Here is a 54,893-nt window from a genome sequence, read left to right on the forward strand (position 1 = left end):
CGGAGGTCATTGCGTGCCATTAGATCTTCTCACCTCGTGCGCGGATAGCTGCGACGACGGACTCGATCCCGTCACGGTCAATAACTTTCAGACCCTTCGTAGAAACGGTAAGGGTGATGGTGCGGCCCTCGGACGGAAGGTAGAACTTCCGCTTCTGCACGTTGGGGTTCCAACGGCGCGAGTGGCGGCGGTGCGAGTGCGAGACGGTCTTGCCGAACGACGGCTGACGTCCCGTGACCTGGCAATGTGCCGACATGGGTAACTTCCTTTACTTCTGCCGCCCACGCAAATGATTGCCAGTGAGGAAAGCACCTTATCAATCGGAGTGAGGGTCCGCGACAGGTGCAAATGCAATCGGTTGACGCAGGCGTAAACGTGTACTTCGACAACAGCGAAAAACAACCATACAGGTTTACGCCGCGATCGCCTAATCGCTTTTAGCGGTTAGCGCCCGGGGTGCCCTGCTGGGTGGCCAGAAGATCGCGGATCTCGCTGAGCAGTTCGGTCTCGGTCGGGGCCGGCTCCTCCGGGTCAACACCCTTGCGACACTTCTGAACCTCATCCAGCTTGTTCATCGGTGCAACGATGAGGAAGTAGACAACTGCAGCGATGAGCAGGAAGTTGATGGCGGCGGTGATGAAGGCGCCGAAGTCAACGAAGGTAGCGTCGTTGCCGCTGATGATGTGGAAGCCGAAGCCGGAGAAGTCCGCGCCGCCCAGGGAGGCGATCAGCGGGTTGATGATGTTGTCAGAAAACGCAGTCACAATTGCGGTGAACGCAGCGCCAATGACCACACCGACGGCCAACTCAATAACGTTGCCGCGCATGATGAACTCTTTGAAACCCTTAAGCATGGGTAATCCTTTCAAGAAAGGGGATGGATTAAATGTGCCTCTTTTGAGCACAAAGCAATGGGAATGTATACCACCTATTTCTAGGGGGCGAAAGTGGTGGTTGCGTGTGGCGTCGATAAGCAAAAGCTCCTGATTAGGAAACGGGGCGCCCGGGCTGTAAGATACTGCAGGTTGCTCGGCTATCGCCGGGCGAAGTTGACCAATTTCGCACCCAACTCAGGCACGATCGCCGAAAAAAATGGCGAACCGACCTGAAGTTCAATCCTGAGGGAGACGAATCCACATGAGGAAAGATATTCACCCGGATTACCACCCGGTGATCTTCCAGGACGCAAGCACGGGGCACAAGTTCCTGACGCGTTCGACTGTTACCTCCGACCGCACTGAGGCCTGGGAAGACGGCAACGAGTACCCGCTCGTGGTTGTTGACGTGACCTCTGAGTCCCACCCGTTCTGGACCGGCGCTCAGCGTCTCATGGACACCGCTGGCCGCGTTGAGAAGTTCAACCAGCGCTTCGGTGGCATGGCTCGCCGTAAGAAGAAGTCCGCAGAGTAAGGCGAAGGAGGAGAAACAATGGCAACCCCGAAGTTCCGCATGTCGCGTGCGAACACCCGCATGCGCCGCTCGCAGTGGAAGGCTGACAACGCCGACCTGCAGACCGTGAAGGTTAACGGCCAGGAGGTGCGTATCCCGCGCCGTCTGGTGAAGGCTGCTCAGGCAGGCCTGATCGACGTCGAGCAGTTCTAATACTGCCCAGGCTACAAAGCCGGATCCCCGCAACTTGGGGCTCCGGCTTTTGGTTTTATTACCCCCATCTGTGTTCTAAGTTAACTAATCAACGAAAGGTTGTCCATATTGGGCTAATATTCTGCTCATGAAAATTTTGGTTGTGGACGACGAGCAGGCCGTCCGCGAATCCCTGAAGCGTTCTCTGCGGTTTAACGGTTATGACGTGGAGCAGGCTGAAGACGGTGAGAAGGCCCTTGAGGCCATTGCAATGCATCGCCCAGACTTGGTCATCTTGGATGTGATGATGCCTAAGCTTGACGGTCTTGGCGTTTGCCGCATCCTGCGTGAGCAGGGTGATCACACGCCGGTGCTGATGCTTACCGCGCGAGATGACGTTGCGGATCGCGTCGGCGGTCTTGACGCGGGTGCAGACGATTACCTGCCGAAGCCGTTTGCACTTGAAGAGTTGATGGCACGTATTCGTTCGCTGCTCCGCCGTACCCGGGAGAAACCAACCTCTGAGGACAGCATTGAGCAGGCGACGATGCAGTTCGATGACCTGACGTTGAACACAGAAACGCGTGAAGTGTTCCGTGGCCAGCGTCCGATCACGCTGACGCGCACTGAGTTTGCGTTGTTGCTGCTGCTGATGAAGAACGCGCGCCGTGTGCTCAGCCGTCAGCAGATCCTGGAAGAGGTGTGGGGCTATGACTTCCCAACCTCTGGCAACGCACTCGAGGTCTACATCGGCTACCTGCGTAAGAAGACTGAGGCTGATGGTGAGTCCCGCCTGATCCACACCGTGCGTGGCGTGGGCTATGTGATGCGGGAGAATCCCGCGTGATTCTTCGGCAGTCAGCCGAGCACTACTCCAGACACCTCGCGGCTGATGTTGAAGCCGACGCAACGATTCACACGCACACCCTGTCCGGACGTGGTCTAGCGCTGCGTCAACAGCTGGCGCTTCTTACCAGTTCTTTGGTGGTGCTTGCTGTTTTAGTTGCGGGCGGTGTGGCGTTTTGGGCTGCCCGCTCAGCGCAGCTGGACATTTTGGATAGTGAACTGAGCGCTCGTGCGTACCTGCTGCTCGAGGACACGAAGCGTTTGGATACGGACGATCCCAATGAGCTGCGAGACTTGGTTTGGGATTTTAAGCAGCACAACCCCTTTATTCGTGCTGCGGTGTCGCCTACAGGCTCAGAGGCGTTTTTTGGTGATCCGGTGCCCGTCGGTGGCGAGTATGTCACGCTTTCGAGCGGTGACTATTTATCGACCCGGTTGTTGGGTGATGAGCGCGTAATTATTCGCCAGAGCCCAGATGGGCCGGGGGTTGCGCTGGCCCAGGTGGCGGATCCGTATGGCCGCAGCGCGGGAAGCTTCGGTGCCGCGTTGCTGATGATCACGGGATTAGGTGGGCTGTTGACGTGGGCTGTTGGAAGCCTTGTAGTTGCGGCTGGCTTGCGTCCCCTGCAGCGCCTGAAGAAGGCGGTGGATGAAGTTACCCGCACCGAAGAGCTGCGCCTTTTGCCGGTGGATGGCAACGATGAGATGGCGCAGGTCAGTGATTCTTTCAACAAGATGATGGAAACGCTGCAGGATTCGCGCACCCGTCAAGCACAGCTGGTCGCTGATGCAGGTCATGAGCTGAAAACACCGCTGACGTCCATGCGCACCAACATTGAGTTGTTGATGATGCTGTACTCCATGGGGCAGGAGAATCAGATTTCTCCGGAGGATCGCGCTGATCTTGAACGAGACGTGCTGGCACAGATGGAAGAGATGTCTGCCCTGATTACGGACTTGGTGGATCTTGCTCGTGAGGACGCTCCGGGGGCTGTGACGGAAGAGTTCCGTTTGGATGAGGTGCTGTATGAAGCGCTTGAGCGTGCCCGGCGCCGTCGGACGGATGTGAGCTTCAAATTCCGTGCGGAGCCGTGGCTGATGAATGGTGACCGCGCCGCCATGAGTCGTGCGATTATCAACATCTTTGATAACGCGGTGAAGTGGTCGCCGGAAAACGGTGTTGTGCGCATCTCCCTGCGTACCGCTACAACCAAGGCGGTCATGATCGTGGACGATTCCGGCCCCGGCATCCCAGAGTCCGAGCGCGAGAAAGTCTTTGAGCGTTTCTACCGGGCAACCGAAACACGCTCCACACCTGGTTCCGGCCTGGGGTTGGCCATTACTAAACAAGCACTCCAGCGCCATCAGTGCGAAGTGTTTGTGGAAAGCTCGGATGATCAAGGCGCTCGTTTCCGCGTTGTGTTCCCGGGTTCAGTACCGCAGCGTGACGACGCTGAGTGATCACCCCACGTGACGACGCTGCGTGGTACCCAGCAAACCTCCAGAAAACTCTATGCTGGATTTTTCTGGTGAATGAGCGACATCACAGAGGAAGCGGGCATCATCATGGGAATGACAAATCAATACTCACCGGACTTTCCTCCGCAGCCGCAGGGTATTCCCTCACAGCAATATTGGCAGCAGCCACAGCAGCCACAGCAGCCCCCGCAGCCACAGCACTCGCAGCAGAGTGTTCAGCGCCGTGCTGGTGTGTGGCCCGCGGTAGCGGCGGCGGTTGTGACGTCTTTGGTGGTAGGCGGTACGACGGGATACGTAGCGGGGAGTGTGAACTCCTCGAACCAGTCGGAGTTGCGCCAGGCGTTGGAGCAGCCGGCGCAGCAAGAGGTCAAGGACGCCCCCGATGGTTCGGTGGAGAAGGTCGCTGCGGCGGTCCTGCCTGCGGTGGTGTCCATTGAGGTGGAGAGTATGCGTGGCATGGCCGAGGGCTCAGGATCCATCATCAGTTCCGACGGGTACGTGCTGACCAACCATCACGTGATTGAGGCTGCTGCTAACTCCGGTGGTCGTCTGACGGTGACGTTAAATGACGGCTCGCGCCACAACGCCACCTTCGTTGCATCCGATGTCAACACCGATGTCGGCGTGATCAAGATCGAAGGCGTGACGGACCTGCCCACCTTGGAGTTTGGTAACTCCGATAGCCTCCGGGTGGGGCAGCAGGTTGTGGCGATTGGTTCCCCGCTGGGCCTATCCGCAACGGTGACTACAGGTATTGTCTCCGCACTGAATCGTCCGGTTCGTGCTGGTCAGGGTGGGGGACAGAGTTCCCTTATGGACGGCATCCAGACGGACGCCGCAATCAACCCCGGCAACTCAGGTGGCCCGCTTGTAGATATGGAAGGCCGCCTGGTGGGCATGAATTCCGTCATCGCTTCGCTTTCGGCCGGCGGTACAGGATCAGAAAGCGGCGGCTCGATCGGTCTTGGCTTTGCCATCCCCTCAAACTTTGCGCAGCGTGTGGCACGCCAGCTGATTGACACCGGTGAGGCGAAACAGCCGATGCTTGGGGTGCAGGTCAGCGTGTATGAAAGCGGCACGCATGGCGCGCGCATTGCCAGGGTGGAGCCGGACAGCCCCGCTGAGCAGGCAGGATTGAAAGAGGGCGAAGTGATCACCCGACTCAACGATCGGTTGATTGATTCGGCTGATGCGCTGATCGCTGCGACCCGTTCCCACGATTTTGGTGAAACCGTCACACTTGAAGTGCGTGGGGAAAATGATGACGTGAGAACGGTAGAAGCAACGCTGAGTTCCGAGTAATGTTTGACGGGTATCTAACCCGCTTAACATAGCCGCACATTGGAGGAAAACCCATGTCAGCTGCCCCAGACGCGCTCGATTTTATGGAGCCGGACGAGGATTTCCTCCGTGCCGCAGAGTTAGCAACTACGGCACCGACAACCCCGTGCGCTCTTGTAGTGCTTGTGGGGGACCGCCGCTTTGAAGGCCCGAACGATGATACGCATGCGCTGGTGACAGAGCTGCTGACTGAGATCGGCTTTCAGGTAGATGCGGTGGTGCACGCCAAGTCCAAGAAGTCTGAAATTCGCAAGGCTATTGAAACCGGCGTTGTCGGCGGCGTAGATCTGGTGCTGACCATCGGTGGTACGGGTGTTGGCGCGCGTGACAAGACACCGGAGGCCACCCGTGCCGTGATTGACAAGATGGTGCCGGGCGTGGCCCAAGCACTGCGTTCCTCGGGCCAGGCCTGTGGCGCGGTTGATGCCTGCACCTCGCGCGGCATCTGCGGCGTGTCTGGCTCCACCGTGGTTGTGAACTTGGCGCCGAGCCGCCAGGCAATCCGCGACGGGCTGGCCACCATTGGCCCGTTGGTTAACCACTTGATTGCAGAGCTTGATGAGCACAGCGTCGATGCATAACCAGGACGAAAAGCAGACCCCGAACCCGCGCCAGCGTCGCCGTGTGAAGCGTCTGGCGGACGTGGACTATGACCGTACGGCTGACTCACCATCCAGCGGGGGCACGTCTGATGAGGAGCGTGTGGTTGATCTGGAGGGCGACGGTGTTGAGCAGCTCACCGGCCGTGAGTTTTACGAAAATGAGCGCCCACCGCACCACGGCGAGTAGCAGCTAGCGTTAAGCCCCTAGCGTTTCAGCACCACCGTCAGCGGTTGCGCCAGCGACGCCGCAGCTACGGCCGCCGCTTGAGACTGGCGCAGCAACACGAGCACCGTGCCGTTGTCGCCCACGGTGACTATCTTGCCGCCGCTTGCAATGACCGCGGGGCCTTCCGCCACCACGTCCACGCGCGCGCCGTGGGTGAGCATCGGCATGATGTCGGGCTCTGCCAGCGCCAACGGCACCATGGTGAAGGGCTCTCCGGGCGGTTCGCCTTCCACCAGCTGCGTAACCAAGTCAGGCCCGACCAAGCGCATGGCGGTGATCACCTCGCCTGCGGCGGCACCGGCGGCCACGATCTGGCCCACGGCCAGCGCAGGGTCGGTGAGCGCGCCCTCCGGCACCACCTCCGGCGGAAGTCTTTTCAACACCACGTCTTCTTCTGTCAGCACCGCCCCGGCGGCCACGGGCTGGCGGAAGGTGGTGGTGAGAGGGTCGTTGGCGTGGGCGTCGATAAGCAAACTGGCCCCCGCAACCACCAAAAGCCCCACGGCTAGCAGCCGGCGCAGCATCATGGCGCGGCGATAGCCCGGGTGGGCAACCGCGCGAAATCGTGTCATAGCGTCCATACATATTGGACGCGCAAACAGTGCCCCTGGTTCCCTAACGCACGAAAAAACCGCTCGGAGTAATCACGGCGTCCACGGCAACATCGTGGCTGTCATGTGGCACATGCTGCACAAACTCATCATCAAACACCACTGCCGCCACGGGTACATCAAGGCCAGTAAGTGCGCGGTCGTAGTAGCCCGCACCTTTGCCAAGGCGCATGTACTGCTGATCCACCGCCAACGCTGGCGCGATGATGAGCCCGCAGGAGCGCAGCACATTCGAGTTGAAACGCGCACCAGTTGGTTCCGTGATGCCAAGCGCGCCCGCACCAATCGAACCGTCGTACTTTGCCCAAGCAAGCACACCATTAGCAAGCGAAATGGGCAGCCAGACGGTTGCAGCGTCGGCGGCGAGCTGGGCTGCGAAATCGCCCGGGCCCGGCTCGGAGGGCAACGGGTTGTACGCGGCGATCGAGCGGCCGAGCGCCCCGAAGTGGGCCATGCACGCTCGCGTGTGCGCAACAATCGTCTGGTCCAGCTCGGCCTTTGCGGGGGCATTTGTTTGCATGCGCTTGCGCGCCCCCACATGTTCCTGCCTCATCTGTTGCTTTGCGCTGCTCGGGTCGCTCACGGGGACTGTCCTTTATTCGCTGTAAGGTTGTGACTTATGCAGAAGTCTAATGAGCAAGGCTCCGAACGCGCGCTTCACGGCGTGCGCACCGTAGTTGTTCCGGCGGCGGGTATGGGTACTCGGTTTTTGCCTGCGACGAAGACGGTGCCGAAGGAGCTGTTGCCGGTGGTGGATACGCCAGGCATTGAGCTGATCGCTGAGGAAGCCGCTGCGTGTGGGGCGAAGCGTTTGGCGATTGTGGTTGCTCCGCAAAAACAAGAGATCATGGCGCACTTCGGGGAGTTCGCTACGCTGCGCGACCGTCTGGTAAGCCGTGGCAAGCATGAACAGGCGGAGAAGGTTGGCCGCGCGTTCGGGTTGATTGATGCGGTTGCTGTGACTCAGGATGAGCCGCTTGGGTTGGGTCATGCGGTGGGGTGTGCTGAGGCTGCGTTGGATGAAGAAGAAGACGTAGTTGCTGTGATGTTGCCGGATGATTTGGTGTTGCCCTCTGGGGTTATGGACAAGATGGTTGCGGTGCGTGAGCGCTTCGGGGGAAGTGTGTTGTGTGCCTTTAACGTCACGCCTGATGAGGTGTTTAATTACGGCGTGTTTGATGTGGAAGACGCTGATGGGGAAGTAGACGGGGTGGTGGTGAAGAAGGTGCGCGGCATGGTGGAAAAGCCGTCGAAGGAGGAAGCACCTTCAACGCTTGTGGCTACGGGGCGGTATTTGTTGGATCGTGCTGTGTTTGATGCCTTGCGTCGGATTACTCCGGGCAAAGGTGGGGAGTTGCAGTTGACGGATGCGATTGAGTTGATGATTACGGAGGGGCATCCGGTGCATGTTGTGGTGCATGAGGGCAAGCGCCATGATTTGGGGAATCCGGGTGGCTACATTCCGGCGAATGTTGATTTTGGGCTGAGGGATCCGAAGTATGGGCCGGCGTTGTATACGGCGATTAAGCAGATCATCGCTGAATACGAAGCAGAGCACCCTGAGGTCTAAGCCATGCAGTCCATGCGCAGCGTTGAAGAACAGCTGGAGATAGTGCTTGATGCGGCGGTAGCTCCAGAGCCGATTCGCCTGGGGTTAAGCGAAGCGCTGGGCATGATGTGCGCGGAGGAAATCACTGCAACGCACCCGCTGCCGGGCTTTAACCAGGCGGCGGTGGATGGGTATGCGGTGCGAAGCGTTGACGTTGGCGGCGCGGGCGCGATCTCGGCGTCACGGGTTGTTGCAAAGGACGACGAAGAAGTAGAAGTAGCCCCGCGCGAGCCGGTGCGTGCACTGCCCGTGGTGGGTGAGGTGCATGCAGGTTCCCAGAAGCCGTTGCGTCTGCAGCCGAAGCAGGCGGTGCGTGTGGCTACGGGTGCGCCGCTTCCCACGCTTGCAGACGCGGTGCTGCCGCTTGCCTGGTCTGATCGCGGTACAAAGCGCGTGACTGCGAATAGGCCTGTGGCCAGTGGTGATTTCGTGCGTCGTACGGGTTCTGACATCCAGCCGGGCGATATCGCTGTGCGCCAGGGCGCAGTCTTAGGCCCTGCGCAGCTGGGGCTGTTGGCTGCGGCGGGTCGGCAGAAAGTGCTGGTCTACCCGCGTCCGCGCGTGACTGTGATGAGCTACGGTCTGGAGCTTGTGGATGTGGACCGTGAGCCGGGCTTGGGCCAGGTCTATGACGTTGCCTCCTACGTTGTTGCCGCCGCTGCCGAGGAGGCCGGCGCTGACGTGACTCGCGTGGGCATCATTAACGCTGAGCCGCGCCGTCTGCGCGAGACGATCGCGGGCCATGTGGCGCGCAGCGAGCTTGTGGTGATCACCGGCGCCATCGGTGGTTCGGGCGCGGATGCGGTGCTGGGCATTCTGCGCGATCTTGGTGAGATCGATACCACCCGCGTTGCCATGCACCCGGGTTCGGTCCAGGGCTTCGGGCTGTTGGGGGAGGAGCGCATCCCCGCGTTCCTGCTGCCTTCCAACCCGGTCTCAGCGCTGATTGTTGCAGAGGTCATGCTGCGTCCAGCGATTCGTCGCTCCTTGGGCAAGAAGGCGACGCAGCGTCGCGCGGTGCGTGCGCGTACCTTGCGCCCGATTGAGTCCTTTGGCGGTCGCCGTGGCTATATCCGCGCACGGTTGATGCGCGATCCCGAAACCGGGGATTATTTGGTTGAGCCGCTCGCCGGCGCTGGCGGGGGTGCAGCCCATCTGCTTGCCGGGTTTGCGGAGGCCAACGCCATGATTCTCATCCCGGAGGGCATCACACGCGTGCGCCCAGGTGAGATCGTTGACGTGGAGTTTTTGCAGCAGCGCTCCTAATGTTTGATTTTCTCCGTGCCCCCACCCCGGGTTGGCCCGAGCGTACCCCGGGGCTTTTGCTTGCCGACGCCACGCCAATCCACCTCCGCCCCCTCACCCGCCACGACGGGGACGATTGGATGCAAACCCGCCTCCTTGATCAAGCGTGGCTGCAGCCAGTGGAACCGACCACGCACGGCTCGTGGGAAGAAGCCCACTCCTATGTTGCGTGGCGAAATTCCTGGCTAAACCTGAAACGCCTTGCCGGCGAGGGATCGGTTGTGCCCTTTGTGATTGACATTGACGGCCAGTTTGCTGGCCAAGTCACCCTTGGCAATATCCAGCACGGGGCGGTGTCGGAATGCTGGATTGGCTACTGGGTGCATTCGCCGTACATGGGCAGAGGCGTTGCCACTGCCGCCTGCGCTCTTGGGGTAGACCACGCGTTTGGCCGTATTGGGTTGAATCGTGTGACGGCCACATTTTTGCCGTCGAACCCCGTGTCCGGGCGTGTGCTGCACGCCTGCGGGTTCCGCGAGGAAGGCTACCTGCACCGCAACCTGCATATCGATGGCAAGTGGCGCGACCACCATTTCGTCGCCCTGAATGTTGACGACTATCCCACCACGGCAACAGGCCGTCTTGTAGAGCGAGGCAAGGTTTCCCGTCCGTAGTTGGGGTCGGCCGTGTTCGCGCTTGCCCCGGTTCAACACTCCGGTTTCGACAGATATGCAGGGGAAGATATGCAGGTTCCCTGGTCAGAGCGTTTTTTCAATAAGGTAGCCGTTAATGAAAATGAACCGTGACCTGCAGACCTGCATATCTTCCCCTGCATATCTGTGTTTGGAGGCCGTTTGATGGGCTGCGGAGGCAACGTCTTCTGGCCGTAGTTGGGGGTGGAATAAAAAATCGTGGCAAGACCAACCGGCGTGCCGGACGGGGGCCGGACTTAAGCGTCGATAGCGTTAGAGCAGATTTCAAACTGTGACGAAAGGTGACACGTCCTGATGGGCAGCCTGAGCCTGATCATTCTGTTGATCATTGTTGTGTGGGTGATTGTGCTCGCGCCGATGCTGTTTGGCAATAACAAGCCGATCCGCCGCTCTGGCGAAGGCTTCGATGAGACGCGCGTACTCCACGAAGGCGGCACCGTGGCACCGAGTGTGCGCCGCCGTCCGAAGCTCACTGCTGCAGACGTACACCGCCACGCCGACGATGAGGCTGAAGACTATGAGGTCGTCGAGGCTGTCGATTCCGACGACACTGTAGAACCGGTAGAGACTGTAGAACCGGTGGAGACTGTAGAACCGGTGGAGACTGTTGAGACTGCGGAGGTTGTTGAAGCTGCCGAGGCAGAACCGGTAGTCATCGATCACGTCGAAGACGCTGAAGACGCTGAAATAGCCGAAGAGACTCAAGACGCAGAGGCTGACGAACAGGCAGTGGACGCTGGCACGTACCTGGCGCCGGAGGACTTCGGCTACGGATCAGAGGCTGAAGCAGAGGATGAATCAGAAGTTGAGGCGGAAGCAGCAGAAGCAGCAGAAGCAGAAGATCCGACCGAAGAAGAAGTAACTGAAGAAGCAACTGAGGATGACCTTGCGTTTGCTGAGGCGCGTCGTGGTCGTGGTGGTTACGACCCGCGCCGGGACGCACGCACCCGCGCGGACCGTTACCAGCGCCGTCAGCGCACGTTCCTCGGCCTGATTGTTGCCTCGGTGATTTCCCTGACTGCAGCCGTGGTGGCAGGTGGCTGGGCGTGGTTACTGCCGGCAATCACCATCGGCCTGACCCTTTGGTTCATGGTGGCGCTTCGCCGCGTGGTGAAGCAGGAGCGCGCGTTGCGTGCTCGCCGCATGCGTCAGCTGCGCCGCGCCCGCCTCGGCGTGGACGTGGCACAACGCCCTGGATCGCGTGAGGGGGAGCGCATGCGCGCCGGTGCCGTCATCCTCAACATTGATGATGAAAGCCCAGATTTCGAGCACCTGCCGCGCTACCGCCGCACAGCACCGGACTACGACTTTGAGTATGACGACTACGGGCGTGCAAGCTAACAACCGACGCGCAAGCTAAAGAATTTCGACAAAACTCCCCGTCACCACGCGATTTAGCATCACAGGTGACGGGGAGTAACGTCTGTAAGCAGTCAAGGGGCATTAGCTCAGTTGGTAGAGCGTTGCGTTCGCAATGCAAAGGTCAGGGGTTCGATTCCCCTATGCTCCACAAAAATCTAAAGGTGACGCTACACCCACACGCCGGACGCCCCGCGGCGCCATGTGCCCACCAGGTTGGTGTCCACGATGCCTACGGACTCCATCAAGGCGTACATAGTCACCGGCCCCACGAACGTGAATCCCCGCGCTTTGAGATCCTTCGCCAGCTGGACAGACTCTGGCGAGGTCGTAGGCACCTCATCCATAGACTTCGGTTCTGGGGTAGTGGCGGGTTGGTAGGACCAGATGAACTCCGCCAGGTCCGTGCCTTCCGCGCGTAGTGCCAGGGTTGCGTGGGCATTGGTGACGCAGGCTTGGAGTTTGCGGCGGTTGCGGATCAACGTGGCGTCGGCAAGCAAAGGCTCTATGTCGAGTGAGGCGACGGTCTCCGGGACGAAGCCGCAAAATGCCTTGCGCAGCGCCTCACGCTTGGAAAGAATCAGCCGCCAGGATAGGCCAACCTGGAAGGCTTCCAAGCAGAGGCGTTCAAACATGCCCTGCTCATCGCGCACGGGCATGCCCCATTCGGTGTCGTAATACTCGCGCAGCAACGGATCGCTTGCCGCCCACGGTGGGCGGGTTAAACCGTCGGTACCAATAACTGGGTGCAATTTTTGTTGGGTCATAACTATTAGACTGCGTTCGTGGCTTGACGGTTCCATGAGTAGTGTTATTGCCATGAACCGGCCAGCCGTGCGCGACTTCGCACTCCTTCTCCTGCGCGTTGCGCTTGGCGTTGTGTTTATCGCCCGAGGCTACCAACGCTGGTTTGGTACAGGCATGGACGCGGCTGCGAAAGAACTCGCGCGTGCCGGTGTGCCGCAGCCGAAACTTTCCGCCTATATTGCGGGCACGGTCGAACTGATCGGCGGCACCTTCCTCATTATTGGGCTGTTGACCACCATCGTGGCTGGGGGCATGGCCATTATGGTTCTGATTGCCGCCTACTTCGTGCACCTGCCACAAGGGTTTTTCGCACAAGATGGGGGAGTGGAATACCCGATGGTGCTGGCCGCGGCACTGTTTATGATCGTGGTGTTTGGAACCGGACGAGCGAGCTTGGATGGGGTGCTTACCCGCGATGATTAGCCACCAGGAAATCCAGTCTGCACTCTCTGCACGCCTGGACGGGGAAGACGCTGCGCTGGAAAGCGAAGTGATTGACGCCCACCTTGCGCAGTGCCCGCAGTGTCAGCAGTTTTGGGACGAGGCGCTGCGCCTTCGCAGCCAGATGAAGCTGACGGACGTTGACCGCACAGCAGCCCCGCCGAACTTGAATGACGTTATTTTGGCAGGCGTCAATGACCCGTGGCGCAAGCTGGAGCAGCGCCGTATGGTCACACTCGCTATTGGCCGCATCGCGCTTGTGGTGATGGCCTTGGTGTGGCTTGCCTGGGCTGTGCAGGCGGTTGTGGCTGCGACGACGGACCCGATGGTGACATCCTTTGCCGCCGTGCGCCTCGGCGTGGCAACAGCACTCGGCCTGTGTGCCTGGCGCCCCTCCCAAGTCCCAGGCGTGCTGTTGGTGGTGGGCACCATGTTCACCTTCACCGTGGGCTTTGCCGTGCGTGATGCCATTTTGGGCACCGGCGAATTTGGCTTTGGCGGCATTCTGATCCCGTTTGTCAGTGCCATTGCGCTGGTGTGGACGTGGGTGGCGGACCGCGGCATCGAAGTGCGCCGCGCCTGGTCCTACCTCAGCGCTAATCCGTACTAGACAGAACTAGCCGAAAACCTACTTCCAGCTGGGCAGCCACATGATGGACTGGTAGTAGCCCTCCGGCACCATGAAGCCGTAGAACAGCGGGGACCAGTACACAAACGCTGCCGCCACAAGAGCCATGTAACCCACTACGGCTAGCTGGCCGGTACGCATCGGCTGGCCCGCAAGCTTGAGCACCCACGGCTTAGACACCATCTCCCCGCGCTGGGAAATATTGCCCAACACCAAGGCGATGAGTACCGCGGTAAACGGCACTAGTGCGGTGGCGTAGAAGAAGTACATCTGGCGATCAAACGCAGCCAGCCACGGCAGAAAGCCGGCCATCCAGGCGATCACCGGAACCATCACGCGCAGATCTCGGCGCGTGACCCACACCCACATCGCCCACAGCAGCACGGGCACGGTTAGCCACCAGATCACCGGTGTGCCGAAGAGGTAGATCATCTCGCGGCAGGTGCCGCCATTACCGCACTCAATGTCGGTGGTGGAGTAGTAGAGGATGGGGCGTGCGCCAACCAGCCACGCCCACGGCTTGGAGTCCCAGGGGTGCGAATGGCCCGAGGAGGAGGTGAGTGAGCCGTGGAAGTTGAGCACGGAGAAGTGGTAGTAGAGCCAACCCGCCACGGAATCGGGCAGATTTTCCAGCCAGGCCCATTCGCTGTTTGCAATGGTGCCGTCCGCCAAGGAGTGGCGGTAGACGGAGGTTTCAGAGGCGAACCATGCGCGCCACGCCCAGATGTAGAGCAGCGCGGGCAGCAGCACGATGGACGCTAACGCAGGAAGCACGTCCTTGAGCAGCGCACCCGCCAGCGGTTTTTCCACGCCGTAGCGCTTGCGCAGCCACAGATCCCAGAAGGAGCCCAAAAGGCCGAAAAACGCGATGTAGTACAGCCCGGACCATTTCACAGACAACGCCAAACCCAGCAGTACGCCGGTGGCAAAGCGCCACCAGCGGTACCCAACCCGGGGCCCAAGGGGACCTGCGGCGGCAACCTCACCGGAAACCCACGCGTCGTGCCAACGCTGATGAATCTGGCGCATGTCTCCCGCCAGCGTCCAGGATGCGGCCACGATGAACAGGACTTGGAAAATGTCCAACATGCCGAATTTGGCGGAGACGAGCAACACACCGTCGAAAAGCGCAATAGCTCCAGCGAGCGTGCCAATGGCGGTGGATTGGCTCACCCGGCGCGCAAGCAAAAAGGTCAGCACAACCACGCCCGCGCCGAACAGTGCGGTGAGCAAACGCCAACCCAGCGGCGTGTAGCCAAACAGGGTTTCGCCCATGGCCAGCAGCTGCTTGCCCAGCGGCGGGTGCACGACAAGGCCGTAGCCGGGGTTGGATTCGATGCCGCCGAGTACGGGGTTGAAGGAGCTGCGGACCATATCCCAGCCCTGTGGAACATAGTGCTTCTCATCAAACACAGGCGTGCCGGAGCCGGTAGGCACGGTCAGGCCCAAAAAGCGCGTAAACAGCGCAAGCACGCCGATCACGCTGACAGCGATAGTGTCGCGGCGCGTCCACGGCACGGTCACCGGCGCGCCGGGCGCGGGACGGTTGCGGCGATACGGGCGTACGGGCGAAGCGATAGTCACGGGAAGGATATTAGCTGCTGAGCACACACCCACCGAAGTAGAGTGAGGGGCTATGGCTGCCCACACCCACTCAGAAGACGCCTCCACTCACGCTTTGCCACCGCACGGTGTTGTGCTTGCCGCAACCCCGCTGGGCAATATTGGGGATGCCTCCGATCGCCTGCGCGAGGCGCTCGCCCAGGCCGATGTGATTGCGGCTGAGGACACGCGCCGGGCGAGGAACCTAGCTGCTGCGCTTGAGGTGGTGCCGCGCGGGCGTTTTGTGTCCAACTTTGACCACAATGAGGACGCCCGCCGGCAGGAGCTGCTTACCGCGGCGCGTACCGGCACCGTGCTGGTGGTGACAGATGCTGGCATGCCTATTGTGTCTGACCCCGGCCTCGCACTGGTTGCTGCTGCGCACGATGCGGGCGTGCCGGTGACCTGCATCCCCGGGCCCTCGGCGGTTACCACCGCACTTGCGCTGTCAGGCCTGAATGTTGGGCATTTTATTTTCGACGGCTTCGCGCCCCGCAAATCCGGTGCCCGCGAAACCTGGCTGCAGTCGTTGGTTGGGGAGCGGCGTGCGGTGTGCTTCTTCGAGTCCCCACATCGCATCGCGGCAACGCTTGAAGACTGCGCGCGTGTTTTGGGCACGGAGCGTCGCGCCGCGGTGTGCCGTGAGCTGACGAAGACCTATGAAGAAGTCAAGCGCGCGTCGCTGGGGGAGCTTGCGCAGTGGGCCTCACAGGGCGTTCGCGGGGAAATCACAGTGGTGATTGAGGGAGGCGCCGCCGCCGCGCCTGAGCCGGAGGATCTGGTCGGTGAGGTCCTTCGCCGCGTCGATGCCGGCGAGCGCATGAAAGATGCAGCTAGAGACGTTGCCAAGGCACATGGGATCAAGGGCAGTTTGCTTTACGACGCCACGCTCAACTCCCGAACCTGAGAAATCTCATGTACTGTCGTGGGGTTCAATGATTATCCCAATTGTGTAGAAGGAGCACGCATGTCGCAGCCTGACGCCAATCCGACAGAGACGTCAGCTACAGGTGAACTAGCAAGCATGATCATCGCGGATCAGCGCGGTGAACTTCCTGAAGCGAAAACCCCCGAGGACCATGTGGAGATGAAGTCGGAGAAAACCGGCGCGCCTGTTTCCTGGTCCATTGTGATTCCCGTGGCGGTGATTGTTGCCGCGGTAGTCGGCTGGGCGCTGACGGCAAGTGATGCGTTCACGGAATTTGCGAACAATGCGTTTGCGTGGGTGTTGGACAACTTCGGTTGGGCCTTCATCTTCTTCGGCACCGCGTTTGTGGTGTTTGTGTTTGTGATCGCGTTTTCCAAATTTGGTTCGATTCGTTTGGGTGCCAGTGATGAGCAGCCGGAGTTCCGTACCTCTTCTTGGATTGCGATGATGTTTGCCGCCGGTATGGGTATCGGTCTGATGTTCTTCGGCGCATCCGAGCCGTTGTCCATGTATATCAACGGTGTGCCGGGGCATGAGCCCAAGGAAGTTGGCACGGCTATGTCGCAGACGATGTTCCACTGGACGTTGCACCCGTGGGCGCTGTACGCCGTGGTCGGTTTGGCTATTGCGTACTCCACGTTCCGCTTGGGTCGCAAGCAACTGTTGTCTTCAGCCTTTGTGCCGTTGATTGGTCAGGACCGTGCAAACGGCTGGCTGGGCAAACTCATTGACGGCTTTGCCATCTTTGCCACCATCTTTGGTACCGCCTGCTCTTTGGGCCTCGGTGCGGTGCAGATCTCTTCCGGTTTGGAAGCATCCGGCTTCGTGGACAGCCCGTCGAGCAAGCTGATCGTGGGCATTGTTGCCGTACTCACGCTGGCGTTTCTGCTTTCCGCCATGTCTGGCGTGGGCAAGGGCATTCAGTGGCTGTCTAACTTCAACATGGTTGTTGCAGCACTCCTGGCTATTTTCGTGTTCGTCTTCGGCCCGACCGTGACAATTTTGAACCTGGTTCCTACCTCTATCGGTATGTACCTGCAGCAGTTCTTCGAGATGGCCGCACGTACCGCCGAGAGTGCTGATGGCAACGCCGGCGAGTTCCTCTCTGGCTGGACGATTTTCTACTGGGCATGGTGGGCATCCTGGGCGCCGTTCGTCGGTACTTTCTTGGCACGCATTTCCCGTGGCCGCACCATCCGTGAGTTCTGCCTTGGGGTGCTTTTAGTCCCGTCCGGCCTTTCCACCCTGTGGTTCTGCATCTTCGGCGGCACCGCCATCAAGTTTGAGCAGCTGGGTAACTCCATTGCTGGCGATAGCAATGAGGAGCAGCTGTTCAACCTGCTGCACACCCTGCCGGGCGGCTTCTTCATGGGTATTTTCGCCGTGGTTCTTCTGGGCACGTTCTTCATCACCTCCGCTGACTCGGCGTCGACCGTGATGGCGTCCCTGTCCCAGGATGGCCAGACCACGCCGAAGCCACTGCTGTCTGCACTATGGGGCATTGCAACCGCAGCTGTTGGTTTGACCATGCTGACCCGTGGTGGTGCGGATACGCTCAACGCGCTGCAGAGCGTGACCATTGTTGCAGCCTCTCCATTCTTGATCATCCTGGTTGCTCTGATGTTTGCCATTGTTAAGGACGTGTCCAATGACACGATTTACCTGGCGAAGAAGGAGCAGGAGCGCTTTAACCGCAAGCTGGCTATTGAGCGCCGCGCGCTGTTGGACCAGCAGGAGTTTGAGGCAAAGCGTAAGCAAGTCAAACAAATGCTTACCCCGCGCAACCGCAAGTAGCGCGTTCATTATGCTGTGAAGTCATGAGTGCTGAGCAGACCAATCAGAATGTTCTTGTGTGCGTGGCATGGCCGTACGCAAACGGCCCACGCCACATCGGCCACGTAGCAGGCTTCGGCGTCCCATCGGACGTCTTTGCCCGCTACCAGCGAATGACCGGCAAGAACGTGCTGATGGTTTCCGGCACGGATGAGCACGGCACGCCGCTTCTGGTGCAGGCGGATAAAGAAGGTGTCACCGTCAAGGAGCTCGCCGACCGCTACAACCGCCAGATTGTTGAAGACCTGGCAGGTTTGGGCCTGAGCTATGACCTGTTCACCCGCACCACCACCCGCAACCACTACGCCGTGGTCCAGGAACTGTTCAAGGGCCTATACGAAAACGGCTACATGGTGAAAGAGACCACCCAGGGTGCTATTTCGCCGTCGACGGGCCGTACGCTTCCGGACCGCTACATTGAGGGCACCTGCCCGATCTGCGGCGCGACCGACGCCCGCGGGGATCAGTGCGATACCTGCGGTAACCAGCTCGACCCGGCTGACCTGATCAACCCGGTTTCCAAGATCAATGGTGAAACGCCGGAGTTTGTAGAAACCGAGCACTTCCTGCTGGACCTGCCTGCGCTGCACGATGAGCTGGAGGCGTGGCTGTCCAAGCGCGAGGACTGGCGTCCGAACGTGCTGAAATTCTCCCTGAACCTGCTGGAGGACATGCGCCCGCGCGCCATGACGCGCGACATTGACTGGGGCATCCCAGTGCCGGTTGAAGGCTGGGAGGATAACCCCTCGAAGAAGCTCTACGTCTGGTTCGACGCGGTCGTTGGCTACCTGTCTGCCTCCATCGAGTGGGCGCAGCGCTCCGGCAACCCGGAAGCCTGGAAAACCTTCTGGCAGGATCCCTCCACTGAGGGCTACTACTTCATGGGCAAGGACAACATCACCTTCCACTCCCAGATCTGGCCAGCAGAGCTACTTGGTTACGCCGGTAAGGGCGCAAAGGGCGGCAAGGTGCACGAACTGGGTGAGCTGAACTTGCCAACGGAGGTTGTCTCCTCTGAGTTTTTGACCATGTCGGGCTCCAAGTTCTCCTCCTCCAAGGGTGTGGTGATCTACGTCAAGGACTTCCTGAAGGAGTTTGGTCCGGATCCGCTGCGCTACTTCATCGCCGTGGCCGGCCCGGAGAACAATGACACGGACTTCACCTGGGACGAGTTTGTTCGCCGCGTGAACAATGAGCTTGCCAACGGCTGGGGCAACCTGGTCAACCGCACGGTGTCCATGGCGTACAAGAACTTTGGCCAGGTGCCGGTGCCGGGGCCGCTGGAGGACAGTGACAACCGCATCCTCAAGCTGGCAGAGGACACGTTTGCGGCTGCTGGCGCGGATCTTGCCCGCGCACACTTCAAGGCCGCAATCACCAAGATCATGCACGTGGTGGGTGAGGCCAACGCGTACGTGGCGGAGCAGGAGCCGTGGAAGCTGGCCAAGGATGATACCCAGCGTGAGCGCCTGGCCACCGTGCTGTGGACCGCCCTGCAGGTGGTGTCTGACTGCAACGCCATGCTCACCCCGTTCCTGCCGCACACCGCGCAGCGCGTCCATGAAACCCTGGGGCGCACCGGCATCTGGGCCGCAACGCCGAAGGTGGAAGACGTGGTGGATGACGCGGACCACACGCTAGTTGGTGTCGGCCTGCCGGAGCAGGGCCAGACGTACCCGGTCATCACCGGTGATTACACCCAGCAGCAGGCGACGTGGGGCCGCGTTGAGGTAACCCCGGGAACTGAGCTTGCGAAGCCGCAACCGCTGATTGCAAAGCTTGACCCGGAGCTGGGGGAGACCGGCCCGGAGTGGGCACCGGTGCAGTAGTCACGCAAATGTAACGCAAAGTTCACACAGTGTTGGACGAAACGTTCATCTGAGATGCTTATGGTGAACGCATCGTCCATACGTGAAGGAGCTATGCGTGACTTGCAGCATCGTTTTTGATTTCGACGGGACCCTAGCAATTGGGCATGGGCCAGTTCTGGCCTACGCCCGAGCGGTAGCCCCATTGGCAAAGGACAACTTTGTCGAACGAGTTGAAGATGAGCTGCGAGCCTATGACGCAGGTGAAGCTTCCTACCGCGACGGCTATCACGTCGTGGCAGAGGTGGCTGCGCAAGATGGCGTGCCTTCCGAGGCGATGAACCAGGCCTACCAGCAGAGCCGAACGGTGCTGGGTACTCCCGAAGCACCGATCGACGCCCCGGACGGCCTGATAGAAATCCTTGATGCGCTTCGCGGATTGGCAACGCTGCATGTTGCAACCAACGCGCCGGCTATCGGTGTTGAGCAGATCCTTGAATCCTGGGGAGCTCGCCCGTACTTTGACCAGCTGCACACCCAGGTGGGCAAGCCAGATGGTTTGTACCCGATTGTGGAGCAGCTGCTTGAGCAAGGACCGGTGCTTTCCGTCGGCGACATCTATGATTTCGACCTCAAGCCAGCCCATGACCTCGGCGCGGACACCGCATTAGTCGGTGCTACCGCGCAGTCTTCAACGGTGGAGGTGACCATGCGCGGAAACACCATTACGGATCTGCGCCATGACATGCTCCGCTGGGCTGCGCGCAGCAGCTAGCCCACCCCATCCACAGCTTTTCCGAAAGGACCTTTCCTCATGCGTAAACCTGCTCTTGCCCTCGGTGCGTTGCTGACCACCGCGGCACTGACCCTGACTGCCTGCTCGGATTCTTCTACCTCTACTGACACCAATGCTTCCGGTAGCGCTGAGTGGCCGAAGTCCATCACCATCTCGCTTGTACCTGCAACGGAGGGCGAGAACCTGGCTGAGGCGCTCAAGCCTTTGACCTCCTACCTGTCCGAGAACCTGGGCATCGAGGTCAACGGTGTTGTGGCGAATGATTACGCGGCAACCGTTGAGGCTATCGGTGCTGACCAGGCACAGGTTGCTATTACGGACGCTGGCTCCCTGTACAACGCCATGAACCAGTACAACGCGAAGCTGATCCTGCGGGACGTGCGCTTCGGCGCAACCTCGTACGCTTCGGTTGCTTACACCAACAACCCGGAGAAGTACTGCGACGATGAGCCTGTGATGGCTACCTACGCTGCTTCGGAGACGGAGTTTGCGTACTGCAACGGCCTGGAAGAGGCGGCTGCAGCTGAGGGCAAGGGTCCGAAGGCAGTTGAGGCGCTGAAGAAGGTCGAGGCTGGCACCAAGGTTGCGCTTCAGGCTGTGACCTCCCCGGCTGGCTACCAGTACCCGGTCGTAGCGCTGGAGGATCAGGGTGTGGACGTATCCACGCTTAGCGAGGTTCCGGTGCAGGGCAACAACAACGCCATGCTTGCTGTACTCAAGGGTGATGCTGAAGTTGGCTTTGGCTACTGGGACGCTCGCGCTTCCATCATCAAGGAGGCCCCGGAGGCTGCAACCGACATGGTTGCATTTGCGTACACCGAGATGATCCCGAACGGTGGTGTCGTTGTCACCGACACCCTGCCGGAAGACCTGGTTGCGCAGCTGACGGAGCTGATGGACAACTACGCAGATTCCTCCGAGGAAGCAAAGACGATCATGCAGGAACTGGTTGGTCTGACCGACTGGACTGCACAGACCGATGAGGAAGAGATCCAGCGCTACGGCGAGATCTACACCCGCTTCAAGTAACACCCTTTTTCGGAAAGTTCCACCATGAGCACCACAGACAACGTATCGCCGTGGCCAATTACGTTGGACCACGTATCGGTTACCTATCCCAACGGCACGCAGGCGTTGAAGGACGTCTCTATTGCAATCGAGCCCGGCGAGATGGTCGCCGTGGTGGGACTGTCCGGATCAGGTAAATCCACGCTGATCCGCACCATCAACGGGTTGGCCACGCCGACCGCAGGCACCCTCAAAGTCGGCCCATATGACATGCATGACCTCAAAGGCAAGCAGTTGCGCGAGGCTCGTGGGAAGATCGGCATGATTTTCCAGCAGTTCAACCTGGCTGAGCGGACAGATGTGTATCACAACGTGTTGGTGGGCAGCTTTGCCCGCAACCCGTGGTGGCGCACTATGTTTGATCTGCCCACACAGGAAGACAAGGATCTGGCGCTGCAGTCGCTGGAATCTGTTGGCATGTTGGAGAAAGTCTGGACACGGGCAGGTGCGCTTTCCGGCGGTCAGAAACAGCGTGTGGCCATTGCCCGTGCGCTGACCCAAAAGCCGAAGGTCATGCTTGCAGACGAGCCCGTGGCCTCTCTCGACCCGCCAACCTCTCATGCAGTGATGCGCGATTTGCGGCGCATCAACCAGGAGCAAGGACTCACCGTGCTAGTGAATCTGCACCTGATTGACCTGGCGCGCCAGTACACCACGCGCTTGATCGGCTTGCGCAACGGTGAGCTGGTGTACGACGGGCAGACAGCAGACGCCACGGACCGTGACTTCGAGGAGATCTACGGTCGCCCTGTGCTTCCGGACGACGTGCTGGGAGCGCACTAATGGCCCAGCCGTTGACTCAGCCGTTGAATGTTCCTGACAAGCCTCGAAATATCGGCCGCACCCTTGCTATTACTGCGGCTGTTGTTGCGTTTACCGCGCTGACGGTGACACCCCAGATCGGTGGCATTGCCATTGACCTGGAATCCATCGCCCGCAACTGGCGAAACGGTGCGGCGAAGCTGTGGCAGATGCTGCAGCCCAACTTCGCGTTTTTGCCGCGCACGCTTTACCCAATGTTGGAAACGCTGCAGATGGCGTTCGTGGGTGCGGTGTTATCTGCAATCATTTCTGTACCGCTGACCTTGTGGGCGGCATCCGCCACCAACCCAAACCGCGTAAGCCGTGGCATCGTACGCACGCTGATTAACATCATGCGATCCGTGCCGGACCTGGTGTATGCCTCCATCTTGGTGGCCATGGTCGGTGTCGGTGCGCTGCCGGGTGTGATCACGTTGTTCCTGTTCAACCTGGGCATTGTGGTCAAGCTGGTATCTGAAGCGATTGACTCTGCAGACCACGCCTACATCGAAGCGGGTCATGCCTCTGGCGGCACACAATTCCAAATCAACCACGCAATGGCGCTGCCACAGGTCATGCCCTTGTTTGCCAACCAGTGGCTATACACGTTGGAGCTCAACGTGCGTGTGTCCGCCATCTTGGGTCTGGTCGGTGCCGGCGGTATCGGACGCCTGCTTGAAGAGCGCCGCGCGTTCTTCGCCTACGACGACGTATCCATCATCATTTTGGAAATCCTGGTTGTGGTGGTGTTGGTGGAGGTCGTCTCCAACTGGCTGCGAAAGAGGTTGGTGTAAATGCCTCCCAAACCACGCAAAACATACGAAACAATTGCAACAATCGCGCTTGCGCTGATCGCGCTGGTCTCCATTGGCACACTGGACATTAAGTGGGGCGAGCTGCCCAAGGTGCCGGGGCAGATCTGGCATTACATGACGCTGATGTTCGCGGACCCAGACTGGTCTCGCCTGGGGCGTGCCGCCCTAGAAATGTGGCGTTCTATTTCCATGGCGTGGGTAGGCATGATCGGCACCGTGGTGCTCTCCATCCCGCTGGGAATGTTGGCCGCTCGCGGTGTGGGACCAGCGTGGCTGCGTGCGCTGCTACGAGGCATCTTCGCCGTGATCCGTGCCTTCCCGGAGGCTGTGATCGCCATTATCTTGCTCACCGTCACCGGCCTGACTCCGTTCACTGGCGCACTTGCATTGGCTATCGCAGGTATTGGCCAGCAGGCGAAGTGGACCTACGAAACGATTGAGTCCATGCCGAATGGGCCTGCGGAAGCCGTGCGCGCAGCTGGTGGCACCACCGCTGAGACGGTGAGGTGGGCGTTGTGGCCGCAGGCGGCGCCGTCCTTGATCAGCTTTGCCTTGTACCGTTTTGAAATCAACATCCGAACCTCCGCTGTCCTTGGCATGGTGGGTGCGGGAGGTATCGGTGCGATGCTGGCAAACTACACCAACTACCGCCAGTGGGACGTGGTGGGCATGACGCTGATCGTGGTCATCGTGTCAACAATGGTGGTGGATGCTGTTTCTGGCGCAATCAGGCGCCGCATTATGGAAGGAGCCACTGCCCGTGCAGCCAACGAACCCGCAAGCACCGCCAAGCGTGCGAATCGCAGCGTCGATGAGCTCACTCCAGCCGAAGGAGAAGACGGTCGCGGAGGCGATCCTGTGCCAACCAGCTAACGCTGTTGAGATGACCGCGCAGCAGCTGGCCGACCATGTCGGGGTCAGCCGAGCAAGCGTCATCCGCACTGCCCAAAGCCTTGGGTATGCAGGGTTTCCGCAGTTGCGGGTCGCCCTTGCCCAGGAGCAGGCAGCGGGTTCTTCTCCCTTGTCAGTGGCAACGCAAACCAACTCCACCGCAACCAGCGTCGCAGACTATGTGGCGCAGTTTGCGGAGCGCCTCTCGGCATCCTTCGGTGCGCTTGATGAAGGCGCGATTCAACGAACCATCGAGCTGCTTGATATTGCCGAGCGCGTCTTGGTGGTAGCCAATGGGTTCTCTGCGCCACTTGGGTTGGATTTTGCGCAGCGCCTCGTGTCGGCGGGCAGGCACGCGGAGTGGCACACCGATTCCACGACGCAGCGAATTGCCGCGCACCACCTCGGCGAAAAATCGGTATGTTTTGTGTTTTCCGGCTCGGGTTCAAGCCAAGCAACCTTGCATGCCGCCCGGCAGGCTAGCGACAGTGGTGCGACCGTGATCGCGGCGACAAGCTTTTCGCCGTCACCGCTGACCGAAGTCGCAGACGTGGTGCTGTTGGTGCCACCGGTTAAACCCTCGTTCCAAGACGAGCTGATCCACACCTCCCGCGCCGCACTGATGCTGCTGAATGAACAGCTGGTGCAGCTGTTGCTGAACCACCGTGGCGAACGTGGTGATGAGGCGCGCCGGGCGTCGCTGACCATGATCGGAGATGCGCTGGAAAGCTAGCCCAGAAACTGCTCCAAAAACGTGGTGAGTTTTCCAGTCTCCTCGTCCTCGAACCGCTGGTCCACCACAATCATTGGTGCTGCGTACTTTTCGTCTTTGTGGACGACGAGGTCGGTGCCGTAGGCGTCGATAAGCAAGGCCCAAGAGTAACCCTCTCGGACGAGGGCCTGGCCGAGTGCGGTGCCGTAGATGCGGGCGGTCTCGCCGCGGGGGAAGCTGCGCTGCACGTCCGCAGGTAGCGCGAGGAAATCCGCGAGCTCATTCTCAAAGGCGCTAACCACATCTTGGGGTGTGCCGCCGATGCCGCGGCCGATGGCTTCTGCCAAGTCGCGGTCGATTTGGGTTTGGGTGGCGCTGTCAATCGGTTCAAATGCCATAGGGTTGGATTCTATGAGCAAAAAGCCGCGACCCACTCCCGAGCCCGCGAAGACGATCCCCGGTCTTATCGACGCCCACACCCACCTCACCAGCTGCCCCCACCCAGCCCAAGACCTCATTGACCGTGCCCACGCCGCTGGTGTGGAGCGCATTTGCACAGTTGGGGACGGACTGGCAGAAGCCGAGGCGGCCCTTGAGATAGCCAAGAACCATGAGGGTGTGTTTGCCGCGTGCGCGGTGCACCCGACGCGTGCGCACGAGGTGGATGACGCAGCGCGCGCACGCCTTCGGGAGCTGGTGGCGGACCCGAAGTGTGTGGCGGTGGGGGAGACCGGCATTGATACCTATTGGATTACGCATGACCCGGACCGCACCGCACCGCTGGATGTGCAGGAGGAGGTGTTTCGCTGGCATATCGACCTGGCGGTGGAATCCGGAAAAGCGCTGATGATTCACAACCGCGAGGGGGACGCGGAGATTATGCGCATTCTTGCGGATGTCCCGCAGCCGAAACACGTCATCCTGCACTGCTTCTCCTCGCCGGTAGAGGTGGCGCGAGAGGCCCTGGATCGCGGCTACGTGCTGAGCTTTGCCGGAAACGTGACCTTTAAACGCAATGATTTCCTGCGCGAGGCAGCAGCAATGGCACCTGCGGGCCAGTATCTGATTGAGACGGATGCGCCGTATATGACGCCGGAGCCGTTTCGGGGGGCGCGTAATGAGCCGTCGTTAATCGGGTACACGGCACTGGCGATCGCGGAGGCTCGTGGGGTGGATGTTGCACAAGTGGCCAAAGAGGTAGGGGAGACGTTTTCGCAGGTCTACGGCGTCTAAAAACTTGATAGTGGCGGAACCGTTATCGTATTGTTACCAACATGTCTGCCGCGAAGAAGACCTTAAACCCAACCACTGAGCGCCACTCCGCTGGCCGCCGCGTACTTACCGGCGCGCTTGCCGGTGCCGTCATCGTCGGTGGTGCGGGCACGGCGCTGGCCGCACAGAAGGACATCTCCGTGGATGTCAACGGTGAGACCCAGAAGGTGCGTACCTTCGCTGCTGACGTGGACGGCGTGCTGCAGGCCGCCGGCGTTGAGGTCGGCGCAGAAGACCTTGTTTACCCGGCACAGGGTGAGAAGATCGCGCGTGGCGAAACTATCACGGTGCGTACTTCGAAGCAGGTTGCTGTGGTGATTGATGGTGTTGCAACCCAGCTCAGCTCCACCGCGGCAACTGTGGGCGACTTGATCGCAGAGGCTGGTGTGGATAATGCGGCGGCCACCGACATTCACCGTGACACCCCGGTTACCCCTGGCCTGTCCATTGACGTGACCACGCCGAAGGTGGTCTCTATTACGGACGCTGGCGAGCAGTCGTTTACCACCGTGGCAGCTAAGACTGTGTCCGCACTGCTGTCCGCGCGCGGCATTACCCTGGACTCCGATGACCGCATCAACGTCCCCTTGGACGCTGCGGTGACTCCGGATATGGACATTGTGATTGACCGCGTGAACCTCGTGCGTTCCTCCGAGGTCATTCCGGTTGAGGCGGAGCCGAACTACATCGATGACCCGGAGATGGATGAGGGCACCGAGCAGGTACTTGAGCCCGGCGAGACCGGTGAGGCCGTGCGTTACCACCACACCGTTATGGTCAATGGCGAGGTAGAGAGCGAAACCGTCGCTGGCGAAGAGGACCTGCGTGCGCCAAAGCCGGCCACGATCTTGCGCGGCACCAAGCCTGCACCGAGCGCACCGGCAGTGGCGGCGGGTTCCGTGTGGGATGCGCTCGCGCAGTGTGAGTCTGGCGGCAACTGGGCGATTAACACCGGCAACGGTTTCCACGGCGGCTTGCAGTTCACCCCGTCTACCTGGGCAGCCTACGGTGGCACTGAGTACGCCCCGATGGCCCACATGGCCACGCGAGAGCAGCAGATCGCCGTCGCCCAGCGCACGCAGGCATCCCAGGGCTGGGGTGCGTGGCCTGCCTGCACCGCCTCGCTTGGCATCCGCTAATCTCGCCGTATGGCAGATTCCCACCTGCTGGGCCCCGTTGAGATCCGGGAGCTTGCGGCTGAACTAGACGTCACCCCAACGAAAAAGCTGGGGCAAAACTTCGTGCACGACCCAAACACCGTGCGCCGCATTGTTGCTGCCGCGGAGCTTTCGTTTGATGACGTGGTTGTGGAAGTTGGCCCCGGCCTCGGCTCACTGACCCTGGGCTTGATTGACACCGTCGAAGACGTCATCGCGCTAGAGATCGACCCGCGCCTGGCCGGTCGCCTTCCACAGACGGTTCAAGAGCGCGCGCCCGAATACGCTGACCGCTTGACGGTGATTAATAAGGATGCGTTGAAGGTGGTGCGCGGGGACGTGGATAAGCAACCAACTGCCCTGGTAGCCAACTTGCCGTATAACGTGTCCGTGCCGGTGCTTTTGCATCTGCTGGCGGAGTTTCCCACGATCCGCCGCGTGCTGGTGATGGTGCAAAAGGAAGTCGCGGACCGCTTGGCCGCGAAGCCTGGCTCCAAAATCTACGGTGTGCCCAGCGTGAAGGCCTCGTTCTACGGTGACGTGAGCCGCGCCGGAACCATTGGCAAGCACGTGTTTTGGCCAGCGCCCAACATTGAGTCGGGGCTTGTGCGTATCGACGTACACGGCAACCACTCCCCAGCGCTTCGCGAGCACCTCTTCCCGCTGGTGGACGCTGCGTTTGCCCAGCGCCGCAAAACCCTGCGCTCCACGCTATCGGGGATCTACGGCTCGCCGGCTGCCGCGGAGGAAGCACTGCGCGCCGTGGGTATTGACCCGGGGCTTCGCGGCGAGGCATTGTCTGTTGAAGATTTCTTGAAGCTTGGGGAGGCGCGAATGGGGGACCAGCGTGAGTGAGCCAAAGATCTTTGCCGCGTCGGCGCCCGCGAAGGTGAACCTGCACCTTGGCGTGGATAACACGACCCATGGCGGTTACCACGACCTGGTTACGGTGTTTCAGGCCGTTGACCGGCGTGAAATCGTACGCCTGGTGGTAGAGCCGGACGCCGAGCGCACGCGCACCGAGTCTGTGGTGTCGAGCATTCACACCCGCTGGCTGTTCGATGGGGAGCTGCCCGAAGATATTGACACCCACCACAACCTCGCCTGGAAGGCAGTGGATGCGGCGGTGGGGAGTTTCCGTTCGGACTGTGACCACACCGCAGGAGTGACCCACCCGGCGCTGCCAAAGGTGCGCATTGAGGTGGATAAGTCCGTGTTCATCGCAGGTGGCATGGCAGGCGGTTCTGCTGACGCTGCTGCTGCGCTGTTGGCCGCGAACCACTACATCGAGCACTACTTTGGCGAGCCGGTTGGCATCGATTACAAGACGAGCTTCCTTGCCGCGGGGCTTGGCTCTGATGTGCCGTTCGCGGTGCAGGGCGGTAACGCAACTGGTCGTGGCCGCGGCGATCACCTGCGTCCTATTCCATCTGACCTGCAGTTCTGGTGGGTGTTTGTAAACCCAGACACCACGCTGAGCACCGCGGCGTGCTTTGCCAAGCTAGACGAGCTGCGCGCTGGCAACCCGGAGCTTAAGCCCAACCTGGATCCCTCCAAGGTGACCGACGCGCTGCTGCTTGGCAGCGCTGAGGCGTTGGCGCAGGCGCTGCACAATGACATGGAGCTGCCCGCCCGGCTGCTGCGCCCGCAGATTGGTGAAGTGCTGGATTTTGGCAACGAGCACGCCCTTCGCGCGATCGTGTCTGGCTCCGGGCCAACCGTGGCAATGTTGTGTAAAGACGAGGCGCATGCGGTGCGTGTTCGCAACCGTGTGTGCGAGGTTTTCCCTGAGTATCAGTCATTCACCTCGAACGGTCCTGCCCGTGGTGCCTTCATGCTGTGCAAGTAAGTCCACGTCGTAGACTCGTGCGTGATGGCTAACCTGATCAATCTGGAAAACGTCTCCAAAACGTGGGGGCTGAAAACGCTTCTTGACGGTGTGTCGCTGGGCGTGCAAACCGGCGACCGCATCGGCATCGTCGGCGTCAATGGCGGTGGCAAGACCACCCTGCTTGAGGTGCTCACGGGCATTGAGCCGCCGGATGAGGGGCGTGTGTCCCACAACTCCAGCCTGCGCATGGCTGTGGTCACGCAGCGCTTCGACTTAGACCCTGACCTGACTGTTGGCCAGGCAGTGGTGGAGCCGCTGGGGTTGCAGACGTTTGAGTGGGCCTCCAACGCCCGCGTGCGCGAGGTGCTGCAGGGCACCGGTGTTGCTGAGCTGGGTTTGGATACCGCAGTGGGCAACCTTTCCGGTGGTGAGCGCAGGCGCGTCAACCTTGCCGCCGCGTTGGTCCAGGACTTAGATCTGGTGGTGCTGGATGAGCCGACGAACCACCTCGACGTTGAGGGCGTGCAGTGGTTGGCCGATCACTTGCTGAACCGCAAGGTAGCGGTGGTGGTTGTGACCCACGACCGCTGGTTCCTCGACACCGTAGCCACCCTGACCTGGGAGGTTCATGACGGCACGGTGGACGTCTATGAGGGCGGCTACAACGACTGGACGTTTGCCCGCGCGGAGCGCGCACGCCAGGCGGATGCGATTGAGCAGCGCCGCCAAAACCTTGCGCGTAAGGAGCTTGCTTGGCTGCGACGTGGCGCACCGGCGCGTACCTCTAAGCCGCGCTACCGCATTGAGGCAGCCGAGGCCCTGATTGCGAACGTGCCGCCGCCACGCGACAAGGTGGAACTTATGGCGTTTTCCAAGCAGCGCCAAGGCCGCGTGGTCATTGAGCTGGAGGACGCGCGCATTGACGCTCCTGACGGCCGCACGCTTGTAGACCACCTGACGTGGCGCCTCGCGCCGGGCGAGCGTATCGGCCTTGTTGGTGTGAACGGCTCCGGCAAGACCACGCTGCTGCGCACCCTGGCTGGGGAGTACCCGCTGGCCGCAGGCAAGCGCATTGAGGGCCAGACCACGCGCATTGGCTGGTTGCGCCAGGAGCTTGATGATCTGGATCCCACCCGCCGCGTTATCGACGCGGTGGAGGACGTTGCCACCTACATCGAACTGGGTAAAGGCCAGATGTCTGCCTCGCAGCTTGCAGAGCGCCTTGGGTTTTCCCCGAAGCGCCAGCGCACGCCCGTGGGGGACCTTTCCGGTGGTGAGCGCCGCCGTCTGCAACTCACGCGCGTACTCATGAGCGAGCCGAACGTGCTGCTTCTCGACGAGCCGACGAACGACCTTGACATCGATACCCTCCAAGAGCTCGAAGACTTGTTGGATAACTGGGCTGGCACGCTTGTGGTCATTTCCCACGACCGCTACCTCATCGAGCGCATCGCGGACAGCACGTATGCGCTCTTCGGCGACGGCAAACTCACCAACCTCCCCGGCGGCATCGCGCAATACCTTGAGCGTCGGGCCGCTGAGGAGAGCTCTGTTGGGGTGTTGGATTTGGGGGAGAAGCGTGGCGTCGAGAAGCAAAAGGCTCTTTCTTCTCAGGAGGAGCGTGAGCTTCGCAAGAAGATGAAGGCCCTAGAGCGCAAGATCGCTCAGGCGGAGGAATCCGTGGAGCGACTCGAGGCGGAGATTGCTGACCTGTCTGCGGCAGGGGAGTTTGATGCGATCGCGGGCAAGACGAAGGAACTTGGTGCGGTCAAAGACGAGCGTGATGAGCTAGAAATGGAGTGGTTGGAGCTCGGCGAGCAGCTCGAATCCTGAGTTTGTGGCACAATGTGACGCATGAGGAAATTCGGACATAACTCACGTCTTGTTGCTCTGGCATGCGCGACCACCCTTGCAGCCGGCGCGCTAGTGCCCGCAACTGCATCCGCGCAGGTACAGATTCCAACCTCCAGCGAGCTGTCCTCGCGCGCAAACATCCAGCTGCCGGATATTCAGGTACCGCAGCAGATTGTAGACGGCGCCGCGCGCGTTGGCATCCACGTGCCGGGGCGCATTGAGCTCACCCCGAAGCCAGCACTGAGCGCCGCGGAGCAGGAGCTGACCGCTTCTACCGAAAAGCAGCTGGTGAAGGAAGGCCACCGCAGAGATGCGGAAGCGCAGGCCATCGCAGCGCAGTGGGCAGCGCAGGCCGCTCGCGGTGAGGCGACATTTGTGGGCAACGTTGGTCGCGGCACCACTGCAACGGATCGTGGTACCGGCCAGATTTACCGCCTGAGCCCGGCGCAGGCTGCGGACCGCATTGCGTTTTTGAACCGTGACATCAACGTCAATCCGGTGAAGGAGCCGAAGCGTTTCGGCGTTGCTACCGCGCGTAATGGCGAGACGATTTACCTGGCAGAATTCTTCCTTAACTAAACAATCGGTTACCTTTATAGGTATGAGTGACCAGTCGTCGAAGAAACCCCCGAAACTATCCAAGAAGGCCTACGAGAAGGAACTGCTTCGTCTGCAGGCTGAGCTTGTAGACATGCAGCAGTGGGTGGTTGAAACCGGCGCACGCCTGGTCATCATTATGGAAGGCCGTGACGCCGCAGGTAAAGGCTCTGCCATTAAGCGCATCACGCAGTACCTGAACCCACGCACCTGCCGTATCGAGGCGCTGCCGAAGCCCACGGAGCGTGAGCAGGGGCAGTGGTACTTCCAGCGCTATGTGGAAAAGCTCCCGGCTGCTGGTGAGATCGTGATCTTTGACCGTTCCTGGTACAACCGTGCCGGCGTTGAGCGCGTCATGGGCTTCTGCACCTCGCAGGAGTACCGCCGTTTCCTGCACCAGGCACCGATTTTTGAGCGCCTGCTGGTGGAAGACGGCATCATGCTGCGCAAGTACTGGTTCTCGGTGTCCGATGAGGAGCAGTACAAGCGTTTCGTTTCCCGCCGTGAGGATCCGTTGCGCCAGTGGAAGCTTTCCCCGATGGACCTGGAGTCCATTACCAAGTGGGAGGAGTACTCCCGTGCCAAGGATGAGATGTTCGTGCACACCGACATTCCGTCCGCACCGTGGTACACGGTGGAAAGCGAGGACAAGAAGCGCTCCCGCATCAACGTGATCTCGCACCTGCTGTCCACGGTGCCGTACGAGCGGATTAAGCCGGACCTGCCCGAGATCCCGGAGCGCCCGGAGATCACGGACTACAGCCGCCCGCCGCGTGAAGAGTTCCGCTATGTGCCGGATGCCGCCGCCAAGCTGGAGGAGCGTCGCGTTAAAGGCTCGGACGGAAAGAAGAAAAAGAAGAAGCACAAGAACTAGTGCTTTTTCGAGGGGGTTTTGGGGTATCCCCGCGGCGTTGACACCGTCTTGTTGCCGGGTATCCAAAACCTCAGCGCAGCGTCGGTGTTTTTGGAAATCCCAATGCGTGGGCCCGCTACCCACTCTGGTTCCTCATTGCGCATCTGCAGTGGCACTGGCGTGCCATTATCTGGCAGCGCAAGGCCCAGGGCTTGGCCGAGGTTGCCCGGCCCGCGCGCAAGGTTTTCCCAGGGGATGTGTGCTCGGTCTGGGCGTTGCCTGCGCTGTCTCGCCAGTGCCTCGCCTGCGACTACCTCGCCGCCGCGCATCAAACATCCTTGGCCGTCGCCTTCGGGCGCGCACACGATGTTGCCGTTGTGGTGTAGTCCGTAGGAAAAGTACACGTAAAGGTGTCCTGGCGGCCCGAACATTGTCGCATTGCGCTTGGTCATGCCGTTGAAGGTGTGCGCGGCGGGATCCTCGGCACCGAGGTATGCCTCCACCTCTGTGAGCCGGATGCTTACCCCGTGCATGGTGATCACGCACCCAAGTAGCTGTGGTGCAACGACGTCTGCGGGTTGGGAAAAATCAATGGAAGCATTCATTGCTACCAATATGGCCGCTTTGTCGCGCTGTGGCTACCTGGGTGAGGCGGGGTTAGAGAAATTTCGCCAGCATGTCCTGTACTGCCGCGCGTACTGTCGGTTGAGTGGCAAACGCCGCGCCACCGAGCACAGCGAGAACGCCAATCACAATGCCGGCAATTGCGCCTGGTGACAGGTGGCCCTGAGATGACTTGGGGGTCGCCTGTTCTTTGAACAGGACGTTGAGATCAACTCCCGATTCCTTCAATACCGTGCCCTTGGGGTAGTGGGCCAAAGATTTGGCCAAGCCCGTATCGGATGTGGTTTCACGGTCAAGCTCCTTGACGGCTGCGGGAGCCTTGATTTCGTTTTCCAGAGTGAAGGTGACCAAGGGTTCATCGTCGCCCTCCTCGGAAACCGGGTTGTAAGTGTGGTTAGCTACGCCGCTGAGCTTGTAGTCACCGAAAAGTGTCGCATTCTTGCCGTCGACTTTGAGCTTCAAATCCCAGTACTTGACGTCTACTGCCCAGCCCTCGACGCCGCCGACGTTCTTATATCCCTGCACATGTGCAGAGCCATCAAGGTCGAACGTCCATGTGCCATCGGTGTGAGTCGCGGCAGTGATCGGGAACGTGAACTCCAAGTTTTCGCTGTCCCACGATGCGCCTTCTTCTGCAGTGGCCTGGCCCTTGCCGCGAATCACAGCTTGTTTGAGGAATGGCTTGGAGATAGGCCACGCGAAGCTTCCTGACTCAATCGTGGAAGCAGTGGAAGCAGTGGAAGCCTTAGCCGGAGAAGCTGCACATACGAGGCCTGTGCCAACCGCAAGTGCTGTGCAAAGAGCAACGAAACGGGGAGAAAACATGTCGAACTCCTTCTGGTGGTGTAGATATGAAAATCCCGCCTCGGTAGACGGATAAGGGACCGCATTTTCTGTGTCATTCGAGGCGGGAAGCTTGTAAGGGGCTTAGCGTTTGAGCAGGTTGGCTGGCGGCTGTGTGAGCTGGAGGATATTTGCCACGCCTTTTGTCAATGCTGCAAGGGTGAGTACTAAGCCGATCGTAGAAATCACAAACGCGACCATGTGGGTTGCAGTCGCTGCCGGTGATCCTTTCTCCGTTGATGACATGGTGACCATGGAACTCGTCTCTGGCGTGGGCTGCTTCTCAGCCATTGCTGGAGCAGGGGTGCCAAGCGCAAGTGCAACGGAGACTGCGGCGCTAGCCGCTAATAGGCGTTGCATTAAAACGGAAGGAACTGGCCGAACATAGCCTGGACCTGCGGCAGGGTAGTGGCAAACGCCAATCCGCCGAGCACTGCCAGGACAGCTACCACGATGCCGCCGATAGCGGCCGGGGAAGCGGAGCTATCTGGCTTCGGGTCAGCGGGTTTTTCAACCTTCTTAAAGTCTAGGGAGACGCCGACCTTGCTGTCCTCGAGCGGCTTGCCGGCCGTGTAGCTCGTGCCAAAGATGTCTACTCCGAACTCGGTCATTGCGGTTGGGGTGAAGGTGATCTCCTTCTTTCCGCCAGCAGCGGGCACGAGCGACTCCTTGACATCGAACTCGATGATCGGCTTGTCGTCATTCTTGGCATCATCCATACCGGCGTCCGGCTTAGTGCCCTTGCGTACGTAGTCTGCCTGCAGATGGCCCTTGTTGCCATTGATCACGATCTTGAAGTCGGACATTTGGATGTCCATGGCTCCCTTGTGGCCTTCGATGCGGATTGCACCGTCCAGATCGATGGTGCCCTCACCCTTGTCGTTGAGGGCGGAGTCTGCGACGTTGACCGGCAATTTAAAATCAACGACCTTGCCGTCTGCTTCGACCTTCTCGGCGCCGTCGGAAGCAGTGATGGTGCTTCCAACAAAAGGATTCTGTACGTAGCGCAGGAAGGATTCCTTGATGTTCCAGGTTGCGTTGCCGGAGAGCAGCTCCGGGGTCTCGGCGGCGGAAGCGGCCGGGGCGAAAAGTGAGGTGGATGCGACAGTGGCGGCGGTGACAAGTGCCAGGGTGGAGGTACGGGACATCCCAATTCCTTTCAAAGGTTCAGAACGAGAATAACCAATTAGGTTGCGCTTACCTTAGCGAGGTTAGGCTAACCTTGGCAACCTGTGGGGGTGGTTGGGGTATTGTTGCGTCTAGCTGTGCGTCTAGCTGGCAGGCGCGCCCTGTGGTGCTTCGGCAGGGCTGACAAACACGCGCCCATCCATACGCGAGACCGAAATCGGCCAGTCGTAGACAGCGCTGAGCACGTCGTCTGCGTAGACCTCCTCTACAGACCCCGTAGCGGCTACTTCGCCTGACTTCAGGCACACCACCCGGTCGCAGTAGCGCGCTGCAAGCTGCAAGTCGTGCAGCACCACAATGACGGCGACGCCTTGGGCTGCAAGCCCTCGGACAATGCCCATGGTCTGCTCCTGGAAGCGAACATCCATGGCGGCAGTCGGCTCATCAAGAAACACCACCGGGGTTTGCTGTGCGAGTACTCGGGCGAAGGCGGCGCGTGCTCGCTCACCACCGGAAAGCGTCAGCACCTCACGGTCCTGGAGGTGAGTCATGCCAGTGGTTGCAAGCGCGGCATCCACAATCGCTGCGTCCTCGGGGTTAGTACCCCAGGGGTGGCGTCCCATCTCAACGATGTCTCTTACGAGGAATGAAAACGCCACCCCAACGTCTTGCAGCATCACTGCTCGGGTACGGGCCAACTCTTGGGCTGAGCTTGTGGCGACGTTGTTGCCAGCCACCTCCACACGCCCCGAGGCTACGGCGATATCTCCAGAGAGCGCTGCCAGTAACGTGGACTTGCCTGCGCCGTTCGGGCCGATAAGGCCTGTGACTTCGCCTGACCGTGCTTCCATGGTGACGTCGTGAAGAATCATGCGGCCCTGTTTCATCACGGTCACGCCGCGTGCGTGGACACTCATAGATCATGGTTCTTTCGCAACATCTGCCGAAGCAGGAAGAAGAAGGTGGGCCCGCCAATAAGCGCGGTGAAGATGCCAATCGGCAGATCCGCGAAGGGAATGGCTGTGCGGGCGAAGATGTCTCCTGCGCCAATGAGGAGTGCCCCGCCGAGAGCGGAAGCCGGTAGCAGCACAGTATTTGAAGGGCCGACAGCGGTGCGCACGATGTGCGGAACCACAAGACCGACAAATCCGATCAATCCTGCAAAGGACACCGCAGCAGCGGTGAGTAGGGTGGACAGTACGATCGCCGCCATCCGTAGCCGCGAGACGTTGATGCCAACGTGGCTAGCAGCTTGGTCGCCAAGCGCAAGGATATCTAGCTTGCGTCCCAACAGCATTGACAGTGCGAGGGAGACCACAACCACGAACGCAACCGTGCCGGTTTGTGCCCAGCTCGCCCCGGCCAGGGAGCCCATCTGCCAGAAGATGATCTGCTCGCGGGCGGTAGTCGGTGCCATGAACGTCAGCAGCGCAATCGTGGCTCCACAGATCGCATTTGCCGCAATACCGACCAGGATTAGATTCAACACGCGAACGCTCCCTCCAGAGCGAGAGAGCCGGTAGACAACCGCGGTAGCCAAGGTTCCGGAGAGAAACGCGAACAGTGGCACTGTCATCGTGCCGAACGTACTGGCGCCGAACACGATTGCTGCCGCCGCACCGACGCCTGCGCCGGTACTCACACCAATCACGCTCGGCTCGGCAAGAGGGTTGGCAAAGACAGCCTGCATGAGTGCCCCGCCCACGCCTAAAGCAGCGCCGACAAATAGGCCAAGCACTAAGCGAGGCAGACGAATCTGCCACACTACAGATGCATCCAGGGTGGTGGCAGACATCGGACCCGCTGTGATGATCGGCCACAGCTCACTTGGCGCTAGCTCAAACTGGCCGACCATGATGGAAGCGACGGTGGTGACTGCCAAAAGTGCTGCAGTGACAATGAAGAGGATGACGCGTCCGCGGCGCCGTGCCTTAAAGGTCGAGAGTTTGGAACTCACTCACCCTCCCCGTACAGGGCATGGGCAGCGCGCAGCAGCATTTCACCGGTTTGGGGGCCAAAGGCAAGCGAGTCGCCGTCTGGAAGCGAAAGTACTCGCTTGTTTTTGCCTGCGGTTGTTTGCGCGACCCCTGGGCGTTGGAGGAGGCCTTCGATATCGCCGGTGGATTCGAGTCCGCCGTTCATCATGACAAACACTTCCGGGTTAACTTCTGCAAGCGCCTCCGGGCTGGCGGGGGAGGCGGCACCAATACCGTGCTCCGTGTTTACGTCCACGCCGCCAAGTGCCTCAATCAGGTCTTGGGTGCCGTCTGTGCCGCCAAGCAGGTAAAATACTCCGCCGGTGCCGCGTGCGTACAAGAAGGACATGCGAAGCGGCACGTCGGGCTTCACGGCCGCGATGGCGGACAGCGCCTCGTCCACTTCGCGTTGGCTACGCTCCGCCAAAAGGCGGCCAGCCTCGGGTTCACCAACCACCGTTGCGACGTTGATGATGTCCTGGCCCATCGACGCCATCGAGCGGGTCGGCTCCATGACCACTGTGGTTACTCCTGCCGCACGAATCTGGTCGATGGCCTCGCTCGGGCCCACGGAATGATCCACGATGACCAGGGTTGGTCGCAGGTTCAGAATTGCTTCAACATTGAGGGAGTGCCCATTTTCGGTCACCACGGGCAGATGGCTTAACGACGCTTCCGCCGAACTCACCGTCCGCCCCACAATATTGTCCCCGAGCCCAACTCCACGAAGCGTCTTCGTGTACGTGCCGTAAATATCAAGTGCCAGGATGCGGGAGGTGTCTGTGACGGTGACGTCGTAGCCGTCTGCGTCCGTTAGCTCCACGGGTAGTGCGTTTTGGCGGGGAGCGTCTACCGGTTCCACTTCGGAGATCTCGGTGACCATAGCAACGCCTTGGGTTTGGTGTGGGTCGCCAGCAGCCTCAAGAGAGTCCACGAGCTGCCGCGTTTCCATCTGCATTGGGTTGTCCCACGCAGCACAGCCGCTCAGAGGCATTGCGACAGCCAGCGCAGCAGCCAGGATGGGTCCTGCAAGTTTTTTGGTGAAGTTCATGATGGTGCTCCTATGCGGTGATGGCGAACCTGGTGAGTGCTCCGCCCGCCCCGATCATGGAGGCGGCGAGCAGGAGGAACTTGGCCAGCGCGGCATCGTCCCAGCCGCTACCAGCGTCGGCACCGGAAACGTTTTTGATTTGGAATTGCCCGCCTTGCGGCTGCTCGGCTGAAACAACGGTTTCGGCACCTTGGACATCATCAAGCACACTGGTCCCGGAGGCAGTGTTGGCTGTAGTGCTGGCTGTTGTGTTCGCTGCACTACCACCTGTGCCACCGCTACTGCGGAGCTTTTCAGCACTGTTGGATGAGCCGCCCTTGCCTGTGGCGGCGGCGGAATTGCTGCCACCCTGGCCATCAGCACAGTTGGCGGAGCCGCCAAGTTGCGCTGTGAAGCTGATCGGATCTAGCGGATCCCCCGGCGGGTAGAATTGCCCGAAGGCTTCCGCACCAACATCAGTCAGCGTTGTTGTTGCGGTACCGGACGCTGCTGTTTCGGAAATGTTCAGATCAGTGAAGCTAAGGTTGGCAATGGCAACGCGCCCGTAGTCATTCCGCGTGCCCTCGGTGCTGTTTGAAGCCGCGTTGAGAACAAGTTGCCCGGTATTGCCGCTGAACTGGATCTCTAGGTTGGAAAAACGCGTGTCAAGTACGCCATTGTGGCCGGTGAAGCGAATGCTGCCGGGCAGCAGGACGGTGCCTGTGCGTGTCGACGGATCCACCGCCCCCGCATTTCCGTTGAAAGTGAAAGACGTGCCGTTATCTCCAACACCCGTAAGTTCCCAAGCGCCTTTCGCAATGTTGCCCCGGATGTAGGTGCGGAACGACTGCCGCACACCCCAGGTTGCCTCGGCGCTGGTGACTCCCTTCGACGCGGGCGCGCTACACGCATCACCAGCCGCAGACCCTGCTTGCTGTGCTTGTTTAGTTTGCCCTGCTTGTCCTGCCTGGCCTGCTTGCTGTGCTTGCCCTGCTTGCCCTGTTTGCTGTGCTTGTTTAGTTTGCCCTGCTTGTCCTGCTTGCTGTGCTTGTTTAGTTTGCCCTGCTTGTCCTGCCTGGCCTGCTTGCTGTGCTTGTGGCGCTTGCTGTGCCTGCAACGCTTGTGCTGCCGGGTTGACGCGGTTGTACAGATTCTCGCCGTTCTTGAGAACATTATCGGTGTTGACTAGAAGGCCGTTGACCTCAATGAGTGTGTCGTTGATGTCACCGAGCAGGCTCGCGGGGCCAGAGGTTGCTTTTGAGCGGGTAGCGCCTGTTCCGCCCTCAGGGGATTTCCCGGTTTGCCCGCCCGAGGGGGCGCCCAGGGAGTATTGGGGGGTGGGGGCGGGGCCGCTGGCGTCATGAAGTGAAAGCCCAATGCTGATTGGGTCGAGTTGCTCACCGGCCTCGTAGAAACCGCCGAAGATTTCGGCGCCGCTCGCGGTCAGAGATACCGATCCGGCGATGGTGGTTTGCGCTGCGGCGAAGTCTGGGGCTTGGTTCAGTGCGATGGCGGCCAGTACTTCTTGACGGCCCTCCCGGAAACCGCCAGTTTTATCCATCCCTTCGTACTTGCGGGAGGCGTAATCTACGCGCAGTTCCGCCTGCGTGCCGTTGACAACAATGATGGGGTTGCGCAGCGTCATGTCTAGGGCGCCGTTGTGTCCGTAGAAGTGCACTTCGCCAGAGAAGTTGATCTGCCCGGAAGTCGATGAACTGATCGCTGCGGATTCGAGTGGGAAACTGAATCCGGAACCGCTGCGCGTCGCGCCACCACCAGTGGAAATCGAACCTTTAGCTACGCCTGTTTCAACGTATTTCCGAAACGATTCGCGTATGCCCCAATCCATCGTGCCTGCAGTGGCGGCTCGGTGTGTCGAGGCGGCCTGGGCGTGGGCGGGTGGGGCAGTGAGGAAGGCGGGGCCGCAGGCGAGTGCGGAAAAAGTGAAGAAGCTAGCGGCAACTACGGCGGTGCAGGTGTGTCGGAAGTTCATAGGGCCTCGGCAGGTTTCACTCAAGGAATATGGTGGATAGGCTAACCTTAGCGAACTAAGGCTAACTTTACTAAACAAAGAGGTGTCTCTATGACAGCAACGTCCGAGCCTGTGACCGACTTCATTCCGCTTGTGCCAGATGATTCCCCACTGGAGGACAACCACTACTCCCAGCCGCGCTTTGCAAGCTGGGAAAAGGCGCTACTTGCGCTCATAACTGGCGTCATTGCATTTGGCGGGGCAACCGGCAATGTGTGGGTGGCGTTTCCGGCCGCTGTACTTATGGTGGCTGTCTTGTATGGGCTTGCAGCGCTGCCGGACAGAAACTACGTCGGGGAAGAAGCGAATAGGCGCGCCGGGCTGGTGCTAGGTGTTGTGTGGGCTGCCATAACGCTGCTAGCGGCCCTGGCATTGTTCTTGGTGCCAGCAAGCTACACGCTCACCGGTGGGATTGTGACGGCACTTGTGTCTGCGGGTTGTCTTTGGGGGGCGATCGCGTATGTGGATCGCCCGAGCAGCCTCGCCAGTTACGCCAGCTGACGTGCTGTGGCGAGGTTCTGGAACACCGCCTGATTCAGGTCAAAGGCGCGCTTTGCAGCGTTGATAAGGCGCGCACGCTCTTCTTCTCCAAGCTGCATAGCGTCAAGGGCTGCCTTGTACTGTGCGCGGTACGGCGGGATCTTGCCAATAGCGGAGAAGTCATAGAAGTTCAGTGCGTCTTCTTGTAGCTCGTATGCTTCGCGGAACACGCGCGCAAGCACCTGGCCGCCAGCAATGTCGCCGAGGTAGCGAACGTAGTGATGTGCGACTACCTCGGGGCCGTCGTCAGGGCCGAGCGCCTCTAGCTCAGCGACGTAGCGAGCAGTCGCTGGGAGCGGTTCGATCTCGCGCCAGGACGTGCCGAGCATGGAGGTGAGGTCCTGTGTGATTGCCTCGACTCGCTCAAGGCGCTGGTCCGCAATGAGGGTTACAGCAGGGTGGGCGGAGGCCCGGCGTACAGCGGCTTCAAGTGCTGAATAGATGTGGAAGTACTGCACGGTCAGTTCAGCTACCGCGTTACTGTCCAGCTTGCCGCCACTGAGGCTGGCCATGAAGTGGGAGTTCTCTGCGTTGGTGTGGGCCTGTGCGGTCTGGTCCTTTAGCGCGATAGAAAGCTGCTCGCCGGTGGTGGGCAACGTTGTTGTCAATCTTCTACTCCTTGGAAGGATGGGTAATTTCCCTTAACGATAAAGGCAAGCCTTACCTAAGTTCAATTAGACGAAAGGTTGATTTCTTCCCCACAATGGCTTGTGATGTGCAACACTATTAGGCATGAATGCAACGCACGCCTCAGAGCTGAATGATGAGTCCAAGGTTCTTGTTGAAGTCCGCGGTACAACTGGCGTACTCACCCTGAACCGTCCGAAAGCGTTGAACTCGCTGGACTATGACATGATCAAAATCTTCGATTCCACGCTGCGCAGCTGGGCTACCGATGATGCCATTGAGCAAGTTGTAGTCCTGTCTAACTCGAAGCACTTCTGCTCCGGCGGCGATGTGAAGGCCGCTCGCGAGCAGATCCTGCAGGGCAATCATGAACTAATCGATGAGTTCTTCGCCGTCGAGTACAAAATGAACCAATTCATTGCGGAGTACCCGAAGTCCTACACGGCGCTGATTAGCGGTGTGAACATGGGCGGCGGCATGGGTATTTCCGCCCACGGCTCACAGTTCATCGTTGCGGAAGGCGCGTTTGCCTCCATGCCGGAGATGAATATCGGTTACATCACGGACGTCGGCATGAGCTGGACACTGCAAAATCTGCCGGGCCGCCCGTCCAAAAACCTGGGCAAATTCCTCGGCCTAACCGGCTACCGCCTCACCCCGGATGACATGTGCGAGCTTGGCCTTGCCACACACAAGGTTGCTTCGCTCGACGGGGTCCTCTCATCCGAGGGCAGTCTGCTTATCGACGCCACGTCGACCAACCCCAGCCCGCTTGCCCAATGGTTCGACGATATCGAGCGCACGTTTGATGGCTCCTGGACTGAGATTGATGCACGACTGAACAACGCCGACCCAGAGTTTGCCTCCTTGGTGCGAGAACTGACCAAGCAGGCTTCGCCTTCAGCGTTGGTGGCCACCGCCGAACTGTTTGAAGCCAACGCGAAACTCAGCCTGGAAGATGCGCTGGAAAACGAGCGTGTTCTGGGGGAATTGATGCGCCGTGAGCCCGACTTTGCGGAAGGGGTGCGTGCGGTGCTCGTTGATAAGGATCAAAGTCCAAGGTTCGCCCCGCAGCCTGACCCGGAGAAGTACCGCAAGGTGCTGCGCTAGATGCGTGAAAACCGGTAGAATAGAACCGGTTTTTGCCAACACTCATTCACTTCAAACACTCATTGCAAGGAGCGTCCGTGACCGAGACCGTCAACCACCGTGATGATTGGAACCACAAGATTGAGCTGGCGCAGCAAATGCTGCCGCTGATCAGCCGTCTGCACCGCGAACATAACGCGGTGACTTCCATCTATGGCCGTCTGCTGGTGGGGGTGACGGACATTGACGTGATCAAGGCCCACCGCTACGCGCGCCGTATTGAAGAGACGGAGCTGCCGCTGGATGAGACCCTGCCGATCCTCCAGGAACTGGTGGAGATGGACCTGGGCACCGCATCCATCGACTTGGGCCGTCTTGCACGCCTGTACCGCGAGTCCAATGGCCAGGACATGCGCGCATTCCTGGAGGAGCAGCTGGCTGACGTTGTCGGCACCTCTTCTGAGCTTGAGGCGCGTGACGTTGTGCTCTACGGCTTCGGTCGCATCGGCCGCCTGCTGGCTCGTATCTTGATTGCTCGTGAAGCAACCTATGGTGGCGTGCGCCTGCGCGCTGTGGTGGTGCGCAGCAAGGGCGAGGCAGACATTGTGAAGCGTGCCTCGCTGCTGCGACGTGACTCTGTGCACGGCCCGTTCAATGGCACGATCACCGTGGACCGTGAAAACGACATCATTTGGGCTAACGGCACCCCGATCCAGATGATCTACGCCAACAACCCGGCTGAGATTGACTACACGCAGTACGGCATTAACAACGCCATCGTCGTTGACAACACTGGTGTGTGGCGCGACCGTGACGGCCTGTCCAAGCACCTGGAGTCCAAGGGCGTGGACCGCGTGCTGCTGACCGCGCCGGGCAAGGGCGACATCCCGAACATTGTCTACGGCATCAACCAGGACATGATCGGGGAGGAGCGCGTGCTCTCCGCAGCATCCTGCACCACCAACGGCATCACCCCGGTGCTGAAGGTGATCAATGACCGCTACGGCGTCAACCACGGCCACGTGGAAACCGTCCACGCATACACCAATGACCAGAACCTGGCCGACAACTTCCACAAGGGCGACCGCCGTGGCCGCGCCGCTGGCCTGAACATGGTGCTCACCGAAACCGGTGCCGCGAAGGCTGTCTCCAAGGCACTGCCGGAGTTTGAAGGCAAGCTGACCGGTAACGCAATCCGCGTTCCTACGCCGGACGTCTCCATGGCTGTGATCAACCTGGAGCTGGAGACCGAGGTGGAAAAGGACGAGGTGAACAACTTCCTGCGCCGCGTCTCCACCGACTCGGAGCTGCGTCAGCAGATCGACTACATCCACTCCCCGGAGGTTGTCTCCACGGACCTGTTGGGTACCACCCATGCTGGTGTGGTTGACGGTCTTGCCACGATCGCTTCCGGCAAGCACCTCGTGCTCTACGTTTGGTACGACAACGAGTACGGCTACTCCCACCAGGTCATTCGCGTGGTGGAGGACATCGCCGGCGTGCGCCCGAAGATCTACCCGCCGCGCGTGGCTCCGTCTGAGCTTTAAATAAGGCTCTAAGTCAGCGCTTTTCGGTAGATCTCTACCACGGCCTCAGTGGAACTACGCCAGTTCCACTTGAGAGCCTCCTCGCGGGCGGCGGCGGACATGGTGGAGTGCAGGTGGGCGTCGCTAAGCAAAAGCTCTAGCTTGTCCGCCCATGCGGAATCGGGGAGTGCGGGGTCCACTAGGAACCCTGTCTCCCCGTCGGCCACTACGAATGGCAGGCCGCCCGCGTTCGCCGCAACCACCGGCACGCCAGAGGCAAAGGCCTCAAGGGCGGCGAAGCCTAAAGTTTCGGTGGTGGAGGGGAACAACAGCACGTCGCCGGACGCGTAAGCCGCGTTCAGGTCAGCGCCGGAGAGGTAGCCGGTCAGCGTGATCCAATCGCGTTTGAAGGTGCGCTGGACCTCTTTGTACTGCGGGCCCTCACCCACCACCGCTAGGCGTGCGTTTGGAATGCGTTCGCGCAGCTTCTCCATGATTGGCAGGCAGCGCTCGACGGACTTTTCGGCGGATACGCGGCCGACGAAGATGACAAGGGGGGCGTCGGGGTTGCCGTTACTCAGGTTGCTGCGCATCTCGCGGGTGGCTTTATCCGGCGCGAAGCTTGCCGTATCCACTGCTTTTGGCCACAGCTCGACGTTGTCAATGCCGTAGTGCGCGGCCTTATCCATCATTGGACCCGACGTGACCAGGTTGTAGGCGGCCTTGCCATGGAAAGTGCGAAGCCCCCACTCAGCGATCGGTTTTACCCAAGGAATGCCCAGCTTGAGGCAGTATTCTGGCACATCGGTGTGGAACGATGCCACCATCGGCACACCTTGCGCCTGCACGATGTAGCTCGCCCACCCAGCCGTCCAAATCGGGTTGACCAGGTGCACCACATCGGGTTTAAACTGCGCTAGGCGCCGAGGCACCTGCGGGGTGAGCACGCCGAACTTTACTTCCGGGTACACCGGCAGGCTTAGCGACGGCACACGCACCACCTCAAAGCCCGCATACTCCTTCGGCGCGTCACCGGTGGCGAAGATCAACACCTCATGGCCGAGCTCGGCGAGCTGCTCAAGGTGGCGGGTCACGCGGGTGACCACACCGTCAATTTTGGGCAGGAAAACCTCGGTGATAACCGCGATGCGCACTAGCGCTCGCCCTCAGGCACACCCTCGTGCTGGGCCTTCGTCCACAAGGAACGAGCCGGGATCTTGGTGCGGTCCACGCGGTCGGCGTACTTGCGTGCGACGTCCTCAACCTCCGTAAGCAGGCCCTCTGCCAGGAAGGTCGGTTCAAGGCCTAGGCCGATGAACGTGTCGTTCGCAACAAACAGCTCGTTTTCCGCAGCCTCGTTGCGTGGGTTCGGAACCATCTGCACCTCAGCGCCCGAGATTTTGCCAATCAGCTGCGCCAGGTCGCGTACGCGGTGGGTCTCCGTCATCTGGTTGAAAATCTTCACGCGCTCGCCCTTAGCTGGCGGGTTCTCCACTGCGAGCTGGATGCACTTCGCCATGTCACGAATGTGGATGAATGCGCGAGTCTGGCCGCCAGTGCCGTGGACGGTCAGCGGGTAGCCAACCGCGGCCTGCATGAGGAAGCGATTGAGGACGGTGCCGTAGTCACCGTCGTAATCAAAGCGGTTGATCAGACGCTCATCGCGCTCCGTCTGCGGCGTATGCGTGCCCCAGATGATGCCCTGGTGCAGGTCCGTGATCCGCAGCTGGTCATTCTTGGCGTAGTACGCAAACAGATTCTGATCCAGCACCTTGGTCATGTGATAGACAGAGCCAGGGTTGGTGGGGTAGAGGATCTCCTGCTTGACGACGCCATTCTCACCCGCATCCACCTGCACATCCAAGTAGCCTTCCGGGATCTTCATTCCGGCGGTGCCGTAGCCGTACACGCCCATGGTGCCCAAGTGGACGATGTGGACATCCAGACCGGATTCAACCACGGCTACCAGCAGGTTGTGGGTGGCGTTGACATTGTTGTCCACCGTGTAGCGCTTGGTGCGGTTGTTCTTCATAGAATACGGCGCAGCACGCTGCTCCGCGAAGTGGATGACCACATCCGGCTTGTAGTCCTGAATGAACGTGAGCAGGCCCTCGAAATCCTGTGCAACGTCAATGTTTTGGAAGCCGATCTCCTTGCCGGTGACTTCCTTCCATGCAGCCAAGCGGTCTTCGATGCTTGCAATCGGCGTAAGCGATTCTGCACCCAACTCCTTGTCAATGGCGCGGCGGGACAGATTGTCCACAATCACCACGTCATGGCCAATGTCCGAAAGGTGCAGCGATGCCGGCCAGCCGCAAAAACCATCTCCGCCGAGTACTGCAATCTTCACCTGTTCACTCCAGTCATTTTGTCCGAGAACACTTCCCGCCTACGTTACCCGCGCAAGTAGTGGTCCGCCTGATGAGACGGGGAATGTTCTGTTTTTGCTGGTCCTGGGTGTGTGGGGGTTGGGGTTTATACTGATTGCAACCGCTAGTGGGTCTGCCGAATGCATAAACGAAAATTAATGCAATAAATCCTGGGTTAGGCCTTGCGCGTCGAATGGTTTAGCGGGTATAATTAGGGGGACAAAATAAAGCGCAAAGCAGCAATGGGGGTACACCGTGGGCGAACCATACTTCCGCACACAACGACCAGAGGATCCACGCAGTATCCGCGGCCAACGTATCCGCGACGTGTACTGGGATGAATTCGGCCACTTCGCCACCCCTGGAGCAAGTATTGATGACTTTGAAGTGGAAGTAGTGGCCATTAGGGAAGCGACCGGCTGGGCTAAAAGCGTGGTTGAGCAAGCGATCTTCTCGCATGCACGCCTGCAGTATTTGCCGAAGCTTCGTGCCTTGCAGGCCGAAACGCGGGTGATGGATCTGCAGCATTTACGTGCCATTGATACTGTGCTTGCTGAACTTGGGCCAGAGATCACTGATGAGGCGTATGCCGAATTCGACGAGATGCTGACCGTTACGTTTACTCCGAAGCGGCCTGGGCAAAACACTCCACAAACCACCACGATTACTCGTCGTATCCGGGAGATGATCAAACGGATTGACCCATCGTGTGCGTATCAGCCGAAGCGGCGTCAGCAACGAGTGGCGCAGGCACAGGCTGGTGATGACGTGTTGACGTTTGAGGAATCTGCATTTACCGGGACTGTGAAAACGTTGGTTACGTTGGCGACGAACCCGTTGACTGCGCGTGTGGTGCGAGAGCATGTGTTGGCTACCGCACGGGAGCATAAAACATCGATGGCTGATGCGATGGTGAAACTGCTTTCGGGTGAGATCACCCCAACAAAAGCCACGCTGCATGTGTTTGTGCCGAAGGGCCGTAAGGCTGGTGGGCCAGCCTATGTGCCAGGGGTTTGGGCACTGACTCCGGAAGCCACTGCGGCACTGGATGACCTGCTGGCGTCAGCGAAGGTCACAGAAGTAGATATGGAGGCAGAACTCCAGGCACATACGGATAGCTACACCCCGACCGAGGCGATGCGACGAGTTGTGTGTGCTCGTCATACGCATTGTGTGTTCCCGGGGTGCACGGTGCCGTCACAGCTATGTCAGTTGGATCACCGGATTCCGTTTGGCCAGGGTGGTAAAACCACGCCGAGTAACTTGTATCCGTTGTGTCAAAAGCATCACAACTTGAAGACCGATAAGCGTGGTTTCTATGTTCCGGATCCGGATACGGGTGAAATCTTGTGGCTGTTTTCCAATGGCACCTATGAACTGACCACCCCAGATAGCTTGATCGAGCACAACACCCAGGCACAGGCACCACGGTGGAAGAGCAATCTTGAGCAGGTATGTGAGCATCGCAGCAAGGTCGCGCAGTTCTACGCCAAGGGCCACAAAATACTGGATGATTTTGATAACCACCACAACCTTGAACAGGCCGACGCCCAGATCGCAGCGTTGGAGGAAGAATACGGCCTTCAATTCCCGATCAAGGCGGTGCTACCAGAGCCGGTGAGGGAGCCGAAAATATCAGACTTTTTCGGACCGACACCGCCTGTCCGAGAACCTGAGGATGGTTGGGACGAAGAATACGCACCGGAAGACGAATGGCCGGAAGAAATACAGCAGTTAATCTTCAACCACTAGACCAAGGTGGATGCTTTCCAGCTCGTACTGGCCCGGACCAGGTGGAAGTGCGGCCAGCTCAGCTGCGGTTTGGTCGGTCACCGGAATAATCCACCCGGTTTTTGGATCAAGTGTTGGATCCGAAGCGGAATCGGTGGGGGTGAAGGTGACGGGGCGGGACGTGGGGGCGTCGGCAAGCAACTGCACCGGGCCCCGAAACTTCCGCAACGCGTCGAGACCCGGCGGGGTAGTGGTAATAATGACCAGTTTTTCATCAGTGTCCGGCGAAAGGTTGGCGGTGTGGACGGAAAGCTGTGCCACCCGAACCGTTGGAACCCGGTTGAAAAATCGGTCAAAGAAACCCATGTGCAGCGAGTCTAGTGGTACTAACGAACACGACGCACAAGCGCTCGGTAGAGGAATTTAGGCATCGTGCGCAAAGTACGTGATTGCAGGGCCAAACGGATGGTTATTCTCCGCGCATCAAGGCGAGGGTGAGTTCGTAGCAGCGCTCGAGGGAGGGCACCGGCAAAAACTCGTAGATCGAGTGGAAGTTGTGCGCGCCGGTGAAATAGTTCGGGGTGTAAATACCCTGGTTGGATAGCCACGACCCGTCGGTGCCGCCGCGCATGTCAATCTCCTTGGCCTCGATGCCGAGGCGTCGCATCGTGGCGTGGAGACGCTCGGAGCCAACGGAGTTCTCGGGCGTCTTAGCATCGGAGATGTTCGCGTACACATCCTCGATGTTGCAGGTGATGGTGGCGCGCGGGTGGGCGTCGGCAAGATCGCTGGCAAGCGAGCGCAAACGTTGCTTCTTCTCGTCGTAGCCTGCGCGGTCGTGGTCGCGGATGCTCAACTGCATCGTGCAGGTGGACTGGTTGCCGTCGATGTGGTTGAGCCAGATGAAGCCTTCGCGGCCTTCGGTGTGCTCGGGGGTTTCCTGCGGATTGAGCTGGTTGGCAAACTCCATTGCTAACGTGATCGGGTTGACCAGATTGCCCTTCGCGTTCATTGGGTGGGCGCTGACACCTGCGATGGTGATGGTGGCGGTGGCGGCGTTGAACGTGGTCTCAACGACCTCACCAAGCTCGCCGCCGTCGACGGTGTAGGCGTAATCGACGGGGAAGCGGTCAAAGTCAATGGTGCGCACCCCGCGCAGGCCGATCTCTTCGTCTGGGACGAACGCGATGTAGATGTCTCCCTGTGGTGCCTGGCCGCCAAGTTCGGTGACTGCTTCCATGATGGCGGTCACGCCGGCTTTGTCATCCGCACCAAGCACGCTCGTGCCGTCCGTGTGGGCGATCGGCTGGCCCTTGTACGCTGCAAGTTCCAGGTGTTCGGCGGTGCGCAGCCACAGATCACGTTCGGCGTTGAGACAAATGTCGCTGCCGTCGAAGTGAGTGAGCTGCGGGTTCACCGTTGGGGAGAGGTTGACATCCACCGTGTCCAGGTGGGAGCAGAAGCCGATCGCAGGGCCTTTGCCGGTGCCGGGAATCTTGGCCGTGACCACACACGTGTCCGACAGGTGGACGTTGGTGGCCCCGGCGTTGGTGAGCTCACTGACAAGCAAACGCGCGAACGTCCACTGGCTTTCGGTGGACGGGACCGTGGTTGCTGATGCGTCAGATTGGCTTTCCGTGCGGACGTAGCGGAAGAAGCGGTCGGTGAGACGTTGCTGGATCGGTGTGAGAGTGCTCATGCCGCGAGGGTAGCGCGTTAGTTTGCTGGTGCTGCCTCAGGGGAGCGAACGGGGTTATCGATTGCTCGGCCGAGCAGCACGATGAAGATGATCAGCGCGATGGTGAGCATGATGTGGCCCAAACCTGCGATGCCAGAAACTGCCGCACCCGACTCCTTACCCAGCACTGTCAGGGAGCCGTGGAAGATCAGCATGCCGACGGTGGTGAGCAGGCCAGCGTTGTATAGCCAGAAGAAAGCGTTGAAAAGCTTCTTGTCACGTGAAAAGGTGAAGACCTTTTCCAAGGCGAGGAAAATGAGGAACATCATGAAGCCCAGTGCAAGAAGATGCGTGTGCGTGACGCCGAGCTGGGTGAACTGGCCTTCCGGGAAGTCGTTGGCGCGGGTGAACTCGCGGTAGAACACGCCGGAGATGAGGCCGAATGCGAGGTAGAAGACTGCGGCTCTGTAGAGGGACTTCATCAAAAACTCCTTTTAGCAACAAGGTGTTGTGAACTTTATCTACGGTTCTACCAGAAAACGTGCAACCTGAAAACCGATGCGGCGGCCACCTCGGACGCAGTGAGTGAGTGTATAAGGTGACCAGTATGTCTGAATCGCACCGTGTAGATATGGTCGTGTCGTACGGCACTGGCGACCTGGTTGTCACCCCGTATGACTACGAAACACCGTTGCGGCGCGATAACCGACTCACGCGCGCCGGGTGGAAATCGCTCTTCCGTCGCGTGGTCACAGACTTTTCCAACGACGCAATGGTGGACCGTGCCGCTACCTTGACCTATTACACCCTGCTGTCGGTGGCGCCGATGTTGCTCGCCGCCTACTCCATGTTCAGCCTGCTTATGCCTAGTAGCGATGAGATGGCCGATTCCATCATCGCGGACCTCATCGCCCAGTACGTGCCGGTGCAACTGCAAGAAGAAGCATTCCGGTTAATCTCCGTTATTGTCGGCACACCGGCGGAAAGCACCGTCGCGCTTGCGGTGTCCGTGATTATCTCGCTGCTGTCCGCCTCGGCGTATGTGCGTTCGTTTTCGCGCAACGCGAACCTGATTTACGGCCGCACTGAGGGCCGCCCGATTGTGGTGACGTGGCTAACTATGTGGCTGGTCACGCTGGTCATGGTGGTCGGCGCGGTGCTGATCATTCTTGGTGCGCTGCTGACCGATTCCATTGTGAACGCGGTGCTTGGCCCGATTGCCAGACCACTGCAGCTGCAGGAGGAACTGGACTACTTGACCTCCATTTTCTTGCCGGTGTGGGCATATCTGCGCGGGCCGGTCATTGCGGTGGTATCCATCGCGCTGGTGTCCGTGCTGTACTACTTTGCGCCAAACGTAAAACCGGGACGTTTCCGCGTGCTCACTCTGGGATCAGCAACCGCGCTGCTGGTGATCGCGGGGTTGTGGATGTCGTTTGGCCTGTACCTGAAGTACGTTGGCATCCGCACTACCTACGGGGCATTCGGAACGGTGCTTGCTGTGCTGGCGCTGATCTGGCTGATGAACATTGTGCTGTTAGAAGGCGTGAAAATTGACGCTGAAGTGCTGCGTTCCAAGGAACTGCAAGCGGGTATGGACGCAAGTCGCAACATCCAGGCGCCGCCGCGCTCCAACCGGGGAGCTGCCTGGCGGTTGAAAACCAGGCGCTGGACCGACCGTGCTGCCGCCGAAATCCTTCAGGAGAGCATTACGCAGCAGCTTGACGACGCCGCAATGCACCCACCACAACCGCCAACCCAATAACCACCGGCACCATGCCGACTGCGATGAGGTAGGCACGTTCAGCAGCGGGGTCGGTGGGGTCGTAGAACGATGACGCGGTACCCGCAAGCGAGGTGCCAATAGCCATGGTGAGGAAGTAGAGCGCTGAAAACCTGGTGCGAAACGCCTCAGGTGCGTATGCGCCGGTAGAGGACATGCCGATGGGGCCGATGAACAACTCTCCAAGCGACATGCACAAAATGCATGCGGCTAGCGCTGCAATTGGCGCCGTTGCGCCGACAAACGGCAACAGAATGAACATGCCAGCGCCAGCAAGTGCCAAACCGCCACCCATTACCGTGTGCTTGCGCGGCGAAAAGCGGCTCAACAGTGCCGCGATGGGCAGGGAGAAGAGCAAAATGTAGAGCGGGTTCAGGGACTGCATCCAGGATGCCGGCACGGTGAAACTGCCAATGGTTCGGTCTAGGCGCTGGTCCGAATACACCGCAAAGACGCCAGCGGTCTGTGCGAACAGACCCCAGTACGCGGTCGAGCACACAAAGAGCGGAATGAACTGGCGCACACGCGCTCGCTCCGCCGCGGTGGTGTTCGGGGAGGTCAGCGCTTGGATGAACAATGCGGCTGCAGCCGCGACGGTACATACCAACAGGATGAGAACAAGCCGTGCCGGGGGCAGAAAAACAATTGCAAGCACGACTAGGGCGGTTGTGGACACAACGGCCGAGGCGACGGTGCGTGCTGGGGCAGTGTGGGTGGGGCGGCCGATCGCATCGCGTCCCAGTGCGTCGATAACGCGAGGGCGCAGCGCGGCATAGAAGATCGCGCCGATGATCATCAAGATTGCAGCGGCACCGAAGCCGACGTGGAAGCCGTAGCGTTCGGACAACCAGCCGGTAAGTAGCGGGCCGAAAAGTGCGCCGAGGTTAATACCGAGGTAGAAGATCTGAAACGCAGCGTCACGGCGACCCGAGGACGCCGGATACGCCATACCGAGCAGCGTGATCGCTGCGGTTTTTAGGAAACCGGAACCAAGCGCCACCAAGATGAGTCCTACGCCAACGCCCGTAAAACCAGGGATCAGCGCGAGCGCAACGTGGCCTGCGACCAGCAATCCGCAGCCGGTGAGCAAGGTGCGTTCTGGGCCTAGGACCCGGTCGCCGATCCAGCCGCCCGCAAATGTGCAGAGGTACAAACTTGCACCGTAGGCGCCGATAAGTGCCGTGGCATCGGCCTCTGCCATGCCTAGGTTTCGGTAGAGGTAGTAGACCAAAATTGCCTGCATGCCGTAGAAGCTGAAGCGCTCCCAGGCTTCCACGCCGGCAAGGGCGGCCACCACGCTTGAACGGTGTTCAATTTTTTGCATGAACAGCAGTATGCAACACCTACGGCGGTGTTAGGATCGTTTTTCACAAGAAAGTTGAACAGCGTTCAAGGAAGGCTTTAATGCACGCCCGCGACATCGCCGCCATCGACGCCGCACACATCTGGCACCCCTACGCCGAGCCCGGCCAATTCACCTACCCTGTTGCCAGTGCTGCCGGCACGAGCATCAGGCTTGTCGACGGCCGCGTGCTCATCGACGCCATGTCATCCTGGTGGGCCGCCGCCCACGGCCACTCCAACCCGCGCCTGGTTGCCGCCGCAGAATCACAAATCTCCACAATGAGCCACGTCATGTTCGGCGGCCTCACGCACGAGCCTGCGGCAATGCTGACGCAACGCTTGCTCAACCTCACCGGCAACAACTTCAGCCAGGTGTTCTACTCAGACTCGGGCTCAGTTTCCGTGGAGGTGGCGATGAAGATGGCGCTGCAGTACGCCATCGGCCAAGGGCACCCCGAACGCACGACGTTTCTCACGTGGCGTTCTGGCTACCACGGTGACACGTTTGCCACGATGAGTGTGTGCGACCCGGAGGGCGGCATGCACGCCATGTGGGGGGATGCGCTCAAGCCCCAGGTGTTTGCGGAGGTGCCGCCGGTGCGTGGGGCGTCGGCAAGCGAAATAGCTCACTACCTGGAGCATCTTGGGTCCCTGATTGATGAAAGCATCGCCGGAATCATTATTGAGCCGGTGGTTCAAGGCGCCGGTGGGATGCGCTTTCATGATGCGGAACTTGTGCAGGGGGTGCGCAAGCTTTGTAATGATGCGGGCATCCCACTTATTGCCGACGAAATCGCCACCGGGTTTGGCCGCACAGGCCAACTGTTCACCACACTGTCCAACGGTGTCGTGCCCGATATCTTGTGCCTGGGCAAAGCGATGACCGGTGGGTTTATGTCGCTTGCGGCGACACTTGCCACCGAAACAATTGCACGCGGCATGGAGCCCAAAGCGCTTATGCACGGCCCGACGTTTATGGCCAACCCGCTCGCGTGCGCCGTGGCTGCGGAATCCGTGGCCATGTTTGCTGAAGGGACGTGGCAAATGCAGGTGCCGCGCATCGCAGCCGAGCTTGAGGCCGGGCTGCGGCCGCTGGCTTCGCTTCCGGGGGTTGCTGACGTGCGAGTACTTGGCGCAATTGGTGTTGTTGAGCTGGAACACAACGCGCCCATGCGGGAAGCAACCGAAGCGGCCATGGCCCAAGGCGTATGGATCCGCCCGTTTGGTCGACTGATTTACACCATGCCGCCGTACATCTGCACCAGCGAAGAGATCGCGCAGATCTGCCGCGGTGTTGCAGCGGCAGTGAAGGAGAGCATCGCATGATCATTGCAGTTACTGGGACAAATACGGATGTTGGGAAAACCGTCGCAACGGCTGCGATTGCAAGCGTGCTTGCGCAGCGCGGTGTTGATGTGGTTGCCGCAAAGCCCATCCAAACTGGGGAAGCGCCCGGCCACGGTGATGCATCTACCGTTGCGCGCCTTGCGGGAGTAGCAACGTTTGAGCGTTGGCGCTACCCCGAACCGCTCGCACCGAACCTTGCGGCACGGCGCGCAGGCGTTGCGACGCCAACGCTTGAAGAAGTCACAGACTGGGTGCGCAGCCTGGATGCGCCTGAGCGCGTCGTACTCGTTGAAGGTGCAGGTGGGCTGCTTGTGCGCCTAGCGGATGACTACACGCTTGCAGATATCGCGCAAGCCCTCAAAGCACCCGTAGTAGTTGTGACATCACTGGGTTTAGGCAGTCTCAACCTTGCAGAGCTCACGTGTGTACAGGCGCGAGCCATGGGCCTTGACGTCCTCGGACTGATCGGCGGCGCCATGCCCGAACACCCCGACCTGGCCACGCGCCTGAACGTTGCAGAACTGCCCTGCGTTACCGGCACACCCTACTGGGGCCACCTGCCCGTGAACTGCGGTGGGCTTGACCCGCAACAGTTCGCCGCAACCGCCTGGGAAGCGATTGGTGAGGCGGTTACTGAAGCAATAACCGAAGCGATTAATCCGCAATAAGCGGCTCGATCGTCAGCTCCGGGTGCTCCTTTTCCACGAAGGCGAGCTTCCACTTATCACCAAACAGGGCGATGAGCTCGCCGTCGGAACGGGTGAAGATCTCCACGCCGCGCTGGCGGCCCAGCTCGGGCGCGGAATCTGCGTCGGTGCGGCGTGCAACGGAGTAGGGGATTGGTTCCGTGATGGTCTCCACGTTGTACTCCAACTCCATGCGTGCCTGCATGACTTCGAACTGCATGGGGCCGACCGCCG

At 60.0% G+C, this 54,893-nt stretch carries 60 protein-coding genes and 1 tRNA gene (2 of these 61 running past the window's edge); 37 read left to right on the plus strand and 24 right to left on the minus strand.

Annotation, left to right across the window (positions count from 1 at the left end; genetic code table 11):
* The 3 genes from rpmG to mscL all read right to left on the minus strand — a co-directional run.
* Nucleotides 1-20, minus strand: partial view of a 50S ribosomal protein L33 gene (rpmG, locus tag I6I71_RS06655; protein ID WP_052205040.1) — the start only. 145 nt of this gene lie to the left of the window's left edge; only the first 20 of its 165 coding nucleotides appear in the window; the start codon lies at nt 18-20; its stop codon lies off the left edge, out of view.
* A complete protein-coding gene (rpmB, locus tag I6I71_RS06660) occupies nt 20-256 on the minus strand; it encodes a 50S ribosomal protein L28 (RefSeq protein ID WP_052205039.1) in 237 nt (78 codons plus the stop codon). The genes rpmG and rpmB overlap by 1 nt, the downstream gene beginning before the upstream one ends.
* A gap of 181 nt (nt 257-437) precedes the next feature.
* Nucleotides 438-854 (minus strand): large-conductance mechanosensitive channel protein MscL, encoded by a 417-nt coding sequence (gene mscL, locus I6I71_RS06665; RefSeq protein WP_052205038.1) that lies wholly within the window; start codon nt 852-854, stop codon nt 438-440.
* Between the two features lie 283 nt (nt 855-1,137).
* Between mscL and I6I71_RS06670 the strand changes: the two genes are divergently transcribed.
* From I6I71_RS06670 to I6I71_RS06700, 7 genes are all read left to right on the plus strand, one after another.
* Complete coding sequence (locus I6I71_RS06670) at nt 1,138-1,410, plus strand: type B 50S ribosomal protein L31 (RefSeq protein WP_052205037.1); 273 nt, start codon at nt 1,138-1,140, stop codon at nt 1,408-1,410.
* Between the two features lie 18 nt (nt 1,411-1,428).
* Nucleotides 1,429-1,602 (plus strand): 50S ribosomal protein L32, encoded by a 174-nt coding sequence (rpmF, locus tag I6I71_RS06675; RefSeq protein WP_052205036.1) that lies wholly within the window; start codon nt 1,429-1,431, stop codon nt 1,600-1,602.
* 127 nt (nt 1,603-1,729) lie between these two features.
* A complete protein-coding gene (locus tag I6I71_RS06680; protein WP_052205035.1) occupies nt 1,730-2,428 on the plus strand; it encodes a response regulator transcription factor in 699 nt (232 codons plus the stop codon).
* Nucleotides 2,425-3,888, plus strand: coding sequence for a sensor histidine kinase (locus I6I71_RS06685; RefSeq protein WP_052205034.1), 1,464 nt, complete (start codon nt 2,425-2,427; stop codon nt 3,886-3,888). Before I6I71_RS06680 ends, I6I71_RS06685 begins: the two co-directional genes overlap by 4 nt.
* Nucleotides 3,889-3,993: 105 nt before the next feature.
* A complete protein-coding gene (locus I6I71_RS06690; RefSeq protein WP_414017453.1) occupies nt 3,994-5,208 on the plus strand; it encodes a S1C family serine protease in 1,215 nt (404 codons plus the stop codon).
* A gap of 53 nt (nt 5,209-5,261) precedes the next feature.
* Nucleotides 5,262-5,828: a MogA/MoaB family molybdenum cofactor biosynthesis protein gene (locus tag I6I71_RS06695; RefSeq protein ID WP_052205033.1), complete on the plus strand. Its 567-nt coding sequence runs from the start codon at nt 5,262-5,264 to the stop codon at nt 5,826-5,828.
* A complete protein-coding gene (locus I6I71_RS06700; protein ID WP_070495596.1) occupies nt 5,821-6,036 on the plus strand; it encodes a hypothetical protein in 216 nt (71 codons plus the stop codon). The genes I6I71_RS06695 and I6I71_RS06700 overlap by 8 nt, the downstream gene beginning before the upstream one ends.
* A gap of 17 nt (nt 6,037-6,053) precedes the next feature.
* On the opposite strand, the gene I6I71_RS06705 is transcribed toward I6I71_RS06700, so the two are convergent.
* Both I6I71_RS06705 and I6I71_RS06710 read right to left on the minus strand, forming a co-directional pair.
* On the minus strand, nt 6,054-6,647 hold the full coding sequence (locus tag I6I71_RS06705; protein ID WP_236587266.1) for an SAF domain-containing protein: 594 nt from the start codon (nt 6,645-6,647) through the stop codon (nt 6,054-6,056).
* Between the two features lie 43 nt (nt 6,648-6,690).
* Nucleotides 6,691-7,269: a 5-formyltetrahydrofolate cyclo-ligase gene (locus I6I71_RS06710; protein ID WP_236587267.1), complete on the minus strand. Its 579-nt coding sequence runs from the start codon at nt 7,267-7,269 to the stop codon at nt 6,691-6,693.
* A gap of 36 nt (nt 7,270-7,305) precedes the next feature.
* On the opposite strand from I6I71_RS06710, the gene I6I71_RS06715 reads away from it, so the two are divergent.
* From I6I71_RS06715 to I6I71_RS06735, 5 genes are all read left to right on the plus strand, one after another.
* A complete protein-coding gene (locus I6I71_RS06715) occupies nt 7,306-8,256 on the plus strand; it encodes a UTP--glucose-1-phosphate uridylyltransferase (protein WP_201819655.1) in 951 nt (316 codons plus the stop codon).
* Nucleotides 8,257-8,268: 12 nt separating this feature from the next.
* Complete coding sequence (glp, locus tag I6I71_RS06720) at nt 8,269-9,561, plus strand: molybdotransferase-like divisome protein Glp (RefSeq protein ID WP_201823518.1); 1,293 nt, start codon at nt 8,269-8,271, stop codon at nt 9,559-9,561.
* The gene (locus tag I6I71_RS06725; RefSeq protein ID WP_201819658.1) at nt 9,561-10,214 is read left to right on the plus strand and encodes a GNAT family N-acetyltransferase; all 654 of its coding nucleotides are present in this window, start codon (nt 9,561-9,563) and stop codon (nt 10,212-10,214) included. The genes glp and I6I71_RS06725 overlap by 1 nt, the downstream gene beginning before the upstream one ends.
* A 333-nt stretch (nt 10,215-10,547) precedes the next feature.
* Complete coding sequence (gene sepX / locus I6I71_RS06730) at nt 10,548-11,594, plus strand: divisome protein SepX/GlpR (RefSeq protein WP_201819661.1); 1,047 nt, start codon at nt 10,548-10,550, stop codon at nt 11,592-11,594.
* 96 nt (nt 11,595-11,690) lie between these two features.
* A tRNA-Ala gene (locus I6I71_RS06735) sits at nt 11,691-11,763 on the plus strand.
* A gap of 19 nt (nt 11,764-11,782) precedes the next feature.
* Here I6I71_RS06735 and I6I71_RS06740 read toward each other — a convergent pair.
* A complete protein-coding gene (locus I6I71_RS06740) occupies nt 11,783-12,379 on the minus strand; it encodes a DNA-3-methyladenine glycosylase I (RefSeq protein WP_070495581.1) in 597 nt (198 codons plus the stop codon).
* 52 nt (nt 12,380-12,431) lie between these two features.
* Here I6I71_RS06740 and I6I71_RS06745 point away from each other — a divergent pair, with 52 nt between their 5' ends.
* Together I6I71_RS06745 and I6I71_RS06750 are read left to right on the plus strand one after the other, a co-directional pair.
* A complete protein-coding gene (locus tag I6I71_RS06745; RefSeq protein ID WP_052205026.1) occupies nt 12,432-12,842 on the plus strand; it encodes a DoxX family protein in 411 nt (136 codons plus the stop codon).
* The gene (locus tag I6I71_RS06750; RefSeq protein ID WP_201819664.1) at nt 12,835-13,470 is read left to right on the plus strand and encodes a zf-HC2 domain-containing protein; all 636 of its coding nucleotides are present in this window, start codon (nt 12,835-12,837) and stop codon (nt 13,468-13,470) included. The genes I6I71_RS06745 and I6I71_RS06750 overlap by 8 nt, the downstream gene beginning before the upstream one ends.
* Nucleotides 13,471-13,488: 18 nt before the next feature.
* Here I6I71_RS06750 and I6I71_RS06755 read toward each other — a convergent pair whose 3' ends face one another.
* Nucleotides 13,489-15,072, minus strand: coding sequence for a dolichyl-phosphate-mannose--protein mannosyltransferase (locus I6I71_RS06755; protein ID WP_180950540.1), 1,584 nt, complete (start codon nt 15,070-15,072; stop codon nt 13,489-13,491).
* Nucleotides 15,073-15,124: 52 nt separating this feature from the next.
* Here I6I71_RS06755 and rsmI point away from each other — a divergent pair, with 52 nt between their 5' ends.
* The 9 genes from rsmI (at nt 15,125) to I6I71_RS06800 (ending at nt 24,763) form a co-directional block, all read left to right on the plus strand.
* Nucleotides 15,125-15,997, plus strand: a complete 873-nt coding sequence (gene rsmI / locus I6I71_RS06760; protein ID WP_201819667.1) for a 16S rRNA (cytidine(1402)-2'-O)-methyltransferase — start codon at nt 15,125-15,127, stop codon at nt 15,995-15,997.
* 60 nt (nt 15,998-16,057) lie between these two features.
* The gene (locus I6I71_RS06765; RefSeq protein ID WP_201819670.1) at nt 16,058-17,812 is read left to right on the plus strand and encodes a BCCT family transporter; all 1,755 of its coding nucleotides are present in this window, start codon (nt 16,058-16,060) and stop codon (nt 17,810-17,812) included.
* A 23-nt stretch (nt 17,813-17,835) separates the two neighbouring features.
* The gene (gene metG, locus I6I71_RS06770) at nt 17,836-19,680 is read left to right on the plus strand and encodes a methionine--tRNA ligase (RefSeq protein WP_201819673.1); all 1,845 of its coding nucleotides are present in this window, start codon (nt 17,836-17,838) and stop codon (nt 19,678-19,680) included.
* A gap of 97 nt (nt 19,681-19,777) precedes the next feature.
* Nucleotides 19,778-20,434: an HAD family hydrolase gene (locus tag I6I71_RS06775; protein ID WP_232305796.1), complete on the plus strand. Its 657-nt coding sequence runs from the start codon at nt 19,778-19,780 to the stop codon at nt 20,432-20,434.
* A 39-nt stretch (nt 20,435-20,473) separates the two neighbouring features.
* Nucleotides 20,474-21,484, plus strand: a complete 1,011-nt coding sequence (phnD, locus tag I6I71_RS06780; protein WP_052205021.1) for a phosphate/phosphite/phosphonate ABC transporter substrate-binding protein — start codon at nt 20,474-20,476, stop codon at nt 21,482-21,484.
* 24 nt (nt 21,485-21,508) lie between these two features.
* Entirely contained in the window at nt 21,509-22,306 is a 798-nt protein-coding gene (gene phnC / locus I6I71_RS06785) for a phosphonate ABC transporter ATP-binding protein (protein WP_201819676.1), read from the plus strand.
* Nucleotides 22,306-23,118, plus strand: coding sequence for a phosphonate ABC transporter, permease protein PhnE (gene phnE / locus I6I71_RS06790; protein WP_201819679.1), 813 nt, complete (start codon nt 22,306-22,308; stop codon nt 23,116-23,118). Before phnC ends, phnE (I6I71_RS06790) begins: the two co-directional genes overlap by 1 nt.
* A complete protein-coding gene (gene phnE, locus I6I71_RS06795) occupies nt 23,119-24,012 on the plus strand; it encodes a phosphonate ABC transporter, permease protein PhnE (protein ID WP_201819682.1) in 894 nt (297 codons plus the stop codon).
* Complete coding sequence (locus I6I71_RS06800) at nt 23,951-24,763, plus strand: MurR/RpiR family transcriptional regulator (RefSeq protein ID WP_201823738.1); 813 nt, start codon at nt 23,951-23,953, stop codon at nt 24,761-24,763. Before phnE (I6I71_RS06795) ends, I6I71_RS06800 begins: the two co-directional genes overlap by 62 nt.
* Here I6I71_RS06800 and I6I71_RS06805 read toward each other — a convergent pair.
* Entirely contained in the window at nt 24,760-25,140 is a 381-nt protein-coding gene (locus I6I71_RS06805) for a DUF3806 domain-containing protein (RefSeq protein ID WP_052205017.1), read from the minus strand. The two genes, I6I71_RS06800 and I6I71_RS06805, sit on opposite strands and share 4 nt — an antisense overlap.
* A 13-nt stretch (nt 25,141-25,153) precedes the next feature.
* Here I6I71_RS06805 and I6I71_RS06810 point away from each other — a divergent pair, with 13 nt between their 5' ends.
* The 7 genes from I6I71_RS06810 to ppk2 are packed head-to-tail and all read left to right on the plus strand — an operon-like array spanning nt 25,154 to nt 32,327.
* Nucleotides 25,154-25,975 carry a TatD family hydrolase gene (locus tag I6I71_RS06810; RefSeq protein WP_201819685.1) on the plus strand — a complete coding sequence of 274 codons (822 nt, stop codon included), beginning with the start codon at nt 25,154-25,156 and terminating at the stop codon, nt 25,973-25,975.
* Nucleotides 25,976-26,016: 41 nt separating this feature from the next.
* Nucleotides 26,017-27,153, plus strand: coding sequence for a resuscitation-promoting factor (locus I6I71_RS06815; protein WP_201819688.1), 1,137 nt, complete (start codon nt 26,017-26,019; stop codon nt 27,151-27,153).
* 9 nt (nt 27,154-27,162) lie between these two features.
* Nucleotides 27,163-28,026: a 16S rRNA (adenine(1518)-N(6)/adenine(1519)-N(6))-dimethyltransferase RsmA gene (rsmA, locus tag I6I71_RS06820; RefSeq protein WP_201819691.1), complete on the plus strand. Its 864-nt coding sequence runs from the start codon at nt 27,163-27,165 to the stop codon at nt 28,024-28,026.
* Nucleotides 28,019-29,020, plus strand: a complete 1,002-nt coding sequence (locus I6I71_RS06825) for a GHMP family kinase ATP-binding protein (protein ID WP_236587268.1) — start codon at nt 28,019-28,021, stop codon at nt 29,018-29,020. The genes rsmA and I6I71_RS06825 overlap by 8 nt, the downstream gene beginning before the upstream one ends.
* 24 nt (nt 29,021-29,044) lie before the next feature.
* On the plus strand, nt 29,045-30,835 hold the full coding sequence (locus I6I71_RS06830) for an ABC-F family ATP-binding cassette domain-containing protein (RefSeq protein ID WP_201819693.1): 1,791 nt from the start codon (nt 29,045-29,047) through the stop codon (nt 30,833-30,835).
* Nucleotides 30,836-30,856: 21 nt separating this feature from the next.
* Complete coding sequence (locus I6I71_RS06835) at nt 30,857-31,435, plus strand: hypothetical protein (RefSeq protein ID WP_070495559.1); 579 nt, start codon at nt 30,857-30,859, stop codon at nt 31,433-31,435.
* 22 nt (nt 31,436-31,457) lie between these two features.
* The gene (gene ppk2 / locus I6I71_RS06840; protein WP_070495556.1) at nt 31,458-32,327 is read left to right on the plus strand and encodes a polyphosphate kinase 2; all 870 of its coding nucleotides are present in this window, start codon (nt 31,458-31,460) and stop codon (nt 32,325-32,327) included.
* On the opposite strand, the gene I6I71_RS06845 is transcribed toward ppk2, so the two are convergent.
* From I6I71_RS06845 to I6I71_RS06880, 8 genes are all read right to left on the minus strand, one after another.
* Complete coding sequence (locus I6I71_RS06845; RefSeq protein ID WP_201819694.1) at nt 32,324-32,911, minus strand: DNA-3-methyladenine glycosylase; 588 nt, start codon at nt 32,909-32,911, stop codon at nt 32,324-32,326. The two genes, ppk2 and I6I71_RS06845, sit on opposite strands and share 4 nt — an antisense overlap.
* A 52-nt stretch (nt 32,912-32,963) precedes the next feature.
* Nucleotides 32,964-33,755, minus strand: coding sequence for an HtaA domain-containing protein (locus I6I71_RS06850; protein ID WP_052205008.1), 792 nt, complete (start codon nt 33,753-33,755; stop codon nt 32,964-32,966).
* Between the two features lie 102 nt (nt 33,756-33,857).
* Nucleotides 33,858-34,133 (minus strand): hypothetical protein, encoded by a 276-nt coding sequence (locus tag I6I71_RS06855; RefSeq protein ID WP_145989922.1) that lies wholly within the window; start codon nt 34,131-34,133, stop codon nt 33,858-33,860.
* Entirely contained in the window at nt 34,133-34,921 is a 789-nt protein-coding gene (locus tag I6I71_RS06860) for an HtaA domain-containing protein (protein WP_101734081.1), read from the minus strand. Before I6I71_RS06860 ends, I6I71_RS06855 begins: the two co-directional genes overlap by 1 nt.
* Before the next feature lie 123 nt (nt 34,922-35,044).
* Entirely contained in the window at nt 35,045-35,818 is a 774-nt protein-coding gene (locus I6I71_RS06865) for a heme ABC transporter ATP-binding protein (RefSeq protein ID WP_052205005.1), read from the minus strand.
* The gene (locus I6I71_RS06870; protein ID WP_070495541.1) at nt 35,815-36,858 is read right to left on the minus strand and encodes a FecCD family ABC transporter permease; all 1,044 of its coding nucleotides are present in this window, start codon (nt 36,856-36,858) and stop codon (nt 35,815-35,817) included. Before I6I71_RS06870 ends, I6I71_RS06865 begins: the two co-directional genes overlap by 4 nt.
* On the minus strand, nt 36,855-37,928 hold the full coding sequence (locus tag I6I71_RS06875) for a heme/hemin ABC transporter substrate-binding protein (RefSeq protein ID WP_052205003.1): 1,074 nt from the start codon (nt 37,926-37,928) through the stop codon (nt 36,855-36,857). The genes I6I71_RS06870 and I6I71_RS06875 overlap by 4 nt, the downstream gene beginning before the upstream one ends.
* Before the next feature lie 10 nt (nt 37,929-37,938).
* Nucleotides 37,939-39,900 (minus strand): HtaA domain-containing protein, encoded by a 1,962-nt coding sequence (locus I6I71_RS06880; protein WP_201819697.1) that lies wholly within the window; start codon nt 39,898-39,900, stop codon nt 37,939-37,941.
* A gap of 90 nt (nt 39,901-39,990) precedes the next feature.
* Here I6I71_RS06880 and I6I71_RS06885 point away from each other — a divergent pair, with 90 nt between their 5' ends.
* A complete protein-coding gene (locus tag I6I71_RS06885) occupies nt 39,991-40,440 on the plus strand; it encodes a hypothetical protein (protein ID WP_201819698.1) in 450 nt (149 codons plus the stop codon).
* Here the strand turns inward: I6I71_RS06885 and I6I71_RS06890 are convergent.
* On the minus strand, nt 40,428-41,087 hold the full coding sequence (locus I6I71_RS06890) for a biliverdin-producing heme oxygenase (protein ID WP_052205000.1): 660 nt from the start codon (nt 41,085-41,087) through the stop codon (nt 40,428-40,430). The genes I6I71_RS06885 and I6I71_RS06890 overlap by 13 nt on opposite strands.
* Before the next feature lie 124 nt (nt 41,088-41,211).
* On the opposite strand from I6I71_RS06890, the gene I6I71_RS06895 reads away from it, so the two are divergent.
* Together I6I71_RS06895 and I6I71_RS06900 are read left to right on the plus strand one after the other, a co-directional pair.
* The gene (locus I6I71_RS06895) at nt 41,212-42,216 is read left to right on the plus strand and encodes a 3-hydroxyisobutyryl-CoA hydrolase (RefSeq protein WP_201819700.1); all 1,005 of its coding nucleotides are present in this window, start codon (nt 41,212-41,214) and stop codon (nt 42,214-42,216) included.
* 137 nt (nt 42,217-42,353) lie between these two features.
* Complete coding sequence (locus I6I71_RS06900; protein ID WP_232305806.1) at nt 42,354-43,742, plus strand: glyceraldehyde-3-phosphate dehydrogenase; 1,389 nt, start codon at nt 42,354-42,356, stop codon at nt 43,740-43,742.
* A gap of 8 nt (nt 43,743-43,750) precedes the next feature.
* On the opposite strand, the gene I6I71_RS06905 is transcribed toward I6I71_RS06900, so the two are convergent.
* Nucleotides 43,751-44,875 carry a glycosyltransferase family 4 protein gene (locus I6I71_RS06905; RefSeq protein ID WP_201819702.1) on the minus strand — a complete coding sequence of 375 codons (1,125 nt, stop codon included), beginning with the start codon at nt 44,873-44,875 and terminating at the stop codon, nt 43,751-43,753.
* Nucleotides 44,875-46,071: an NAD-dependent epimerase/dehydratase family protein gene (locus I6I71_RS06910; RefSeq protein WP_070495520.1), complete on the minus strand. Its 1,197-nt coding sequence runs from the start codon at nt 46,069-46,071 to the stop codon at nt 44,875-44,877. The genes I6I71_RS06905 and I6I71_RS06910 overlap by 1 nt, the downstream gene beginning before the upstream one ends.
* A 274-nt stretch (nt 46,072-46,345) precedes the next feature.
* Between I6I71_RS06910 and I6I71_RS06915 the strand changes: the two genes are divergently transcribed.
* Nucleotides 46,346-47,842: an HNH endonuclease signature motif containing protein gene (locus I6I71_RS06915; RefSeq protein WP_201819705.1), complete on the plus strand. Its 1,497-nt coding sequence runs from the start codon at nt 46,346-46,348 to the stop codon at nt 47,840-47,842.
* On the opposite strand, the gene I6I71_RS06920 is transcribed toward I6I71_RS06915, so the two are convergent.
* The 3 genes from I6I71_RS06920 to I6I71_RS06930 form a co-directional block, all read right to left on the minus strand.
* The gene (locus I6I71_RS06920; protein WP_101734074.1) at nt 47,825-48,187 is read right to left on the minus strand and encodes a hypothetical protein; all 363 of its coding nucleotides are present in this window, start codon (nt 48,185-48,187) and stop codon (nt 47,825-47,827) included. The genes I6I71_RS06915 and I6I71_RS06920 overlap by 18 nt on opposite strands.
* 103 nt (nt 48,188-48,290) lie before the next feature.
* A complete protein-coding gene (gene pepT, locus I6I71_RS06925) occupies nt 48,291-49,520 on the minus strand; it encodes a peptidase T (RefSeq protein ID WP_201819707.1) in 1,230 nt (409 codons plus the stop codon).
* Between the two features lie 17 nt (nt 49,521-49,537).
* Entirely contained in the window at nt 49,538-49,981 is a 444-nt protein-coding gene (locus I6I71_RS06930; protein WP_052204993.1) for a DUF2871 domain-containing protein, read from the minus strand.
* 125 nt (nt 49,982-50,106) lie between these two features.
* Here I6I71_RS06930 and I6I71_RS06935 point away from each other — a divergent pair, with 125 nt between their 5' ends.
* A complete protein-coding gene (locus I6I71_RS06935; RefSeq protein WP_201819710.1) occupies nt 50,107-51,264 on the plus strand; it encodes a YihY/virulence factor BrkB family protein in 1,158 nt (385 codons plus the stop codon).
* On the opposite strand, the gene I6I71_RS06940 is transcribed toward I6I71_RS06935, so the two are convergent.
* On the minus strand, nt 51,209-52,606 hold the full coding sequence (locus I6I71_RS06940; protein ID WP_201819712.1) for a peptide MFS transporter: 1,398 nt from the start codon (nt 52,604-52,606) through the stop codon (nt 51,209-51,211). The two genes, I6I71_RS06935 and I6I71_RS06940, sit on opposite strands and share 56 nt — an antisense overlap.
* Before the next feature lie 80 nt (nt 52,607-52,686).
* Between I6I71_RS06940 and I6I71_RS06945 the strand changes: the two genes are divergently transcribed.
* Nucleotides 52,687-53,952, plus strand: coding sequence for an adenosylmethionine--8-amino-7-oxononanoate transaminase (locus tag I6I71_RS06945; RefSeq protein ID WP_201819715.1), 1,266 nt, complete (start codon nt 52,687-52,689; stop codon nt 53,950-53,952).
* Nucleotides 53,949-54,641, plus strand: a complete 693-nt coding sequence (bioD, locus tag I6I71_RS06950; protein WP_201819718.1) for a dethiobiotin synthase — start codon at nt 53,949-53,951, stop codon at nt 54,639-54,641. Before I6I71_RS06945 ends, bioD begins: the two co-directional genes overlap by 4 nt.
* Here bioD and I6I71_RS06955 read toward each other — a convergent pair.
* Nucleotides 54,628-54,893, minus strand: partial view of a peptide chain release factor 3 gene (locus I6I71_RS06955; RefSeq protein WP_201819721.1) — the 3' portion only. It continues 1,321 nt past the right edge of the window; 266 of the gene's 1,587 nt are visible here — the last part of the coding sequence; its start codon lies beyond the right edge, outside the window; its stop codon occupies nt 54,628-54,630. The genes bioD and I6I71_RS06955 overlap by 14 nt on opposite strands.

The sequence above is a fragment of the Corynebacterium riegelii genome, from assembly GCF_016728505.1.
GTDB lineage: Bacteria > Actinomycetota > Actinomycetes > Mycobacteriales > Mycobacteriaceae > Corynebacterium > Corynebacterium riegelii.

Bases quoted from the DNA above. Each gene is read 5' to 3' on its own strand.
- phnE (WP_201819679.1), top strand. From the start codon at position 22,306: ATGGCCCAGCCGTTGACTCAGCCGTTGAATGTTCCTGACAAGCCTCGA.
- I6I71_RS06680 (WP_052205035.1), top strand. From the start codon at position 1,730: ATGAAAATTTTGGTTGTGGACGACGAGCAGGCCGTCCGCGAATCCCTG.
- I6I71_RS06945 (WP_201819715.1), top strand. From the start codon at position 52,687: ATGCACGCCCGCGACATCGCCGCCATCGACGCCGCACACATCTGGCAC.
- rsmA (WP_201819691.1), top strand. From the start codon at position 27,163: ATGGCAGATTCCCACCTGCTGGGCCCCGTTGAGATCCGGGAGCTTGCG.
- phnE (WP_201819682.1), top strand. From the start codon at position 23,119: ATGCCTCCCAAACCACGCAAAACATACGAAACAATTGCAACAATCGCG.
- I6I71_RS06815 (WP_201819688.1), top strand. From the start codon at position 26,017: ATGTCTGCCGCGAAGAAGACCTTAAACCCAACCACTGAGCGCCACTCC.
- I6I71_RS06690 (WP_414017453.1), top strand. From the start codon at position 3,994: ATGGGAATGACAAATCAATACTCACCGGACTTTCCTCCGCAGCCGCAG.
- I6I71_RS06885 (WP_201819698.1), top strand. From the start codon at position 39,991: ATGACAGCAACGTCCGAGCCTGTGACCGACTTCATTCCGCTTGTGCCA.
- I6I71_RS06740 (WP_070495581.1), bottom strand. From the start codon at position 12,379: ATGACCCAACAAAAATTGCACCCAGTTATTGGTACCGACGGTTTAACC.
- I6I71_RS06805 (WP_052205017.1), bottom strand. From the start codon at position 25,140: ATGGCATTTGAACCGATTGACAGCGCCACCCAAACCCAAATCGACCGC.
- I6I71_RS06750 (WP_201819664.1), top strand. From the start codon at position 12,835: ATGATTAGCCACCAGGAAATCCAGTCTGCACTCTCTGCACGCCTGGAC.
- I6I71_RS06875 (WP_052205003.1), bottom strand. From the start codon at position 37,928: ATGAACTTCACCAAAAAACTTGCAGGACCCATCCTGGCTGCTGCGCTG.
- I6I71_RS06765 (WP_201819670.1), top strand. From the start codon at position 16,058: ATGTCGCAGCCTGACGCCAATCCGACAGAGACGTCAGCTACAGGTGAA.
- phnC (WP_201819676.1), top strand. From the start codon at position 21,509: ATGAGCACCACAGACAACGTATCGCCGTGGCCAATTACGTTGGACCAC.
- I6I71_RS06700 (WP_070495596.1), top strand. From the start codon at position 5,821: ATGCATAACCAGGACGAAAAGCAGACCCCGAACCCGCGCCAGCGTCGC.
- I6I71_RS06930 (WP_052204993.1), bottom strand. From the start codon at position 49,981: ATGAAGTCCCTCTACAGAGCCGCAGTCTTCTACCTCGCATTCGGCCTC.
- I6I71_RS06835 (WP_070495559.1), top strand. From the start codon at position 30,857: ATGAGGAAATTCGGACATAACTCACGTCTTGTTGCTCTGGCATGCGCG.
- I6I71_RS06900 (WP_232305806.1), top strand. From the start codon at position 42,354: ATGCTGCCGCTGATCAGCCGTCTGCACCGCGAACATAACGCGGTGACT.
- I6I71_RS06865 (WP_052205005.1), bottom strand. From the start codon at position 35,818: ATGAGTGTCCACGCACGCGGCGTGACCGTGATGAAACAGGGCCGCATG.
- I6I71_RS06845 (WP_201819694.1), bottom strand. From the start codon at position 32,911: ATGAATGCTTCCATTGATTTTTCCCAACCCGCAGACGTCGTTGCACCA.
- I6I71_RS06860 (WP_101734081.1), bottom strand. From the start codon at position 34,921: ATGTCCCGTACCTCCACCCTGGCACTTGTCACCGCCGCCACTGTCGCA.
- I6I71_RS06920 (WP_101734074.1), bottom strand. From the start codon at position 48,187: ATGGGTTTCTTTGACCGATTTTTCAACCGGGTTCCAACGGTTCGGGTG.
- I6I71_RS06745 (WP_052205026.1), top strand. From the start codon at position 12,432: ATGAACCGGCCAGCCGTGCGCGACTTCGCACTCCTTCTCCTGCGCGTT.
- I6I71_RS06940 (WP_201819712.1), bottom strand. From the start codon at position 52,606: ATGCAAAAAATTGAACACCGTTCAAGCGTGGTGGCCGCCCTTGCCGGC.
- sepX (WP_201819661.1), top strand. From the start codon at position 10,548: ATGGGCAGCCTGAGCCTGATCATTCTGTTGATCATTGTTGTGTGGGTG.
- rpmF (WP_052205036.1), top strand. From the start codon at position 1,429: ATGGCAACCCCGAAGTTCCGCATGTCGCGTGCGAACACCCGCATGCGC.
- I6I71_RS06810 (WP_201819685.1), top strand. From the start codon at position 25,154: ATGAGCAAAAAGCCGCGACCCACTCCCGAGCCCGCGAAGACGATCCCC.
- I6I71_RS06895 (WP_201819700.1), top strand. From the start codon at position 41,212: ATGAATGCAACGCACGCCTCAGAGCTGAATGATGAGTCCAAGGTTCTT.
- phnD (WP_052205021.1), top strand. From the start codon at position 20,474: ATGCGTAAACCTGCTCTTGCCCTCGGTGCGTTGCTGACCACCGCGGCA.
- I6I71_RS06715 (WP_201819655.1), top strand. From the start codon at position 7,306: ATGCAGAAGTCTAATGAGCAAGGCTCCGAACGCGCGCTTCACGGCGTG.
- metG (WP_201819673.1), top strand. From the start codon at position 17,836: ATGAGTGCTGAGCAGACCAATCAGAATGTTCTTGTGTGCGTGGCATGG.
- ppk2 (WP_070495556.1), top strand. From the start codon at position 31,458: ATGAGTGACCAGTCGTCGAAGAAACCCCCGAAACTATCCAAGAAGGCC.
- I6I71_RS06695 (WP_052205033.1), top strand. From the start codon at position 5,262: ATGTCAGCTGCCCCAGACGCGCTCGATTTTATGGAGCCGGACGAGGAT.
- mscL (WP_052205038.1), bottom strand. From the start codon at position 854: ATGCTTAAGGGTTTCAAAGAGTTCATCATGCGCGGCAACGTTATTGAG.
- bioD (WP_201819718.1), top strand. From the start codon at position 53,949: ATGATCATTGCAGTTACTGGGACAAATACGGATGTTGGGAAAACCGTC.
- I6I71_RS06705 (WP_236587266.1), bottom strand. From the start codon at position 6,647: ATGACACGATTTCGCGCGGTTGCCCACCCGGGCTATCGCCGCGCCATG.
- glp (WP_201823518.1), top strand. From the start codon at position 8,269: ATGCGCAGCGTTGAAGAACAGCTGGAGATAGTGCTTGATGCGGCGGTA.
- pepT (WP_201819707.1), bottom strand. From the start codon at position 49,520: ATGAGCACTCTCACACCGATCCAGCAACGTCTCACCGACCGCTTCTTC.
- rsmI (WP_201819667.1), top strand. From the start codon at position 15,125: ATGGCTGCCCACACCCACTCAGAAGACGCCTCCACTCACGCTTTGCCA.
- I6I71_RS06880 (WP_201819697.1), bottom strand. From the start codon at position 39,900: ATGAACTTCCGACACACCTGCACCGCCGTAGTTGCCGCTAGCTTCTTC.
- I6I71_RS06670 (WP_052205037.1), top strand. From the start codon at position 1,138: ATGAGGAAAGATATTCACCCGGATTACCACCCGGTGATCTTCCAGGAC.
- rpmB (WP_052205039.1), bottom strand. From the start codon at position 256: ATGTCGGCACATTGCCAGGTCACGGGACGTCAGCCGTCGTTCGGCAAG.
- I6I71_RS06800 (WP_201823738.1), top strand. From the start codon at position 23,951: ATGAGCTCACTCCAGCCGAAGGAGAAGACGGTCGCGGAGGCGATCCTG.
- I6I71_RS06855 (WP_145989922.1), bottom strand. From the start codon at position 34,133: ATGCAACGCCTATTAGCGGCTAGCGCCGCAGTCTCCGTTGCACTTGCG.
- I6I71_RS06850 (WP_052205008.1), bottom strand. From the start codon at position 33,755: ATGTTTTCTCCCCGTTTCGTTGCTCTTTGCACAGCACTTGCGGTTGGC.
- I6I71_RS06725 (WP_201819658.1), top strand. From the start codon at position 9,561: ATGTTTGATTTTCTCCGTGCCCCCACCCCGGGTTGGCCCGAGCGTACC.
- I6I71_RS06935 (WP_201819710.1), top strand. From the start codon at position 50,107: ATGTCTGAATCGCACCGTGTAGATATGGTCGTGTCGTACGGCACTGGC.
- I6I71_RS06830 (WP_201819693.1), top strand. From the start codon at position 29,045: ATGGCTAACCTGATCAATCTGGAAAACGTCTCCAAAACGTGGGGGCTG.